This is a genomic window from Terriglobus sp. ADX1 (assembly GCF_036877645.1).
GTDB lineage: Bacteria > Acidobacteriota > Terriglobia > Terriglobales > Acidobacteriaceae > Terriglobus.
In genome coordinates this window covers 1-57,463 of record NZ_JAEDXV010000013.1, presented here as the reverse complement: position 1 = coordinate 57,463, position 57,463 = coordinate 1, and the positions used below count along the sequence as shown (strand labels likewise).

53 protein-coding genes (2 of these 53 running past the window's edge) are annotated in these 57,463 nt (G+C 57.4%); 26 read left to right on the top strand and 27 right to left on the bottom strand.

All coding sequences use genetic code 11. The annotated features are described in order from the left end of the window. Positions 1–2, top strand: partial view of a chemotaxis-specific protein-glutamate methyltransferase CheB gene (gene cheB / locus JAO32_RS10485; protein WP_334240052.1) — a 2-nt sliver only. The gene continues 1,078 nt to the left of window position 1, outside the view; only 2 of the gene's 1,080 nt are visible here; its start codon lies beyond the left edge, outside the window; the stop codon is cut by the window's left edge — 2 of its three bases fall inside, at positions 1–2. Then, positions 1–852, top strand: the 3' portion of a protein-coding gene (locus JAO32_RS10480; RefSeq protein ID WP_334240050.1) for a CheR family methyltransferase. 6 nt of this gene lie to the left of the window's left edge; only the last 852 of its 858 coding nucleotides appear in the window; its start codon lies off the left edge, out of view; the stop codon is at positions 850–852. Before cheB ends, JAO32_RS10480 begins: the two co-directional genes overlap by 8 nt. A gap of 24 nt (positions 853–876) precedes the next feature. After that, complete coding sequence (locus JAO32_RS10475) at positions 877–1,242, top strand: response regulator (RefSeq protein WP_334240048.1); 366 nt, start codon at positions 877–879, stop codon at positions 1,240–1,242. A gap of 3 nt (positions 1,243–1,245) precedes the next feature. Continuing rightward, the gene (locus tag JAO32_RS10470) at positions 1,246–1,716 is read left to right on the top strand and encodes a hypothetical protein (protein WP_334240046.1); all 471 of its coding nucleotides are present in this window, start codon (positions 1,246–1,248) and stop codon (positions 1,714–1,716) included. A 65-nt stretch (positions 1,717–1,781) separates the two neighbouring features. Here the strand turns inward: JAO32_RS10470 and topA are convergent, their stop codons facing one another. Both topA and dprA read right to left on the bottom strand, forming a co-directional pair. After that, positions 1,782–4,619 (bottom strand): type I DNA topoisomerase, encoded by a 2,838-nt coding sequence (gene topA / locus JAO32_RS10465; RefSeq protein ID WP_334240044.1) that lies wholly within the window; start codon positions 4,617–4,619, stop codon positions 1,782–1,784. Positions 4,620–4,840: 221 nt separating this feature from the next. Then, a complete protein-coding gene (gene dprA, locus JAO32_RS10460; RefSeq protein WP_334240042.1) occupies positions 4,841–6,043 on the bottom strand; it encodes a DNA-processing protein DprA in 1,203 nt (400 codons plus the stop codon). A 129-nt stretch (positions 6,044–6,172) separates the two neighbouring features. Here dprA and JAO32_RS10455 point away from each other — a divergent pair, with 129 nt between their 5' ends. Genes JAO32_RS10455 through JAO32_RS10445 form a run of 3 tightly spaced genes read left to right on the top strand, consistent with a single transcriptional unit; the run spans position 6,173 to position 9,569 of the window. Continuing rightward, positions 6,173–6,529, top strand: coding sequence for a PadR family transcriptional regulator (locus JAO32_RS10455; RefSeq protein ID WP_334240039.1), 357 nt, complete (start codon positions 6,173–6,175; stop codon positions 6,527–6,529). A 1-nt stretch (position 6,530) separates the two neighbouring features. Beyond that, the gene (locus tag JAO32_RS10450) at positions 6,531–9,146 is read left to right on the top strand and encodes an ABC transporter permease (RefSeq protein WP_334240037.1); all 2,616 of its coding nucleotides are present in this window, start codon (positions 6,531–6,533) and stop codon (positions 9,144–9,146) included. Positions 9,147–9,188: 42 nt separating this feature from the next. Further along, positions 9,189–9,569, top strand: coding sequence for a carboxymuconolactone decarboxylase family protein (locus JAO32_RS10445; protein ID WP_334240035.1), 381 nt, complete (start codon positions 9,189–9,191; stop codon positions 9,567–9,569). Between the two features lies 1 nt (position 9,570). Here the strand turns inward: JAO32_RS10445 and JAO32_RS10440 are convergent, their stop codons facing one another. Together JAO32_RS10440 and exaC are read right to left on the bottom strand one after the other, a co-directional pair. Next, complete coding sequence (locus tag JAO32_RS10440; RefSeq protein WP_334240033.1) at positions 9,571–9,954, bottom strand: DUF779 domain-containing protein; 384 nt, start codon at positions 9,952–9,954, stop codon at positions 9,571–9,573. After that, on the bottom strand, positions 9,954–11,489 hold the full coding sequence (gene exaC, locus JAO32_RS10435; protein WP_334240030.1) for an acetaldehyde dehydrogenase ExaC: 1,536 nt from the start codon (positions 11,487–11,489) through the stop codon (positions 9,954–9,956). Before exaC ends, JAO32_RS10440 begins: the two co-directional genes overlap by 1 nt. A 133-nt stretch (positions 11,490–11,622) precedes the next feature. Between exaC and JAO32_RS10430 the strand changes: the two genes are divergently transcribed. From JAO32_RS10430 to JAO32_RS10420, 3 genes are read left to right on the top strand one after another with little or no spacing between them, the layout of a single operon-like run. Continuing rightward, on the top strand, positions 11,623–11,976 hold the full coding sequence (locus tag JAO32_RS10430) for a PadR family transcriptional regulator (protein ID WP_334240027.1): 354 nt from the start codon (positions 11,623–11,625) through the stop codon (positions 11,974–11,976). Then, positions 11,973–12,398, top strand: a complete 426-nt coding sequence (locus JAO32_RS10425; protein WP_334240025.1) for a hypothetical protein — start codon at positions 11,973–11,975, stop codon at positions 12,396–12,398. The genes JAO32_RS10430 and JAO32_RS10425 overlap by 4 nt, the downstream gene beginning before the upstream one ends. Positions 12,399–12,428: 30 nt before the next feature. Next, positions 12,429–13,301, top strand: a complete 873-nt coding sequence (locus JAO32_RS10420; protein WP_334240023.1) for a TIGR03435 family protein — start codon at positions 12,429–12,431, stop codon at positions 13,299–13,301. A gap of 9 nt (positions 13,302–13,310) precedes the next feature. On the opposite strand, the gene JAO32_RS10415 is transcribed toward JAO32_RS10420, so the two are convergent. Beyond that, on the bottom strand, positions 13,311–14,096 hold the full coding sequence (locus JAO32_RS10415; protein ID WP_334240021.1) for an AraC family transcriptional regulator: 786 nt from the start codon (positions 14,094–14,096) through the stop codon (positions 13,311–13,313). An 85-nt stretch (positions 14,097–14,181) separates the two neighbouring features. Between JAO32_RS10415 and JAO32_RS10410 the strand changes: the two genes are divergently transcribed. Continuing rightward, the gene (locus tag JAO32_RS10410; RefSeq protein WP_334240019.1) at positions 14,182–15,420 is read left to right on the top strand and encodes an MFS transporter; all 1,239 of its coding nucleotides are present in this window, start codon (positions 14,182–14,184) and stop codon (positions 15,418–15,420) included. Positions 15,421–15,455: 35 nt separating this feature from the next. Here JAO32_RS10410 and JAO32_RS10405 read toward each other — a convergent pair whose 3' ends face one another. The 3 genes from JAO32_RS10405 to JAO32_RS10395 all read right to left on the bottom strand — a co-directional run bounded on the left by JAO32_RS10405 (position 15,456) and on the right by JAO32_RS10395 (position 18,406). After that, positions 15,456–16,286 carry an alpha/beta hydrolase gene (locus tag JAO32_RS10405; protein ID WP_334240017.1) on the bottom strand — a complete coding sequence of 277 codons (831 nt, stop codon included), beginning with the start codon at positions 16,284–16,286 and terminating at the stop codon, positions 15,456–15,458. A gap of 100 nt (positions 16,287–16,386) precedes the next feature. Beyond that, positions 16,387–17,277 (bottom strand): transglutaminase-like domain-containing protein, encoded by an 891-nt coding sequence (locus JAO32_RS10400; protein WP_334240015.1) that lies wholly within the window; start codon positions 17,275–17,277, stop codon positions 16,387–16,389. Positions 17,278–17,584: 307 nt separating this feature from the next. Continuing rightward, positions 17,585–18,406, bottom strand: coding sequence for a 3-keto-disaccharide hydrolase (locus tag JAO32_RS10395; protein WP_334240013.1), 822 nt, complete (start codon positions 18,404–18,406; stop codon positions 17,585–17,587). A gap of 286 nt (positions 18,407–18,692) precedes the next feature. Here JAO32_RS10395 and JAO32_RS10390 point away from each other — a divergent pair, with 286 nt between their 5' ends. After that, positions 18,693–21,041 (top strand): hypothetical protein, encoded by a 2,349-nt coding sequence (locus JAO32_RS10390; protein WP_334240011.1) that lies wholly within the window; start codon positions 18,693–18,695, stop codon positions 21,039–21,041. Positions 21,042–21,131: 90 nt separating this feature from the next. Here the strand turns inward: JAO32_RS10390 and nusB are convergent, their stop codons facing one another. Further along, positions 21,132–21,572, bottom strand: coding sequence for a transcription antitermination factor NusB (gene nusB / locus JAO32_RS10385; RefSeq protein WP_334240009.1), 441 nt, complete (start codon positions 21,570–21,572; stop codon positions 21,132–21,134). After that, positions 21,572–22,540 (bottom strand): 6,7-dimethyl-8-ribityllumazine synthase, encoded by a 969-nt coding sequence (gene ribH / locus JAO32_RS10380; RefSeq protein ID WP_334240006.1) that lies wholly within the window; start codon positions 22,538–22,540, stop codon positions 21,572–21,574. Before ribH ends, nusB begins: the two co-directional genes overlap by 1 nt. Positions 22,541–22,573: 33 nt before the next feature. Here ribH and JAO32_RS10375 point away from each other — a divergent pair, with 33 nt between their 5' ends. Continuing rightward, a complete protein-coding gene (locus JAO32_RS10375) occupies positions 22,574–23,209 on the top strand; it encodes a thioredoxin family protein (protein WP_334240004.1) in 636 nt (211 codons plus the stop codon). Positions 23,210–23,287: 78 nt separating this feature from the next. On the opposite strand, the gene JAO32_RS10370 is transcribed toward JAO32_RS10375, so the two are convergent. The 3 genes from JAO32_RS10370 to JAO32_RS10360 form a co-directional block, all read right to left on the bottom strand. After that, on the bottom strand, positions 23,288–23,785 hold the full coding sequence (locus JAO32_RS10370; RefSeq protein WP_334240001.1) for an REP-associated tyrosine transposase: 498 nt from the start codon (positions 23,783–23,785) through the stop codon (positions 23,288–23,290). Between the two features lie 73 nt (positions 23,786–23,858). Further along, on the bottom strand, positions 23,859–25,643 hold the full coding sequence (locus tag JAO32_RS10365; RefSeq protein ID WP_334239999.1) for a S53 family peptidase: 1,785 nt from the start codon (positions 25,641–25,643) through the stop codon (positions 23,859–23,861). Positions 25,644–25,845: 202 nt separating this feature from the next. Next, positions 25,846–27,183, bottom strand: a complete 1,338-nt coding sequence (locus JAO32_RS10360; RefSeq protein ID WP_334239997.1) for a Gfo/Idh/MocA family protein — start codon at positions 27,181–27,183, stop codon at positions 25,846–25,848. A 152-nt stretch (positions 27,184–27,335) separates the two neighbouring features. Here JAO32_RS10360 and JAO32_RS10355 point away from each other — a divergent pair, with 152 nt between their 5' ends. The 3 genes from JAO32_RS10355 to JAO32_RS10345 all read left to right on the top strand — a co-directional run bounded on the left by JAO32_RS10355 (position 27,336) and on the right by JAO32_RS10345 (position 32,306). Further along, positions 27,336–29,411 carry a M13 family metallopeptidase gene (locus tag JAO32_RS10355; protein WP_334239995.1) on the top strand — a complete coding sequence of 692 codons (2,076 nt, stop codon included), beginning with the start codon at positions 27,336–27,338 and terminating at the stop codon, positions 29,409–29,411. A 282-nt stretch (positions 29,412–29,693) separates the two neighbouring features. Next, positions 29,694–30,932: a beta-propeller fold lactonase family protein gene (locus JAO32_RS10350; RefSeq protein ID WP_334239992.1), complete on the top strand. Its 1,239-nt coding sequence runs from the start codon at positions 29,694–29,696 to the stop codon at positions 30,930–30,932. A gap of 69 nt (positions 30,933–31,001) precedes the next feature. Then, positions 31,002–32,306, top strand: coding sequence for a lactonase family protein (locus JAO32_RS10345; protein WP_334239990.1), 1,305 nt, complete (start codon positions 31,002–31,004; stop codon positions 32,304–32,306). Positions 32,307–32,405: 99 nt separating this feature from the next. Here JAO32_RS10345 and JAO32_RS10340 read toward each other — a convergent pair whose 3' ends face one another. The 4 genes from JAO32_RS10340 to JAO32_RS10325 form a co-directional block, all read right to left on the bottom strand. Next, complete coding sequence (locus tag JAO32_RS10340) at positions 32,406–33,356, bottom strand: carboxypeptidase-like regulatory domain-containing protein (protein WP_334239988.1); 951 nt, start codon at positions 33,354–33,356, stop codon at positions 32,406–32,408. Between the two features lie 175 nt (positions 33,357–33,531). After that, positions 33,532–34,623: an SH3 domain-containing protein gene (locus JAO32_RS10335; protein WP_334239986.1), complete on the bottom strand. Its 1,092-nt coding sequence runs from the start codon at positions 34,621–34,623 to the stop codon at positions 33,532–33,534. Positions 34,624–34,768: 145 nt separating this feature from the next. Then, positions 34,769–35,908 (bottom strand): lactonase family protein, encoded by a 1,140-nt coding sequence (locus JAO32_RS10330; RefSeq protein WP_334239984.1) that lies wholly within the window; start codon positions 35,906–35,908, stop codon positions 34,769–34,771. Between the two features lie 77 nt (positions 35,909–35,985). Next, a complete protein-coding gene (locus JAO32_RS10325) occupies positions 35,986–36,417 on the bottom strand; it encodes a Fur family transcriptional regulator (RefSeq protein ID WP_334239982.1) in 432 nt (143 codons plus the stop codon). Positions 36,418–36,595: 178 nt separating this feature from the next. On the opposite strand from JAO32_RS10325, the gene JAO32_RS10320 reads away from it, so the two are divergent. The 5 genes from JAO32_RS10320 (at position 36,596) to JAO32_RS10300 (ending at position 40,462) form a co-directional block, all read left to right on the top strand. After that, positions 36,596–37,024, top strand: a complete 429-nt coding sequence (locus tag JAO32_RS10320) for a DUF2203 domain-containing protein (RefSeq protein WP_334239980.1) — start codon at positions 36,596–36,598, stop codon at positions 37,022–37,024. Positions 37,025–37,197: 173 nt separating this feature from the next. Beyond that, positions 37,198–37,680 (top strand): twin-arginine translocase TatA/TatE family subunit, encoded by a 483-nt coding sequence (locus JAO32_RS10315; RefSeq protein ID WP_334239978.1) that lies wholly within the window; start codon positions 37,198–37,200, stop codon positions 37,678–37,680. Positions 37,681–37,697: 17 nt separating this feature from the next. Next, a complete protein-coding gene (tatC, locus tag JAO32_RS10310; RefSeq protein WP_334239976.1) occupies positions 37,698–38,483 on the top strand; it encodes a twin-arginine translocase subunit TatC in 786 nt (261 codons plus the stop codon). 113 nt (positions 38,484–38,596) lie between these two features. Beyond that, the gene (locus JAO32_RS10305; RefSeq protein ID WP_334239974.1) at positions 38,597–39,523 is read left to right on the top strand and encodes a TerC/Alx family metal homeostasis membrane protein; all 927 of its coding nucleotides are present in this window, start codon (positions 38,597–38,599) and stop codon (positions 39,521–39,523) included. Positions 39,524–39,724: 201 nt separating this feature from the next. Then, positions 39,725–40,462, top strand: coding sequence for a DUF899 family protein (locus JAO32_RS10300; RefSeq protein ID WP_334239973.1), 738 nt, complete (start codon positions 39,725–39,727; stop codon positions 40,460–40,462). A gap of 50 nt (positions 40,463–40,512) precedes the next feature. Here JAO32_RS10300 and JAO32_RS10295 read toward each other — a convergent pair whose 3' ends face one another. Then, a complete protein-coding gene (locus tag JAO32_RS10295; RefSeq protein WP_334239971.1) occupies positions 40,513–42,813 on the bottom strand; it encodes an alpha-galactosidase in 2,301 nt (766 codons plus the stop codon). Here JAO32_RS10295 and aroB point away from each other — a divergent pair. The 3 genes from aroB to JAO32_RS10280 all read left to right on the top strand — a co-directional run bounded on the left by aroB (position 42,812) and on the right by JAO32_RS10280 (position 46,007). Next, entirely contained in the window at positions 42,812–43,927 is a 1,116-nt protein-coding gene (aroB, locus tag JAO32_RS10290; protein ID WP_334239969.1) for a 3-dehydroquinate synthase, read from the top strand. The genes JAO32_RS10295 and aroB overlap by 2 nt on opposite strands. After that, positions 43,924–44,676: a bifunctional demethylmenaquinone methyltransferase/2-methoxy-6-polyprenyl-1,4-benzoquinol methylase UbiE gene (ubiE, locus tag JAO32_RS10285; protein ID WP_334239967.1), complete on the top strand. Its 753-nt coding sequence runs from the start codon at positions 43,924–43,926 to the stop codon at positions 44,674–44,676. Before aroB ends, ubiE begins: the two co-directional genes overlap by 4 nt. 284 nt (positions 44,677–44,960) lie before the next feature. Continuing rightward, positions 44,961–46,007 carry an NAD(P)-dependent alcohol dehydrogenase gene (locus JAO32_RS10280; protein ID WP_334239964.1) on the top strand — a complete coding sequence of 349 codons (1,047 nt, stop codon included), beginning with the start codon at positions 44,961–44,963 and terminating at the stop codon, positions 46,005–46,007. 294 nt (positions 46,008–46,301) lie between these two features. On the opposite strand, the gene JAO32_RS20025 is transcribed toward JAO32_RS10280, so the two are convergent. The 5 genes from JAO32_RS20025 to JAO32_RS10255 all read right to left on the bottom strand — a co-directional run bounded on the left by JAO32_RS20025 (position 46,302) and on the right by JAO32_RS10255 (position 51,152). Beyond that, a complete protein-coding gene (locus JAO32_RS20025) occupies positions 46,302–46,796 on the bottom strand; it encodes a sugar phosphate isomerase/epimerase family protein (protein ID WP_443082589.1) in 495 nt (164 codons plus the stop codon). Positions 46,797–47,275: 479 nt separating this feature from the next. After that, positions 47,276–47,650, bottom strand: a complete 375-nt coding sequence (locus JAO32_RS10270) for a hypothetical protein (protein WP_334239958.1) — start codon at positions 47,648–47,650, stop codon at positions 47,276–47,278. Positions 47,651–47,671: 21 nt separating this feature from the next. Further along, positions 47,672–49,321 (bottom strand): cellulose synthase family protein, encoded by a 1,650-nt coding sequence (locus tag JAO32_RS10265; protein ID WP_334239956.1) that lies wholly within the window; start codon positions 49,319–49,321, stop codon positions 47,672–47,674. Positions 49,322–49,467: 146 nt separating this feature from the next. Then, positions 49,468–50,355, bottom strand: a complete 888-nt coding sequence (locus JAO32_RS10260; RefSeq protein WP_334239953.1) for an SMP-30/gluconolactonase/LRE family protein — start codon at positions 50,353–50,355, stop codon at positions 49,468–49,470. A gap of 350 nt (positions 50,356–50,705) precedes the next feature. Next, on the bottom strand, positions 50,706–51,152 hold the full coding sequence (locus tag JAO32_RS10255) for a hypothetical protein (protein ID WP_334239951.1): 447 nt from the start codon (positions 51,150–51,152) through the stop codon (positions 50,706–50,708). A gap of 93 nt (positions 51,153–51,245) precedes the next feature. Between JAO32_RS10255 and JAO32_RS10250 the strand changes: the two genes are divergently transcribed. Further along, positions 51,246–52,199 (top strand): PLP-dependent cysteine synthase family protein, encoded by a 954-nt coding sequence (locus tag JAO32_RS10250; RefSeq protein ID WP_334239949.1) that lies wholly within the window; start codon positions 51,246–51,248, stop codon positions 52,197–52,199. 176 nt (positions 52,200–52,375) lie between these two features. Next, positions 52,376–52,531: a hypothetical protein gene (locus tag JAO32_RS10245; protein ID WP_334239947.1), complete on the top strand. Its 156-nt coding sequence runs from the start codon at positions 52,376–52,378 to the stop codon at positions 52,529–52,531. A 24-nt stretch (positions 52,532–52,555) separates the two neighbouring features. Here the strand turns inward: JAO32_RS10245 and JAO32_RS10240 are convergent, their stop codons facing one another. From JAO32_RS10240 to JAO32_RS10225, 4 genes are all read right to left on the bottom strand, one after another. Continuing rightward, positions 52,556–53,560, bottom strand: a complete 1,005-nt coding sequence (locus JAO32_RS10240) for a L,D-transpeptidase (protein ID WP_334239945.1) — start codon at positions 53,558–53,560, stop codon at positions 52,556–52,558. A 24-nt stretch (positions 53,561–53,584) separates the two neighbouring features. Beyond that, positions 53,585–54,298: a DUF4230 domain-containing protein gene (locus tag JAO32_RS10235; protein ID WP_334239943.1), complete on the bottom strand. Its 714-nt coding sequence runs from the start codon at positions 54,296–54,298 to the stop codon at positions 53,585–53,587. Positions 54,299–54,342: 44 nt separating this feature from the next. Then, positions 54,343–55,545 carry a TCR/Tet family MFS transporter gene (locus JAO32_RS10230; protein WP_334239941.1) on the bottom strand — a complete coding sequence of 401 codons (1,203 nt, stop codon included), beginning with the start codon at positions 55,543–55,545 and terminating at the stop codon, positions 54,343–54,345. 456 nt (positions 55,546–56,001) lie between these two features. Continuing rightward, a complete protein-coding gene (locus JAO32_RS10225) occupies positions 56,002–56,916 on the bottom strand; it encodes an OmpA family protein (RefSeq protein WP_334239939.1) in 915 nt (304 codons plus the stop codon). Positions 56,917–57,463 lie beyond the last annotated feature (547 nt).

The window sequence follows — 57,463 nt, the reverse complement described above, 5'->3', positions numbered from 1 at the left end:
GACACACTCCGTAGTTCCCATACTCAAGATGGCGCAATTTCAGTGCAGAGCTATACCTTCCTGCAACGATGGATTCATCGCGAGTCCGGCATCCTGCTCGATGAAAGCAAAGGCTATCTGCTGAAGTCGAGACTCACACCCATCGTGGAACGCGAGGCGCTCAGTGGCTTCGATGAACTCTGCACGAAGCTTGCGCAAGGAACTCCCGGCTATTCCCGCCAGGTGATTGAAGCCATGACAACGCATGAGACGTTGTTTTTTCGAGATCATGCGCCCTTCGAAGCACTGCGCAGCAAAGTCCTGCCACAACTTTTCGCCGGATTGCCACGCGGCCAGAAGTTGCAGATATGGTCTGCAGCAGCATCTTCAGGCCAAGAGGTATACAGCATTGCCATGCTGTTGCTGGAGATGGGTGTGACGAGTCATGAAGTATCGATTCTTGGCACTGATCTGTCAGACAAAGTGCTGACACGCGCACGCAGTGGCATCTACGGCAACTTTGAGGTTAACCGCGGTCTTCCACCCAACTATCTTCAGCGCTACTTTCAACCTGTAGGCAACGAGTGGCGGGTATGCGATGCCGTACGCCAGATGGTTCGCTTTGAACAAATGGATCTGCGCCAAAACCTCCGCAACCATGGCCCGTTTGATGTGATCTTCTGTCGCAATGTCCTCATCTACTTCGATCAACAAACAAAGGATCGCGTCATAGATGACCTCCATCGCTCACTCACGCGTCGCGGATATCTCTTCCTGGGAGCGGCTGAGAATGTTGGCCAGCATCGTGCTTTTCGACGCGTTCAATTTGGTGATGCCATCGCTTATGAAGCCGATAAAGAAAACGGAGCTTAACACTCACGCATCAGGAGCATCGCAATGGAAATTCTTCTCGTAGACGACAGCAAAACTATGCGCATGATTGTGCAGCGCACCATTCGACAAGCAGGCTTTGCGGGACTCAGCTTCATTGAAGCAGAGAACGGCGCACAGGCCTTGGAGAAGCTTCAAACGAACGCTCCCACCGTCATTCTCTCCGACTGGAACATGCCGGAGATGACAGGTATTGAGTTCCTGCAGAAAGCACGCAACGCAGGTGTCACTACCCCGTTTGGCTTCATTACATCAGAAGGTTCTGATGTGATTCGCGAGACTGCGCAGAAGGCCGGCGCACAATTTCTCATCACAAAGCCGTTCACACCAGAAGATGTCGAAGCCGCTCTACGACCTGTGATCGGAGCATAAACGATGGCCGATTCAACGCCGTACGCACTTTCGCAGCTCTTCTCAAACCTCATCGATCGACGAGTCTCTGTGGTCGAAGCTTCGAAGCAGGAAGCGACGACGTGCCGTAAGAGTTATGCCAGCTACGATGTCGTGGGACGGAACGAGAAAATCTTTCTTCAGATTGATTTCGATCTTCTTTGTTCACTGGGTGGCGCACTTGCCGGTATGCCCGATGCCGTCATCCGGCAAAATCTCAAAGCCATCCCCTTCGACGAAACGCTGCGCGATGCCATGCACGAAATTCTGAACATTGTCTCTGCCGTGATCACAACAGAAGGTCGCGCCATTCTGAAAATGATGGAGTTGGATGAAAACAAGGGCCGCGCGCTCGCGCAACATTTCGCACAAACGACGCCCCACTTCATCAGCCGCTTTCAAACCGCCATTCCGAACTACTCGGGCGGTCAGATCGAAGTCCTCTTCCCTATCTAGAGAAAAACCCCATCGCGGACAAACCGCGATGGGGCTCAGAAAACTGACTTCCTTCAAATTAAGAGTTAAGCAACACTCTCCACGATAGGCCGGGTGGCGTTCGGGTCTGGACGCTGGAGAGTTGGAATCTCTACCGGCGGCTTGGACTCGATCTTGCGATTGGTCTTGTGGTCGTAGTCGCAGGTGATGGGGTCTTCTACCGGCTCCTCTACCTTCGCGCCCTTCTTGGGGCGGCGCTTGGGCAGGGCGTCGTGGTTGTGCGGGCAGACCTCGTGGATGTAGCCGTCCTGTTTGTTCGGCACTTCGATGAGGTATGACGAATTGCCCTTGGGGCACGGCTTGGCGATCAGCTTCTGGTTGCTGCTGAAGTCGCACTTGGGATAGTTCGTGCAGCCGTAGAAGACGTTGCCCATTTTCGACTTGCGTTCAGCAATAGCGCCGCCGCACTTGGGGCATGGGACATCAAGTAGCACCTGCTTCACGTACTTGCACTTGGGGTAACCGGAACACGAGGTGAACTCGCCGTAGGCACCCTGGCGCTTGACCAGTTCCATGCCGCACTGCGGGCAGAGTTCGCCCGTGGGTTCTGGTGGTTTTTGCTGGACCTTCTGGTTCAGGCGGCGCACCGTCTTGCAGGGCGGATCGGCGCTGTAATCCGGGCACGACATGAACGGGCCCCACGGGCCGTTCTTCAGCACCATCTGCTTGCCGCAGTTTTCGCAGAACTCCTCCTCCTCGGTGTCGCCTGCTTCCATGGCGGCAAGGTCTGGCTTGTCTGCAAAGTTTTCCTTGGTGAAGTCGCAGCTTACGGGATCAATGAGGATGCTCTTGCCGCGGGTGGATGCCACCTTGAGGGCCGCCAGTAGTTCCTTGTCGTTGTGGACCTCCTCGCTGGAGGCCTCTGCGTCGTCCACCATGCCCTTGACGGTGATGGGATAAGTAAACGCATCGGTGACGCGCTTGGCGACAGCCTTGGCGTCTTTCTTGAAGGCAGAGACGGCAATCGTCTTCGGCTTGGTCTTCGTGAAATTGCTACACGAATAGAACGAACCGAATTTGCCCCACTTGAGGACGAGCGGAGAACCGCACTTCTCACAGACTTCGTCCGTGGGGTGCTCCATCCGCTTGATGTCTTCCATGGACTTTTCGGCGACTTTAATTTCATCGCTGAGATGGCCGTAGAAACCGCCGAGCAGGTCAGTCCACTTCTCGTTACCCGCTTCGATCTCGTCCAGCTCGTCTTCCAGCTTGCGGGTGTAGTCCATGTCGAAGATGTACGGGAAGTTCTTCACCAGCAACGTGGTGACCACCATACCGATCTCCGTGGGCACGAACTTGCGTGCGAGCTTTTTAACGTAGTCGCGATCCTGAATCGTGTTGATGATCGACGCATACGTGGACGGGCGGCCAATGCCGCGCTCTTCCAGTTCCTTGACCAGCGACGCTTCGTTGAAGCGCGGCGGCGGTTCTGTGAACTTCTGGTCAGTAACGACGCCGAGCAGGTCCAGCGCGTCTCCCTGCTTCATGCCGGGCAGGCTCACGCCTTCGTCAGAGTCATCCTGGGCAGTCTTGGCATCTGCAACGCTGCTCTGGTTGGGGTTGTTGATGCGCAGGAAGCCATCAAACTTCAACACCGAACCGGAGACGCGCACCTGGTACTTGCGGTCGCCCTTGCCTTCGATTTCAACCGTAGTCTGGTCGTAAACGGCAGGCGTCATCTGGCTGGCGACGAAGCGCGACCAGATGAGGTTATACAGACGGTACTGCTCATCGCTGAGGTACTTGCGGATGCTGTCCGGCGTGTACGCCACGTTCGTGGGGCGGATGGCTTCGTGGGCGTCCTGCGCGTCCTTCTTCCCCTTGAACTCATTGGGCTTTGCGGGCAGGTACTGCGGACCGAGCGTCTTGATATAGTCGCGGGCCATGTCGATGGCGACCGGAGCGACACGCGTGCTGTCAGTACGCATGTAGGTGATAAGGCCAACGGTGCCTTCGTTGCCGATCTCAATGCCTTCGTAGAGACGCTGGGCGACGCCCATGGTGCGCTTCACGTTGAAACCAAGGCGGTTGGAGGCCTGTTGCTGAAGCTGCGATGTGGAGAACGGCGCAGGGGCGTAGCGGCGGCGTTCCTTCGCCTCTACGGATGCGACAGACCATTTCGCCTTCTCCATCCCAGCCTTGACCGTGGCGGCAGTTGCGCCGTCAGGCAGAGCGGGCGGATTCACCGTGTCGACAGAGATCTTCTGGCCGTCGATGGCGTAGAGACGGGCGAGGAACTCCTGCTTTTTGCCGGCAGGGGTCAGCTTTGCGTCCACGGGCCAGTATTCGACCGGGTTGAAAGCCTTGATTTCGTTTTCGCGGTCAACGATGAGGCGGAGCGCCACCGTCTGCACACGACCAGCGGACAGGCCGCGGCGCACCTTATCCCACAGCAGCGGCGAGATTTCGTAGCCCACCAGGCGGTCCAGGACGCGGCGCGTCTGCTGCGCCAGCATCAGGTTCTGGTCAACGTCACGGGCACGCTTGAAGGCGTCAGTAACGGCCGCCTTGGTGATTTCATTGAACGTAACGCGCTGAATCTTGCCAGAGCTCTTGATGGCGGGCTTGAGCTGCCATTGGAGATGGGCGGCGATGGCCTCGCCTTCGCGGTCAGGATCGGGCGCAAGATAGACGGCGTCAGCCTTGGAGGCGAGCTTCTTCAGGCGATCGACGAGCTTTTCCTTGCCGGGCGAGATGATGAGCTTCGGCTCAAAGGTGCGCTTCTTTAATTCGACGCCAATGTCGTTCTTCGGCAGGTCCATGATGTGGCCCAGCGAGGCCTCCACCGTGAAATCGTTGCCGAGATATTTGTTGATCGTCTTCGCCTTTGCCGGCGACTCCACGATCACGAGATTCTTTGCCATAACACTTCCTGAACTTCCTGGAGCGTTCTTCGCGCTCCCTTGCAAGGCCGACACCGCCCGCCCGGCAGCCCTGCCCTTATTTCAACGTCACTACTCAGTGTGAGAACCTAACACGGTTTTGGACGAACGTCACGCACAGCCAACCTTCCCTTCGACTCTTACGAACGGAAAAAGTCGCATGTTCCGTTATTCGGGAGGGGTTTTCCACAGGGCGTCGACGGCTAGAACGTCCTCACATAATTCTTGCCGGGGAGCTGGCGGACTCGACCTGCGAGTTCGAGTTCGAAGAGCGCCGTAAAGATCTCCGGCGACTGCAGCTTCCCTTCCAGACGTTCGATCAGGTCGTCCAACTGTACACTCTCGTCGGCTCGAAGCTGCTCGAAAACAACGCGTTCGACCGGCGGCAGCTCTCGCTCGTCGAATAAAGATGCTGTGACCGCTGCGCCGGATTCAGGCTTGCCCTCGCGCTTCTCCAGCTTCTCTTCCAAATGCAGACGCACCTGCGTGGGCAGGTCTTCCCAGACATCTTCCCAGGTGGCGGTAAGGCGCGCACCCTGCTTGATGAGGGTGTTCGGTGTCCATGATCCTTTGTTTGTTACATTTCCGGGAACCGCATAGACGTCTCGGTTCTGCTCCATGGCGCAGCGGGCGGTGATGCGGGTGCCGCTGTGCTCCGCCGCTTCGATGACGAGGACGCCGACGCTCATGCCGGACAGGATGCGGTTGCGGACGGGGAAATTCTGCGGAGCTGGGAAGGTGCCCAGCGGGTACTCCGACAGGATGCAGCCGCCGTACATCAGAATCTGTTCGGCGAGGCGCTTGTTCTCTTTGGGATAGATGACGTCAATGCCAGTGCCCCAGACGGCGACGGTTTTGCCACGGGCGTCCAGCGCGCCTTTGTGCGCTTCCGTGTCCACACCGCGAGCCATGCCGCTCAGGATGACCATGCCGCGTGCGGCAAGCTCGCGAGAGAGCATCTGGGCCATGCCCGCTCCGTAAACCGAAGGATGACGTGTGCCGACGACGGCAATGCCGGGTTCCGCGAGGATGCTGGCGTCCCCGCGATACCAGAGGACAGCGGGCGGGTCGTAGATTTCTCGGAGGCGGTCCGGGTACTCCGGACTGTCGTAAGTAAAGTAGTTAGCGTTTTGCTCTTCCAGTCGCTGAACTTCGTCCAGAGCGGCGGCTTTGGCTTTGCCCTCGAAGATGAAGCGCGCAGACGCTGCAGGCATCTGGAGGGCTTCGAGCTCCGTGAGCGACATGGAAAAGATTGCCGCAGGCGACGAAGCCAGGGACATCGCGCGGATGGTGCGCGTGGCCCCCATACCGGGCGTGAGCACAAGCGCAAGCCACGCCAGTCGATTCAGATCTTGCCCTGCGCCTTCCAAACGAGGCGCAGCCTCTCCCACTACAGTTGTCGCCAAAACCCAATGTCTCCGGTGCGATGGTTATACAACAGAGCCCTGTGGAGTCGAAATCGGGTTAAAGAATCTGTTGACAGGCGATAGTCGACTGTCTACCCTCAGTACAAATCCGAGGGTAGACAGTCGACTATGGCGAAAGAGACCACGCAACGATCGAGCCTGTTGCAGGGCACGCTGGACATGCTGATTCTGCGCACGCTGCTATATGGCGCGGCGCATGGCCACCAGATTGGCAAACACATTCAAGCCACCACGAATGACTTTTTGCAGATGCAGCATGGGTCGCTGTATCCGGCGCTGCACCGCATGGAGAAGAAGGGCTGGATCACGGCGAAGTGGGAGACGGCCCCAGATCGCAATCGTGACTTCAAGTACTACCGGCTGACTCCTGAGGGTAAGAAGCAGCTTGTGGTGGAAGAGTCGCAATGGAAGCAGATGGCTGAGGCTGTGGCTCGTGTGATGTGGCCTGCGGCGGAGGAGAACTGACATGAAGTGGCCCACGAGCAAGCAGAATGCCGATTTGGAGCGCGAGCTTCGCGCCGATCTCGAACTGGAAGAGGAAGAGCAGCGCGAGAGTGGACTGGATGCAGAAGCCGCGAAACATGCGGCATTGCGCGCCTTTGGCAATCCCCTTCTGATTCGTGAGCAGACTCGTTCAACGTGGGGTTGGGATTGGCTGGATTCGTTGTGGCGCAATGTTCGCTACGGCGTGCGCACACTGATGCGCGCTCCAGCATTTGCGCTGGTTGCGATTGCCGTGATGACACTGGGCATCAGCACGAATGTGGCAATGTTTACTGTGGTTCGCAATGTCCTACTGAAGCCGCTTCCGTTTCAAGAACCTGAGAGACTCATCCAGTTGTATGAGCAGTTAGGTAACGGTGCGCGCCCGTTCAGCTATGTGGCAGGCGGTATGTATGCGGCGTGGAAGAGCGATATGCCCAGCGTGGAGCAGATGGGCGTTTATGGCACAGACAGCAACAACCTTTCCGATGGTGGCGGACAATTGCCAGAGCGCATCAGGTCTGCCTACGGATCGTGGGACCTGTTTACCACGCTTGGTGTGCAACCAGAGTTAGGACGCTCATTCACAAAGGACGAAGATAAACACGATGCGCCTGGAACGGTAATGCTGACGCATAGTTTGTGGATGCGACGGTATGCCGGAGACCGCAACATTGTTGGCAAGATCATTCAATTGAACTCGCAACCTTACACCGTGGTGGGCGTGCTGCCAGCGTGGTTCATGTATCCCGATACTGAGACGCAGTTGTGGACTCCGATCTATCACGAGCAGGATCCGAAGGCGATGGAGAGCCCTCAGATCCATAACTATTTCGTGATTGCGCGTCTGAAGCCCGGCGCAACGTTAGCGCAGGCGTTAAGCGAAGTGGATACGGTGACGAAGCGCGTTCATCAGAACAGTTCGTCGCGCTTTGTAAGCAACAACGCAAATGCACGAAGCATGTTGGAAGGCGTGGTGCATGATGCGCGAACGCAACTCTATGTGCTGTTTGGTGCGACGGGATGCGTGCTGCTCATCGCATGTTTGAATGTGGCCAACCTGCTGGTGGCGCGATCTGCAGCGCGACGTAAAGAGATTTCAATTCGCGCTTCGTTGGGTGGAAGCCGATGGACGTTGCTTGGAGAACAAGTGACGGAGAGCGTGTTGCTTGCGCTGGCGGCAGGTGCAATTGGTATTCCGCTGGCGTGGGCAGAGGTGCGATGGCTGATGGTGGCAAGACCGGACATGGCACGCATCGACTCTGTGCAGATGGATGGGACGGTGGCGCTGTTCGCCGTGGGGATTGTGGTGTTGTGCGCTGTGCTGGCGGGAATTATTCCCAGCCTGACGTTACTGCGCGGGCCGCTGCTGGAGAATCTGCAGGAAGCGTCCCGCGGCAGTAGCAAAGGATTATCCGCGGCTCGTTTGCGTAAAGCATTGCTCGTGACGGAAGTGGCCGTGACGATGGTGTTACTGGTAAGCGCGGGGTTGCTGCTGAAGAGCTATCGGCAGATGCGCTCCACCGATATCGGCTGCACAACGAAAAACGTATTAACTATGCGAGTGGGCTTACCGGATGCGATCTACAAAACGGATCAGCAGATCACTGCGTTTTATTCGCAGTTGATTGAGCGCATCCGCGTGTTGCCCGGTGTGACCGCGGCAGGACTATCCACGGCTTTGCCGGGACAGGGTTACGGTGGCGACACGCCTTTCAGCATTCCAGAAAATCCATCGCTGGGACAGATGCAACATGTGGCAATGCAGCGCGGCGTGGACCCGGGATATTTCAAGTCGGTACAAATTCCGTTGAAGCAGGGCCGCTTTTTTGAAGATCGCGAGCGTTTGAAGAATGCACGCAGTGTGATTGTGAGTGAGTCGTTCGCACGACAGTTCTTTCCCAATGGAGATGCGCTAGGCAAACACATTCAGGCCATCAATTTTGGCGATTTTCCCGAGGGTGGATTTGAAGTTGTGGGCGTGGTTGGGAACACGCTTTGGCATCTGGATGAGCAGGAAGGCCCTACGATGTACTTCCCTCTTTACTATGGCGGATGGAACAACGTGACCATTGCCGTAAGAGCAGATCACAATGTGGAAAGCCTTGCGCTGCCTGTGCAGAAATTGATTGCACAAATGGATCCAGGTTTGCCGGTAGCCAACGTACTGACGATGGAACAATCGCTGGGCAAAGCAACGATGGATGCGAATGTTACGTCGATGCTGGTGCTGGCGTTTGCAGTGATTTCGCTGATACTCGCAGCCGTGGGTTTGTATGGCGTGCTGTCGTATCTGGTGACACAACGCACGGGCGAGATTGGCATCCGCATGGCACTGGGCGCGCAGCGGCAAGACGTGTTGCGACAGATGCTGCTGGATGGAATTCGGCCTGCCCTGCTGGGCGTGATTGTGGGACTGGGTGCGAGCGCAGCGTGTGTGCAGTGGATTCGGTCCATGCTGTATGGCACAAAGCCGCTTGACCCTACCGTGTTTGCTTCCGTCACAGGATTGCTATTGGCTGTGGCTGCATTTGCATGTTTCCTGCCTGCATGGCACGCAGCGCGGTTGAATCCAATGGAGGCTTTGCGCAACGAATAAGGAATTTCCGATATGCTTCGCTGTGCTGGAGGAATGGACAACATGGCGGAGTATCAAAGCCCGGATGACATGCGTTATGCGAAGAAGCTGATTGCCGGAGCACCGGCAGAGGCTGATGCTTTCTTCAAACTGAAGGCAGTTACAGAACGCGGCGATGGAGTGATCCCGGCAAAGTATCGCGAATTGATCGCCCTCGCAGTGGCGCTCACAACGCAGTGTTCCTACTGCCTGGATTCACACACACGCAATGCCGCAAAGGCTGGCGCGACACGTGAAGAGATTGCAGAGACAGTCTTTATGGCGGCAGCGCTACGCGCAGGCGGAGCAGTGGGACACGGCCTGCTGACGATGAAGTTGTTCGAGGATGCAGTAGGAAAGCTGGAGCAGGATCCAGCAGCACTGGACCGTGCTCCGTGGGAATAGACTAGATTTTTCCTGCATCGCGCAACGCGTGAATCTCTTCATCCGTGAAGACGCGCGAGCGTGTGTGGAACTGAAGGCCACCGGGACCTTCAAGTGAGAACGCCGCGCCAAAGCCTGGCACCACGTCGATGATGATCTGCGTGTGTTTCCAGTATTCAAACTGCTGCGGCGAGATGAAGAACTCTGCGCCACCGATCTCGCCGACCTTCTTGTCGCGCGAGCCAATGCGGAACTCGCCGACAGGAAAGCACATGGGCGCGCTACCTTCACAGCAGCCGCCGGACTGATAAAACATGATGGGGCCATGCTGGCCCTGAAGCTCTTCGATGAGCTTCAGGGCTTCAGCCGTGGCCGTTACCTGTTCCGGCACCGTGGCAGTGGCCATTAGAACAATCCCAATGCCTTGGTGCTGTAGCTGATGAGTTGATTCTTCGTCTGCTGATAGTGGTTCAACATCATCAGATGGTTCTCGCGCCCGATGCCGCTTTGCTTGTAACCGCCGAAGGCTGCGTGCGCGGGATACATGTGATAGCAGTTGGTCCACACGCGACCTGCTTCAATGTTGCGACCGAAGCGATACGCACGATTGATGTCGCGCGTCCACACGCCTGCACCCAGGCCGTAGAGCGTGTCGTTCGCAATCTCAAGAGCTTCGTCGTCGTTCTTGAAGGTGGTCACCGAGAGCACCGGTCCGAAGATTTCTTCCTGGAAGATGCGCATCTTGTTGTTGCCTTTAAAGACCGTGGGCTGGATGTAATAACCACCCGCCAGGTCGCCTTCCAGCTTGGCTGCATTGCCACCGATGAGAAGCTCCGCACCTTCCTTGCGACCGAGATCGAGATAGGACAAGATCTTTTCAAACTGCTGCTTCGATGCCTGCGCACCCACCTGCGTGGAAGAATCAAACGGGTTGTCCTGCTTGATCGCCGCAATGCGCTTCAGCGCACGCTCCATGAACTTGTCATAGATCTTCTCGTGGATGAGTGCACGCGAGGGGCAGGTGCAAACTTCGCCCTGATTGAAGGCGAACAACACCATGCCTTCAATCGCCTTGTCGATGTAATCCTCATCGGCATCCATCACATCTTCAAAGAAGATGTTGGGCGATTTGCCGCCGAGTTCGAGCGTGAGCGGAATGATGTTTTCCGATGCGTACTGCATGATCATGCGGCCAGTAACCGTTGATCCGGTGAACGCAACTTTGTTGATGCGTGGGTTGGTGGCAAGTTCCTTGCCCACTTCGCGACCGAAGCCGTTCACCACGTTGAGCACGCCAGCGGGCAGGATGTCGCCAATGAGTTCCATCAAGATGAGGATGGAAACAGGCGTCTGTTCTGCGGGTTTCAGCACAACGCAGTTACCCGCAGCGAGCGCCGGAGCCAGCTTCCATGCGGCCATGAGCAGCGGGAAATTCCACGGGATGATCTGGCCAACGACACCGAGCGGTTCGTGGAAGTGGTACGCGACGGTATCGTGATCGATTTCAGAGATGCCGCCCTGCTGCGCGCGAATGGCTCCTGCGAAATAACGGAAGTGATCTGCGCTAAGCGGCACGTCCGCTGCAGTGGTTTCGCGGATGGGCTTACCGTTGTCCCACGTTTCTGCCGCGGCAAGAAGGTCAGCATTTTCTTCAATGACCTGCGCGATGCGGATGAGCAAATTCGAGCGTTCTGTTACAGATGTTCTGCCCCATGCAGCCTTCGCCTTGTGTGCAGCGTCGAGTGCCTTCTCTACGTCCTTCGCGCCGGAACGCGGCACTTCGCATAGAACTTTGCCGGTGACCGGCGTGATGTTTTCAAAGTATTGCCCCTCAACGGGTTCCACCCATGCGCCGCCGATGTAGTTGCCGTAGCGCTTGCGGAACGGGACGGGGGTTGCACCGGAATGCGTGGGGTCCAAGGTGACTTCTGCTGTTGCCATGTGCTGCTCCTTCAGAAGAGACGCTTCAGGCGTCTTTTTGATGGTCTACATCCTGCTCCTTTCTATCGACATTTGCCAAGCCCGATAGTGCTTGCGCTTAATAGTCGGATTCCGATATAGTCGGGAACCGATCATGGCACACGCTGAAAACGAAACCGTAACTCCTTTACCTGCCGCCACACTCTACGTGCTGCTTGCGCTGGCGTCTGAGGATCGGCACGGCTACGGAATCATCCAGGAGGTCAGCCGACTTTCCTCCGCCACCTATCGCGTGGGTTCCGGAACGCTTTATGACAATTTGAAAAAACTGCTGCACCTGGAGTGGGTGGAGGATTACGAAGAACAGGAATCCGGCAGCGGTGAAACGCGCCGGATGTATCGCATCACAGACGAAGGCCGTCGGATTCTGGCGGCAGATGTCAGCCGCATGAAGCGCATTGTGCGCGTAGCGAATCGCATGTTGGCTGACGAAGGCGGTAAGGCATGACATGGCTTCACTGCGCACGCCGGATATATCAGTTGCTGCTTGCACTGCATCCTGCCGCGTTTCGCGAACGTTTTGCGCAGGAGATGCTGTGGGTGTTTGACCAAACCGTTGCAGACACCGGAGTGTGCCGTGCACTGGCTGACGGCATACTGTCCGCGACGAAGCAGTGGGCTGCAAACGATATGACTCCGAGTGTGGCCGACGGTATGTTCGGAAGACTGCCCACGCAGTCTGTGAGTCCACAGTTTCTTGCGCAGGCCGTGGTGTTGGCTGCGCTCGTTGCGTTGGGGTTCTTTAAGTTACTGACGCAGTCTGTACCGTTGCCGCAGACGCCAAAACACTTTGAAGTACGACGCGCGTCATGGGGTTTGTGCGATGCGAGAAAGCGGCATCCACAGCGTGTTGCCATTCCCTGCGAATGATTTTAATAAGTGATTGAGACGAGGTATTGCATGATGCTTCCGAAACTGTTTCTGCTCAGCTTTGTCTTTATGGCGCAAGAAACACCTGTGCCACTGCTGCATCCTGTTTCGCCGATGCCAAGTTTTTCCGTGGTGAGTGTCCGCCCCAGTAAGCCAGACGATGAAAGCACGCACAGCGCCACAAACTCAGATAGCTATCATGCGGAACGCACCACGATGAAAGATGTGCTGGCATATGCGTTTGGCATGGGTTACGACCAGGAACTGGACGGTGGGCCTCCGTGGATGCGCAATGAACGATTCGACATTAACGGCAAGCTGGACGCAGAAGAAGCCGTCGCCATCAAGACGATGAGTCGCGATGACCGCGAAGAAAAGATGCGGCTGATGGTGCAGTCATTACTCAAGGATCGCTTTCACCTGACCTATCACTTTGAAGCACGGGAGATACCTGTCTATCGATTGCAGATTGCGAAGAGCGGATTTAAATGCCCACGCGATACGACTTCGCTACCAGCAATTCCTGATCCTTCAAAGCCACGTTTTCGCTGGTCTGCGGCGCCCGCTCCTCCACCGCCTCCGCCGGGATGGCATGAGCCTTCCCCCACTGAGCGCAAGAGGATGATGGCATCGCTGCACATGCATACGAAGGGCTGGCCATGGTGGTTGATTGCAACTTCGTTGAGTCATCAACCAGAGTTGTCAGGCAAGCCGGTCATCGACGATACCGGCCTGGAAGGGCCGTATGAGTGCGACCTGCAATGGTCACAGGAGGGTTCAGAAGGTACGAACCAATACTTCTTTCAAGCGATACAGGATCAGCTTGGGTTGAAGTTACAACCATCGCGCGGGTCGGTTGAAGTGCTGGTGGTGGATAGCATCGTTCATCCTTCGGAAAACTAAACGCATAACCTAATGCGCTGTGTATTCCTTCGGTGATGCGTTCAGAATTCGTTTGAACACAGTCGTAAAAGCAGCAGGATTTTCATAGCCCAAATCCAATGCGGTGTTGGTGACGGATGTGCCTGCAGTCAGCATTGGCAGTGATGCAAGGACGCATGCCTGCTGTCGCCACGCAACGAAGCTGAGGCCTGTTTCGCGCCGGAAAAGACGAGTAAAAGTACGACGACTCAGATGCAGCAACGCGGTCCAATCGTCGATGTTCTCTTTTGCTGTGGGATGTTGCAGAAATCGACGACATAACCGCGCAAGGTTCTTTTCCGTTGGCAACGGAAGAGAGAGCGGCAGTTCTGGTAGTGTTCCAATTTCGTATTGAATCAACTGCATCAATGCACCGGAACGGCCTTCGAGGTTGTAACGAACAGGGAGCGTTACAGCCTCGTCCATAAGACTGCGCATTAATGGTGAAACATCCACCACCTGGCAGTGGTTGGGCATGGGCATCAGCGTGTCCGGTTCAAAATAAAGACTCTGCATCTTCACCTCGCCTAAAGCGCGAAGTTCGTGGCGCACACCTGCGGGAATCCATAAGGCACGGCGTGCAGGAACAGCCCATGTCCCCTGCGATGTGGATGCAATCACCATGCCGGAGAGTGGACAGAACAACTGACTGCGGCGGTGACGATGTGGGCGAACACGATGCGATGCAGGATAAGTTCCGCCCAAAGCGAACACAGGCCGCGTGCGATCGGTGAAATATTTATCGATATCTGAGCTGAAACGGTGGCCCATTCGCATAGAAATTTGTCCCGGCTCTGGTGGTGGGCCGCTTAGTCAACATTGTATTGTCCAGACATAAGCTTCCGAGAAAGCAGGTGATGCTATGAGCCAAAACTCAGAGGAATCCACCACTGCGTATCGCGTGTTAGGCGCAGCAAGCCTGTGCCACATGCTGAACGACATGCTGCAATCGCTTTTTGTTGCGGCGTATCCGCTGTTCAAAGGAAATTTCAATCTTTCTTTCGGACAGATTGGCACGTTGACGCTGGTGTTTCAGATCACCGCTTCGCTATTGCAGCCTTTTGTCGGTTTCTACACGGACCGCAAGCCGAAGCCCTATTCCCTTCCCTTCGGCATGACCATCTCCATGAGTGGTCTTCTGGTACTGGCGTTTGCGCAGAACTATGCCATGTTGCTGGTGGGCGGTGCGCTGCTGGGTATTGGTTCTTCTATCTTTCATCCGGAATCGTCGCGATTGGCGCGCCTGGCATCCGGTGGTGCGCATGGCATGGCGCAATCAGTGTTTCAAGTGGGCGGTAACTTCGGATCGTCGCTTGGGCCGTTGCTGATTGCTTTCGTCGTGTTGCCGCGCGGACAGAAGAGCATGGCATGGTTCACGCTGGCGGCGCTGTTCGGCATCATTCTGCTCACAGGATTAGGGCACTGGTACAAGCTGCATGGACGTGCGATTCAGAAGAAGCACGCTGTGGCCACCACACTAACGCTGAGCCGCAAAAAAGTAGGCGGCGCGCTTGCCGTGCTTGTCGTGCTGACACTGTCGAAGTACTTCTATTTGGCCAGCATTACTAGCTACTACGTGTTCTACCTGATGCAGCATTTCCACCTTCCGCAGAAGGATGCACAGTTCTATCTGTTCTTATTCCTTGCTGCGGTTGCTGCAGGCACAGTGGTTGGTGGACCGGTGGGTGATCGCATTGGGCGCAAGAAGGTCATCTGGATTTCCATTCTGGGTGTACTGCCGATGACTCTGCTATTGCCCTACGTCACACTACCGGTCACCGTCGTTCTCAGTATTTTCATTGGATTGATCTTGGCTTCTGCGTTCTCCGCCATCCTGGTTTACGCGCAGGAGTTGATGCCTGGCCGTGTAGGCATGGTCTCAGGATTGTTCTTTGGTCTGGCGTTCGGATTGGGTGGATTGGGCGCAGCGCTATTGGGTAAGTTGGCCGATCACACGAGTATCGACTACGTATATAAAGTGTGTTCGTTCCTGCCAGCCCTTGGGTTGCTGACCACCTTCTTGCCGGATACCAGCAAGAAGCATGATGCAGGATCGGCAGAAGCAATTGCGCTGATGACCACCGAAGAACAGTCCGCATGAAGATTCGTTGCGTATCCTGGAACGCCCTTTTTATGTCAGGGAGTAACAAATCCCAACGAATGCAGGAACACTACGATCTGCGCATTGGTTTCAGAGAGATAAGGTTCCTTGCGGTAGAACGTGTGCACCTGACCGGGATAGATGTGCAACTCACAACGCGCACCTGCGGCGTTTAACTTCTGCGCGTACTCGCGCAATAGATCCGCATGAATGACTTCATCGTTGTTACCACTTAGGATCAGCGTTGGCGGAACATCCTTATTGATATAACTCATGGGCGAGAGCTTCTGATCGTTGTGAAACATGGCGTTGGAATAGTGAATATCCAGCGCGGGGTTTAGCAACACCAGTGCGTCCGGTCGTGCAGAGATGCGAAGGTCATCATGCGGGTCGTCCCAGCCCGGGCCAACTGCCGCGTAGGCTGCGTTGTATCCGCCTGCAGAGCTTCCACCTGCCGCGATCTTATGCGAATCAAGATGAAGCTCAGCAGCATGTGCACGAAGCCAACGCATCGCGCTCTTTGTATCTTCCACGCAGATGCGAGGCTCTTCATGCGGGTTCTGTGGCAGCAAACGGTATTGCAACAGAACGGCCACAGCACCGTGCTTCGCGATGACCTTTGCCTGTTCGTTATGCACACCGGCGGCACCGTTCACCCAGCCTCCGCCGTGCACCAGTAAAACAGCGGGACGCTTCGCAGCGTAGTCCTGCGCGCCCATATCCTTTGGCTCAACAATCCACATGCCAAGGTCACGACCATCGACAGTTTTATACGTAACGCGATGGCCAATGGGCGGATCCCATGTCTGCGCGGAGGCAAACGAAAATATCGCAGAAAATAAAACGAGAGTGCACCAGCGGATCAATGGTCTTCTCCAAACGAGCGTGAAACTCAACCTGTCGAAATCATTCGACTGACGTTTATGAAAATGCTCAGTCAAGTCACGCTATCGGTGTTTTACACGACTAATGGTCTGGAGTTGGAAACGCTCTCGTTGGCAGTGGCACAGGACGTCCATCAGAATCGACCTCGTTCGATTCGACATAGAAGTGCGTCAATTCAGCCGTTCCAAAGCTTGTGGTGATAGCTGCATCCACAGCGTCCTTGCCGAAAGCAATCGGGATGCGTCCCAGCCGAGGTGTGTGGTGCCGGGCATCCATGTCCCACCAACGGCCATTGAGCCAGACCTGATACCACGCCGAAAAATCTCCAGCTCCCGCGTACGGCACGCGAATGTCTCCCAGATAACCAGAAACATAGCGAGCCGGAATGTTTAGCGCGCGAGTAAGCGTGATCGCCAGATGTTGGAAATCGCGACAGACTCCAACGCGCTCCGTGAACACGTCCATCGCTGTTTTGGTCGATCGCGCGGCTTTGTAGTTGAAAGTGACTTTGTCATGTACCCAGTCGCGAATTGCGGCTGCACGCTCCCAACCGGGCGTGGTGCTACCAAAAAGTTCCGCGGCAATGGCGCCGAATTCGTCGACCTGACAATAGCGGCTTGCAAGGAGAAACTGTAGCGCTTCGTCTGGAAGGTCTTCGACGGGAGTCTGTACAAGTCCCTCACCCTGCGGATCAGGCGTGTCAGAGACTTCCATTACATTGGATCCAGAAAGACGGACCACTCCTGCTGGGGCCACAAAACGTGAACAGCGATTTCCGAAGCTGTCGATGTACTGCGATACATGCAATAGGGTTGGCTCTATCCGTTCATCCGCTGCGACAATATGTTCGATCTTTAGGGTGTCAGCAGAGAAAAGGTTGCTCTCCACGCAAGGGTGGACATGTAATACGGCAATAATTGGGGTTTGGTTCGGAATATGAAACTGAATCTCAAACTCGGACTTGATCTTCATGAATTTCCTGGGGAGAGGCCATCACCATCGACTCTCAAGAGATTTCAATCGCGCACCTGCCGCAGTGGTTTGATGCCAGGGGAAACGATCCCGGTTTCCCTTTGAGCAGGATCGCGCTCCGTGAGCGAAAAGACCACTAGCTCACTGCTATTCGTGAATGAGCGGGCACGCGCACTCGAAGAGCAGGAGGTGATTGAAGCAACTTCACTTCGTTTCGCTCAGGATGATGGGCTTGCTTGGGCGATCTCCGAGAAATACAAAAAGGGACGCTTGCGCGTCCCTTTTTCCTGTTTTGTGAGCGTAGAAATTACTTTGTCAGCGGTTCCGTCCAGGGTTTTACTTCGCGCGCCCAGATGTTGCGGAAGCTGATGGGTTCGCTCTTGTCGCCGTGCGCCTGCAGCTTGATGGGTGCCGTGTCGTACGCCTTGTAAACAGGCTGACCGACGTAGAAGGTTTCGCCCTTCAGTTCAAAATGGTTCTCCACCAGTACGCCATTCAGGAAGACCGTGACGTAGGCCGGAGTCTTCAGGCTCCCGTCGCTGTTGAAGCGCGGAGCAGTCCAGACAACGTCATAGCTGGACCATTCGCCGGGCTTGCGAGCGGCGTTAGCCAGCGGAACAGCCTGCTTGTACACGCTGCCGAGCATGCCGTTGGTGTAGGTGGGGTTGTTGTAGCTGTCCATGATCTGGACTTCGTAGCCGGAGTCGCCCTTGCCAGTGGAAGCCAGGAAGAGTCCGCTGTTGCCGCGGCCCTGGCCTTCGCCGGTAATGCTGGCCGGAATCTTCCATTCCAGGTGGAGCTGGTAGTCCTTGAACTTGTGCTTCGTTTCGATGTTGCCCACGCCGCCCTTCTTCACGGTCATGACGCCGTCATGTACTTCCCAGTCAGCGGGAGTGGTGCTGTCCTTGGCGGCAACCCACTGCGAGGTGTCCTTGCCGTCGAAAAGCACGATGGCGTCCGAAGGCGGCTGGCCAACGGTAGCTGCCGGGGTCACAACGGGCGGAACCGGGTGGTAAAACTCGGTATCTTCGTGGGACGGCTTGGGAGCAGCCGTCTGGGCCGTGGCGCTGACAGCCAGAAGAGACGAGGCAGCAAGGAGACTCAGAGCGAAAAAGCGTGCGGGCATCATGGTGCAGCGAAGAATACCGCATATCGAGGGCCAGAGACAGCCGCCCGGACAAAAATGGCGTCCTTACAGCTTTCCAAGGCTGTAACCATAAATATGTTGGCGGCAGTTCTGCTGCCAGGGCGGGAGATCGTTCGTCTTAATAGGAAGAAAATATTCGGATCGGCGGGTGCTTCCGAATGTTTCTCCGACTCTGATTTACACTGAACCGTAGACATTTCCGGGCCTTTTCCGTCCCAGGTACAGACCGCAGCGCCACTACGCATCAGGCACTGCGGGGAGGTTTTCTTTGCGTCGTCGTTTCCTCTCGTTGTTCATCCTGTTGTTCTTCGCTTTGCCCGTCGGTATTTCCCTGTCCGGCTGCGCCAAGGGAACCAGCTCCGCCTTTTGCAGCGGTACTATTGGACCTCGGGTGGGCGACCCGCAGACCATTACCCTGAATCCGACCGTCGGCGGCCTCAGCATGAGCTACGGTCAGACGCAGAACGTGACCACGCCCACCGCCGTGGACTGCAAGAACAATACGGTGACGGTTTCGAAGTACACCTACTCCACGGTGGACCCGAACAACGCCTCCAACGTCCCGGTGGCGGACGTAAACCCAACCACTGGCCAGCTTTGCGCTGGAACGTGGAACCGCAATAACCCCGGTGGTGTGGCGGACTATACCTACTGCACCTCCAGCGGCAAGTCCGGCGTGGCGGAACTGACCGCGGCCGGCGGCGGCGCCAACAGCAATAAGGTGCTGGTCTATGTTCATCCACTGATCACGGCCATTACGTTGGGTACGGCGTCGACCGACTGCGTAAACGATCCAGCGACGAACTGCCCCCAATACACAGCTTCTTCTGTGACGACGGCTGCCCCGTACGTGCCGAACACCTGCATCTCCTTCGGCCAGAGCGCTCAGTTGGTTACCCGCTTTTATGCGGGATCGCAGAACATCACCTACACCGCAGGCCACGCAACGTTCACCGCGCAGACCAGCGGCCTGCTGACGTTTGAAGACACCAGCGGTGTGGCAACGGCGATCGCCCCCGGAACGACGATTGTGACCGCGAACATCGCGCAATCCACGTCGACTGCCGGTCTGATGTCTGTCTGCCCGCCCAAGACCATCACCATCAGCACAGCGAATGCCACCAACGGCAACGTCGTCATCAACCCGAACACCACGGAGCCCCTGACGGCCGTTGTGAAGGACGTAAACGGCGTTACGCTGACGGGCCTGACTTTGACCGTCACTTCGACCAACCCCGTTGCTGTTCCAGCATCGTCTTCGTCGATTGCACCGGTCTTCCCGGGCGTTGCGGCTGTTAACGCATTCTGCCTGCCGCCAAGCTGCAACCCTGCTCCCTATGGCAACGTAGGCCTGCTGGGAACCGGCAAGCCTGTGGCCTCCAACACCATCACGTCCACCACGCCGGGCAGCAACAGCACTCGCCTGTGGGTGGGCAGCACTGACTCGCAGTACCTGGTGCCGATCGATCTGACCACCAGCGTCATTCCCTCGCCCATCAAGCTGCCGTACACGCCGACCTCAATGATCATGGCCCAGAACGGCCAAACGATCTTCATGGGATCGAGCGAAGCGCTAATGACATTCGGAACTTCGAACAACACGCTCCTGGCATCCTACCCTTCCATTCAGGGTTCGCTGTTGACGGTTTCGCCTGACAGCGCGACCGCCGTGATCTCCGATAGCAGCCGCAAGGTGATCACCGTATTCAACACGACAACGCCTGCGATTGTTACCACGTACAACGGTGTGGCAACACGTGCGGCTTACACACCCGATGGCTCCACGCTGTACGTGCTGACCACGGACAACCACCTGCTGGTGTACTCCACGTTCACCAGCTGGCAGGACTATGATCTGTCCGCAAGCGGTGCTACGGATGTGGCAGTTGCCATCCCCTCCGTGGGTGCGTTCGTCACTGGCAATACGGCAGTCAATGCGCGCTCGTACTGCGCCAACAGCACCGGAACCTCAACCATCTTCTATCCGCAGGCAGGAAACCTGACCCTGTCCGCGGCAGTGAATGATCGCGCGGTGACCACCAATGATGGCAAGCACCTGCTGGATGTTCGTCTAGCCACCTCTGGCGGCACGCCTGTCGTAAACGACATCACCTTCCCGACTTCTACGGCGAATGATGGTGCCAATGGAACGCGTACCTTCACCGGTGTGCTTCCCACGGGCGACTGCCCCGAAGCCGGAGTTCCGCCAGTCTTTGGCCTGGCCGCGAACACCTCGGCATCGACCAATGTGAATACAACATCTGTCACTGGAATCTATCCCACGACAGATTCGACGCAGGCATTCGCCACCTACCTTCCGGTAAGCGGAGCTGCCTCCACCGGCACCACACTGCCGGTGTACACCCCCGGCACAGGCGCCGTTACCTCCGTCACGCTGGCGAGCGGAGCGACTGCACCGGTAACGGGCGTGTTCTCCTCTGACAACAAGTACTTCTTCGCAGGCACGTCCGGCGACAACCAGGTGCATCAGATCACGCGTTCCACGCTGACCGATACCACCCAGTTGAATCCGAAGCTGCCCAGCCTGACGACGACCGGTGGTACGGCGGTTCCGAACCTGCTGGTACAGTACCCGCGTTCGGTGACCAACAACTAACCGGAACGATAGACAAATAGAAAGGCCGCCATCGCTGGCGGCCTTTCTATTTATGTTTGCATCAGGAGCGCTTGCCCCGAGTTCGGTACGTTAGGAGTAGCGCTTCTCCATCACCGAACGAGAGACCGCATCCAGCACACCATTCAGGAACGTGATGCTCTCCGGAGCAGCGTATTTGCGGCCAATTTCCAACGCTTCGTTGATGATGATGGGGTGCGGCGTTCCGTTAAACGCGATCATCTCCGCGATTGCCGTCCGCAACAGGTTACGATCCACAACGGCCATGCGATGCACGCGCCAGTTCTGCGAATGTTTATCAATCAGGTCGTCGATCTCATCGCTGCGTTCCATCGCGACGCGAAACAAATCTTCTGCAAAGCTCTGCGTCTCCAGATCGACGGTAGGGTTCCCTTCGTCGTCCTGACGGCTCTTCCAGAACACGCGACGCACTTCCGCAGCGGTCTGCTTGCCCAGGTCCGATTGATACAGCATCTGCATGGCAAGTTCGCGAGCTTTTCTACGTTGTCCCATTACTTTTGAAATCCTTCCGAGGCATGGTCAACGTCGACCTGTGCCAGCTTTCCAGCGGTGACGCCGCTGCCTTCGTGTTCTCCGGCAGCCGCATGACCAATCTTGCGAGCGATGCTGATCATCTCGATGGCCGCGACCGCCGCTTCAAATCCCTTGTTGCCTGCTTTAATGCCAGCGCGGTTCAGCGCCTGTTCCAACGTCTCGCAGGTGAGCACGCCAAACGCATGCGGCACTCCAGTGTCCTGTTGCGATTGGCCAATGCCACGCGCGGCTTCGTTGTAAATCGCTTCGTAGTGCGCCGTTTCCCCACGCAGCAGGCAGCCAAGCGTGATGATGGCGTCGAACTTGCGCTTGCCGCTATCGTCACGAAGATCCGCCAACATGCGTGCGGCAGAGGGAATCTCCCATGCGCCGGGAACGCGGACAATCTGCACATCCTCAAGCTTGCCACCGCTGCGTGTAATCGCATCCAGCGAGCCTTGCAAAAGACGGTCGGTGATGACGGCATTCCAACGCGCAACGACGATGCCAAACTTCATGCCTGCGGCGGACAAATCGCCTTCGATGGCAATGGGACGTCCGGCGAGAACGTCTTCGCGCTCCCAGAAACCAAAGACCAGGTCATCGCCAAGATGAACCGTGAACAGGCGCGATTTCCAATGTGTTTCTGAAATGCCGGAGAGACGTCCGCTGATTTCTTCTGTGCGCAACTCCGCGCTGAGCCAGCGCTTTACGATGCCGTGCACAATGTCCAGCTGCGTGCACTCAATCAGCAGCTCTGGCACTGCGGGCAGGCGGCCAGTGACGAATTCCGCATTGCCGAGAGGCGCAAGGAAGCTGACGCCGCGGCCTGTGCCGTCGTCCCACCCCTTGCCCGGTTCGAAGCCAAGCTCCGAAAACAGCGCGCTCAGCCGTTCCCACGCCGCCGGTGACCCCACCGGCTTCACTACGGTCAAACCCTTGATCATTCTTTGATTGTAGAAGAGCGGTAGCATCTATTCATGGCACGTACGGAATCGAATAGCGAACTTCCCCTCGGCGCGGCTTGTCCGGCGTTTGAACTGGAATGCGTTCTCTGCAACAAAGCGCTGGGACGCGACGACATCTACGCCGGACCGGACGATCCGTACGGTCGAAAAGGCCTTCTGGTGGCGTTTATTTCGGTCCATTGCCCGTTCGTAAAGCACATGGAAGAGGCCTTCACCGCCCTGGCAAAGAAATACGCCGGCGAGATTGCCACAGTCTGCATCTGCTCAAACGACGAGATTGCCTTCCCTGAGGACGGCCCTACAGGCATGCGCGAACAAGGAAAGCGGCTGGGTTGGGACAAGGGCGAAGGCTGCACCATCCCCTACCTGCACGACGGCTCACAGGAAACAGCCCGAGAATTCCACGCGGCCTGCACGCCGGACCTCTATCTCTTCGATCAGGATCGGAAACTGGTTTACCACGCACAGTTTGACCGCACACGACCCTACCGCGAGAGCGATGCAAAGGCCGGTGTGGAGCGGCATCCACAGATTCATCAGCCAGCTCACGGGTCGGATCTGGAACTAGCGATCAAAAATCTGATCTCTGGAAACCCTCCGCTGGAACACCAGGTGCCGAGCCTGGGTTGCAACATTAAGTGGAAGTAGGATCGTCAGCCGAAATCAAGAACGCTGGGTGCCCCACGTCTCGATTCTGAGACGTGGGATTCACTCGCCGCATAACGTTTAAGAGAGAAGGCCACCGCGCTTACGTGCCGTCCAGGGAGATTCAATCTGAACAGGTCCCTCCTCTCCGGTCTGCCAATGACGATAACTGGACCACTTCCAATCCTGCGGTTCCAACACAAGACCTCTTGCTATCGGATTGCGGTGGAGATAATCAATTTTCTCCAGTAGCTTGTTTTCCTGGAAGATATTGAAGTCGTAATAACGGCTTAGCCAGAACGGCTTTTCCGATCGACGCCGAACTACCGAAAGCTTCAATGCCTGAATTGCAGTGGAAAGCTTCTTATGGTCTGTCTCACTGATGACCAGATGAACATGTTCCGGCATCACCACATAAGCCTTCACGAAAAATCCATAGCGAAGACGCATCCGCTCCAACGCATCTTCAAATAAGTCTTTCGCTGCCGGAGTTCCAAGGTACGGGCGACGCTGGTCACATGAAAAGTTGACTGCATGAAGATGACCGGACTGCTGATAGCGCACCAGGCCTGTGGGCATAGTCGCGATTCTACAAGGAATCCCACGTCTCAAAAGCGAGACGTGGGGCACCCTGTGGGCATGATGCGCAGGTTTACGGGTTGCTGGGCGTCTGCGGCGTTCCAGCCGAAGGGACAAGCGGAGCAAGCAGGAACTGCTTGCCGATCACCGTGCCGTTACCAAGCACACGGTTATAGCCCTTTGCCGTGGTGGAATACAGGCCGTTGAAGCCGGGGATACCCTGACGATAGACCTTCGCCAGGCCAAGGCTCTGCAATGCGGACAACGCGTAAATGTAGTAATTCTCATTGCCAATACGCTTGCCGAAACGCTGCACTGCAAGCGCTGTGAGTCCCGCGAAGTCCGGTGCCGAAGCGCTGGTGCCAATGACGGAATAGTTATAGCCGCCAATGGTCACAATGTCCGAACTATCATCCGCATTGCATGTGATCGCGCCCAAGGGGCACCCGCCCATGTGAAGCGAAACATCCGGCACGGTGCGGAACTTCGCATTGCCCGTGTTGACCAGTGCCTGGAAGAGCGGCTTGCGGAAGTAAACACTGTCGCCACCACCGGAACCCCAATACTGGCCCGTAGACGAAGTGCCGTAGAAGATGTCGCCTTCTAACGGGTCAGCATAGGCCTGCTCACGCACGTAGACGGAGTTCAGGTCTGTGGACGAAGTCTGCGTCGTCACCAGGTTTGTTCCGCCTACACCTACCACGTGCGGGCTGGAGGCTGGGAAGCTGACCGCGGCGAGCGCTGGTCCGCAATCCGGGACACCGTCAAAGCAGGCAGGTGGGAAGGCCGTCAGAGCACCCGCATCACCAGAGCTGGCAATGAACGTGATGCCCTGCGCAGTTCCCTGCGCGATCAGATCATTCTCTTCCTTTAGCAGATAGCTGAAGTCCGTGCCGTCGTTGTATTCCGCCTTGTAGAAGACCTCAGGCGAGCCAAAGGACATGCTGACCACGTCCGCCTTGTTGTCATTCACAATCTGCGACAGGCCAGCGAGGATGCTGTCATCCGACAAGTCCGGCATGTTGTAAAGAATCAGCTTTGCCTGCGGTGCCATGCCGCCAGCCTGCTGTAGATCAAGGTGGGTTTCCGTCGACCCCTGCGAGTCGTAGGGCGCACCGCCGTTGATCTGCACCGTGGAGATGTTTGGTGTGGCCAGCTTCTCATGCGTGAAGTAGGCATTCACGTCCGTCGGGTTGTAGTCACCGGTCATCAGAATGCCAATGGTTACGCCCTTGCCCGTGTATGCCGTATACGACGGCCAGTTATACGCCTGCTTCAGATCGGTGAACCAGTAAGGTCCAGCCGTGCTGTAACGATTCTGCGGATTCGCTGCGGGGGCAATGTGTACAAAAGAACGCGCACGCACAAAGCCGGAGAGGCCGGAAACGATAGCGCCGCTCTGCGAGAGCGCGCCGTTAAGTGTCGGAGCCTGCGTCGCCATCACGGTCTTCTTGCCATTGTGGAACGCTCCATCGTGCAGCGTGGTCTGCAACGCCGCTTCTACAGAGGACGCCTTACCACTCACATGCAGGCGCTGCGGCCCGGCAATGGTCACATCCAGCCCCTGCGCCGCTAGTTGGGCCAGAACCGCCTGCAGCAGTGAGGTGGAAGGCATGTACTTCGCCTTGAACTGTTCCGGTGTCAACCACTTCTGATAGCGCGAGGAAGTGGAGTCCTGCAACGCGGCGATGTCGTTATCGAGCGCATCGCGATTCTGCAGCGGCAGATAGATATTGAATCCCACCTGCTCTGAGGAAGGTGCGCGGCCTTTGTCCACAGCCTTTTCCGCAGCAAATGCGCTGGTAACAGTGAGTGCAATAGAAGCAGCGGCAAGATATCGGCAAGTTTTTACGTTCACGTACAGTTCCTCCGGGGAGACAACACAAGAGAGCGGCACGCAGCCAGAGCAGTCTCCGCTCCGTGATACGTACCGTGGATATAGGTGCCTGAGAGCGTCGCATGCGGCATATGGCGGCGCAATGCACAAGAGGCTTAAGCCCCATTCCTGCAAGAAAAAAGAGGCGCAGCATTGTGGCTGCGCCTCTTCGCGGATAAATCGATTAGCTCTTCAGCTTCATGGCATCGGGATCCCAATGAACGACGGTGCCCTTCTCCATGCTGAGCAGGCTGAGCAGAGCAGCACCGGCTGCACGATAACCAAAGACCGCGTTTTCCGTGGGCTGCTGGCGGCTGCGCATGCAACCAAAGAAGGTACGGAAGTGATCGGCCGTATCGTCGTAGCCCGAGGGAGCCATGTAACGCTCCACACCGGTGGCGTTCAACGCAGCGCGGGCCGCAGCATCTTCTGCATGCTTCTGCGCATAGTCAGCCTTCAGGCGAGCCTGCATCTCGTTGGTAAACGAACCGATGCTGTAGCCCGGTCCCTTTTCACGCGGCACCTTGTTGACGATGACGCCGCGGCTGGTGATCTCCATGCTGCCTTCGGTACCAACGAAGGTGAAGCCTTCGCTCTCTTCGCCGCCATCAACGAAGTTCACGCGCAGCTCCAGGTTCCAGTCGCCGTAGTCATACAGGCCAAGCAGAACATCGGGAACGTCACGACCATCCTTCCAGTAGCGCAGACCGCCGGTGGCATAGGCGCGCGTGGGGCCATTGGTGCCGGTGATGAAGTGCGTACCGCTGAACAGGTGGACGAACAGATCACCTGCAACGCCGGTGCCGTAGTCCTTGTACTTGCGCCACTGGAAGAAGCGTTCCGGGTCCCACGCATGCTTCGGCGCGGCGCCCTGGAAGCGCGGCCAATCGCAGGTCTGTTCATTGGCATCCAGAGGCACGGTGTACTCCCACGCGCCCTGCGCAGAGTTGCGATCCCAGTGACCCTGCACCAGGTTCAGCTTGCCGATCGCGCCAGCCGCCAGCAGTTCCTTCGCCTTGATGTAGATCATCGACGAAACGCGCTGCGACCCGATCTGGATCACGCGGTTGTACTTCTTCGCCGCGTCAATCATCAGCGGGCCATCGGCATACTCGTGGATCATCGGCTTTTCGCAGTACACATCCTTGCCCGCGGCCATTGCGTCGATGGCAACCTTGCGGTGCCAGTGATCCGGCGTGCCGATGATGACAGCGTCAATGTCGCTGCGCTTCAGGATTTCGTTGTAATCCCTGGTAGTTTGCAGGTCATTGCCCCACAGTTCCTTGGCATGGGCCAGGCGACCGTCGTAGCAATCGGCCACGGCCAGCAGTTTCACGTTGGGCAGAGTCAGTGCGGATTTCGTGATGCTCTGACCACGTCCGCCCGCACCAATCAGGGCAACGTGGATCTGGTCGTTTGGTCCCAGGCGGCGTTCCTGGGCAAAGGTCTTCAACAGGGGAATCTGTGTTCCCGCAGCGGCAAGGCCAGCGTTCCGCAAAAATGAACGGCGATTCAGTGACATGCTTTGTTTCCCTCCAGCAGCACCCGTCATCGTAAGCGATGCGCATATCATCTGCCCAACCGGGCCCACGAAAATGCTGCACTGACAGGTGAAATCCAATACAGTATGGGGTACGTTTCCACTTCACCCCAAACTAACCCGAAGGACCGCGCATGAAGTTCCCCACCTGTTCTGCGATCGCCGCCGTTGCCGTATTTGGCCTTGGCATGACCGCCGCTGCCCAGCAGATGTCTCTTGCTCTGGATGGGCAGGAGGCTTCCATCACCGTTCCGAAGCCCGCGGTTTCCATGGACCTGTCCGCCATCGACAAGACGGCCGATCCCTGCACGGACTTTTACGCCTACGCCTGCGGCAACTGGCGCAAGGAACATCCCATCCCGGCAGACAAGGTGCGTTTCGGGCGCTTTGATGAACTGCAGGAGCGCAACGTTTATACCGTCTATTCACTGCTGAAGGACGCCTCTGCCAATCCCAAGACGCCGCTGCAGGCCAAGTACGGCAACTTCTTCGCCGCCTGCATGAACGACGACCTGGCAGAAAAACTCGGCGCAAAGCCGATCCAGCCCATCCTTGCGCAGATCAACAACTGGAACGACAAGAAGCAGTTGGCAAAGCTGGTAGGCACACTGGAAGACACCTACGGCACATCGCTGTTTTACGGCTTCGGTTCGCAGCAGGACCAGAAAGACAGCAGCCAGCAGATCCCGGGATTGTTCCAGGGCGGCCTCTCGCTTCCCGATCGCGACTACTATCTGCAGGACGATGAGCGCATGGTCACGCTGCGCAAACAATATGTTGAGCACGTAACGAAGATGTTCGTGCTGGCAGGCGACTCGCCGGAAAAGGCCGCAACGGAAGCACAAGCAGTCCTCCGCATTGAAACAGCACTGGCGAAGGCGTCCATGCCTCGCGTGGAACTGCGCGATCCGGCAAAGCGCTACCACCCGCAGCCCATAGCGGAACTGCAAAGCTCCACGCCGAACTACCAGTGGAGCGACTACTTCTCCGCCATCAAGACGCCGGTGACAAACCTGAATGTGGGTACACCGGACTTCTTCAAGGGATTCAACGAACAGGTCGCTTCCTCCAGCACGGACGACCTGAAGAGCTACATGCGCTGGCATGTGATCCATAGCAATGCGGGCGCGTTGAGCAAGGCATTTGATCAGGAGAACTTCCGCTTCTTCGCGCAGACGTTGCAGGGACAGAAGGAGCAGGCACCGCGCTGGAAGCGGTGCACACAGCAGACGGACGCCGCGCTGGGCGAAGCTGTCGGAGCGGACTGGGTAGCAAAGTACTTCACCCCGGAAGCCAAGAAAAACATGCAGGAACTGGTGCATCAGCTTGAGGCCGCGCTGGGCGAGGACATCAAGAACCTGGACTGGATGAGCGCCGCCACCAAGGAACAGGCGCTGAAGAAGCTGGCCGCATTCCGCGACAAGATCGGTTATCCCGAAGTCTGGCGCGACTACAGCAAGCTGGAAGTAAAGCGCGATGATCGCGTGGGCAACCTGAATCGCGTCTCCGTCTTTGAAGATCGCCGCGATCTGAACAAGATCGGCAAGCCGGTGAACGAGAAGGAATGGGGCATGACACCGCCCACCGTGAATGCCTACTACAACCCCGCGCAGAACGACATCAACTTCCCTGCCGGCATCCTGCAACCGCCGTTCTATGACTTCAAGATTGATCCTGCGGTGAACTATGGCGCCATCGGCGTGGTGATTGGCCACGAGATGACGCACGGCTTCGACGACCAGGGCAGCAAGTTCGATCCGCAGGGCAATGTGCGTTCGTGGTGGACAGAAGCCGACAAGGCTGAGTTCGACAAGCGCACACAATGTGAAGTGGACGAATATGGATCGTTTGAACCGGTTTCGGGAACCAAACTGAACGGCAAGCTGACGCTGGGTGAAAACACCGCAGACAACGGCGGCCTGCAGGTGGCTTACATGGCCATGCAGAAGGAACTGGACAAGCTGGGACCGGACGCACGCAAGCCCATTGACGGTTACACACCGGAGCAGCGCTTCTACCTTGGCTATGCGCAGGTGTGGTGCGAAAACACCCGCGATGAAGCGGCACGTGTGCGCGCCAAGACTGATCCGCACTCGCCCGGCCGCTTCCGCACCAACGGTGGCGTACAGAACCAGGCAAACTTTGCCAAGGCATTCTCCTGCAAACAGGGACAGCCGATGGCTCCCACCAACGCTTGCCGTGTCTGGTAAACCAACACATACTCCATAAGAAGGAAGGGCGCGGCACGTGTGGCCGCGCCCTCCTTTCTGAGGAAAACATTTACCTTTACGAAGTCATCGTGAGGGCTAACCTTTGCCATAAATCGCCGTCTACTCGGCACAGTAATAAGAAGAGGTAAAGGTTCTGGTAGCAGCGGTGGCGGAAATCCCCCGCGGCGCATACAATCAACAGAGCATTTTCACTTCCCAGGCGAAGGTGTGTCTTGCCGGCGGCATGTGTCCGGGGCCGTCCATGGGAATCGAAGGAAACACATGAAGTTGAGTGGAATCGGCCGGAAAGTTCTGGCCTGTGCGGCAACAGTAGGTCTCTCCCTGGGAATCACCTCGTGCGGCAGCTATACGGTTGGCTACCTGTGGGTCATGGAAGGCCAAACGAGCAGCAATAGCGCCGCGGGCACCATTACCGGCTACAAGATTGATAACTACTCCGGCAACCTGACGGAGATGGTGCATTCGCCCTTCCCGGCAGGCGGCAGCAATCCCGTAATGGGTGTTGTAAAGCCCGGCGGACGTTACCTGTATGTTCTGAATCAGGGTGACGCAAACAACTCCGTTTCTCAGTTCAGCGTCGGTGGCGACGGTGTGCTGACATTCCAGCAGGCATTCGCCAGCCAGGGTGGAACCCCGGTCTGGATGGATATCAGCACCGGTGGCGACTATCTGTATGTTCTGGACCAAGTGTCCCCGGACAACAAGACCACCTGCGCTTCTGCTACCGGTATGCTGTCCGCTCCTTGCGGTTCCATCACGGTCTTCGCGATTGACGCCGACACCGGCCGTCTGTCGCTGGTGCAGAACCAGTCCGTGAAGAACAATGGCACGTACCTGACCTACACCTCGACCGGCCCAGCGCCGACCCGCATCAAGACCACCTCGTCCGCCTCTGTCATTGTCGTCAACGGCGACCAGACGGTGACCTCGCTCGCAGTAGGCACCGGCGGTCAGCTGACGGTGAATGCGAACTCGACGCAGGTCATCGACCAGACGCAGACCATCAACATTACGTCCATCACCCTTGGTGGCAGCTACCTGTACCTGACGGACGCCGCAAACAACCGTATCCTGCAGTACACGGTCTCCAGCGCGGGCGTTCTGCAGCCGGTAACCGGTGGCCAGGTAGCCAACTTCGTCAGCGGCGCGACCCCGGTCTGGACCATGACGGACTCCGCCAACAAGTGGCTGTATGTCCTGAACCAGAACAACACCTCTACCTCCACCTCCAAGAGCTCCATCGGTGCGTATCAGATTCTGAGCACCGGCCAGCTGCAGCAGCAGGGTGGCCAGCTCAATCCGTATTCCGTGGGCTCCGGTCCGGTCTGCATGGTGGAAGATCCCTCCAAGCAGTGGGTGTACACCTCCAACCAGGATGGAACGGTGACGGGTTATCACGTCGACCACAATCAGGGCACACTGCAGGTTCTGCAGCACGGCTCCACCTTCCAGGCAACGGGACGTCCGGCCTGCCTGGTCGTCAGCGGCATCACGAGCTAGCTCGGGAATATGCGGGATGGTCGCAAGGCCATCCCGCAACCGGCAACACGATTTGAGGAAATGCAACGCATGAAGTTCAACCAGATCAGCCGTTTCGGCGCCGCTTCCGTTCTCTCGCTGGCAGCCTGCCTCGGCCTTACCGCCTGCTCACGCGACTATACGGTCGGCTTTCTCTATGTGACCTCGTCCAAAGCCAGCACGACGACCAACCAGAACGGCGTGCTGAATGAGTTCGGCATCGACTACCAGACCGGATCGCTGATCCGCCTGGCGTCGTCCGGCCAAGACACCGGCGGCCGCAATCCTGTGGCGCTGGCCATCACTTCTAACCAGAAGACCGTTTTCGTGGTGAATAAGGACGATAGCAACATCGTCAACTTCGCCATTGGCACGGACGGTAAGCTGTACGCACAGAAGACGGTCACCGTAGCGGGTTCGTTCCCCACGGCGCTTGCCATCTCTGGCGATAGCAAGTACCTGTACGTGACCTTCACGTATCAGCCCGGCTACACCACGGCCAACCCCGGCCCGGGCGGCGTGGAAGTCTTCCCGCTCTCCACGGATAGCAGCACCGGCGTGGTTTCGCTGGGAACGCCGCTCTCCAATGGCGGCCTGAACTACTTCCCCGTCGGCTTCACCCCGGTAGGCATCGCCGTGACGAGCAACGTGAACAACAACGCGCCCAGCTCCATCAACGGTTCGGACTGCACCGATACAAGCTGCTCGTCGTATGCCTACGTCATCGATCAGGACGGCAACACGACGAACAACCTGCTGGCATTCAAGCGTACGCTTAGCAGCGGTGTCATCACGGCCATCGGCCAGACGACCATCGCTTCGGGATCGGGTACCTCCACCGGTTACAACTCCGGTGTTCTGGCATCCGGCATCGCAGCCGTTCCGCTTGGCAACCGCTTGTACATCACTGACAAGAGCGCAAACCAGATCATCGGTTACACGATCCCGTCGAGCGGCATCCCGCAGGCAATCCTGTCCGGCCCGTTTGCGACCCAGTCGCAGCCGGTTGGCCTGACGATTGATCCGCGTGGCCAGTTCCTGTACACCGCGAACTACAACGCGAACACCGTGGGCGCATACGCGATCGCCAGCAACACCGGCGCTCTGTCCGCCACCAGCACCGGCGCGCAGTCCACCGGTGGTGTAGGACCGACCTGCGTAACGATTGAAAACGCGCTGGGCATCTACCTGTACACGTCGAACTTCCTGGACAACACCGTGGGCGGCCTGCAGCTGAAGCCCGCAACTGGTGAACTGGTGAAGATCCGCAACACGCCGTTCCCGGCATCGTCCGGCCCGTCGTGCGCAGCGGCTGTCGCCAACGGAACCCACTCGACACAGTTGATTACTCAGTAAGCAACAACTCAGAACAGACGAAAGGGATGCGATGAACTCGCATCCCTTTCGCTTTTGCTTCTCAACGTTTTGATTGGCGGGAGGACAGCAGGCACGATTTCAGCGCTTATCGCGGCCCTGCAGGTGCGGCGTCAGCTTGGGCACAACGAACTCCTGCATGATTGCGCCGAAGATTCCGAACGCTGTTCCAATGGCTGCATTCTGTAGCGTCAATCCTGCTCCGTTGCGATCGCTGGCGGGGTAGTAGAGATTGCTGATGCCTGCCGAAGCAAAGTTCCCAATGACATTGGAGTAGTTGAATACGGTCTTGTTCTGGTCGTTGCGGCAGAAGATCACGCTTGCGGCGGCGTGGCGCGTACGCGACATCACAGAGCCGCTCCCCTGGTACCGATAACGCGGATCCTGATGAAAGATCACCGGCAAGATCGCTCCACCGAGGAACGTGCTGACCGCACCATCGGCAAACGAGGCTCCATAGCGTTTTGCATAGCCGGACGCTCCAGTGCCATAACCGCTGAAGCTGTTATTGCCCTGCTCTACTCCGGCGACGATAGCGGCAGTAGCAAAAGAAAATGGATCCAGCGTGGAGCGCCAGGCAAGGTGAAATTTCTGCCCCTTCGATAACGGCGCAGGGCTCGCTTCGTAGACCACGTAAAAATTGGGAACGACTCCGAGCACGCGCTGTTTCATCTCGAAGTTCACCTGCTCGGTGGCGATTTCTTTTTCGGTGGCCGTTACGGTAACGCTTGCGAATTTCCCTTCGGGACGCAGCTCGATCGCATCCAGTTCCTTCTCTTCACCGGGAAGGATTTCGCCACTGCGTGTGTCCGCAAAGAAGCCAATAGCCGTGATGTGCAGCGTATAGGAACCCGGGGTGACACCATAGGCATGGAAGACACCGTCTTCGTCCGCAAAGGCGACTGCAGTCACTCCACCAGACAGAACCTCGACGCGCGCGCCCGGTAACAGCGCGCCATCCCCATCCTGCACTGTCCCCACGAGCGAGGCCTTGTTCAGCATAGAAGCCGTCTGTCCAGCCTCCTGCGCCATAACACCAACCGGTGCGGCACAAAAAAAGGTCAGACCGCACAGCCATCGCGAAAGGCGCATGAAGTACAAGACGGTCCGGATCGACAGAAGTTCTTTTTCTGGAACGCCATACCGCGTCATCCCATTCCCCATTCGGGAGAAAGACGCGAAATACAGTGGAAATGTTGGATTGCGACTAGCGCCGCTTCTTACCGGCCTTTTCCTTCTTCTCGACAGGTTGCAACTGCGCCTCAGCAGGCGGCTGCGTTCCCGGCGGCAGGACACGCCGTGTGATGTTGCCTTCCAGGCGGTACGTCTTGGTCACAAGCTGGCCCTTGGCGACGCGGAACTGGCCATTCGCATCGGCCTGCGGCACCGGCGCGCCAGCCGCCAACACCGTGTAGATGTAAGTGGGTGCAGGCCCGGTCCCCGGCAAGCGGTCATGCGCAGGCGTTCCCGGATCAGAACCAATCTTCACTGGAAAATAGCCCAGGATGTTTCTGTCGCGGTTCGCTGTTTCGTAGCGATGCCGCTTCAGGTTCCACGAGTAGACACGGACCTGATTGAAGTCATACGGCAATCCCGCTTCATACGGACTGGTCACGGTCACGTACTGCGGAACCTCTTTGCTGACGCCTTCAATCTCCGGATCGATCACCTTGTTGATGATGTATGCGCCCACGATGCGCTGGCCTTCCGCATAACGCGAGATAGCTTCCGGCACCTCGGTATTGAGCAGGCCACTGGTCATCCAGCCGGTGTGATTCTTCGCGTCACGCACCAGCCACCAGTCCTGCATGGGAGGCTTCAACACTTCGCCTTCTTTCACCTGGATGCCCTTGGCGCGAGCCATGCTTTCCACGGTCTGACCAGGCGGCAAAGGTTTCTGAATTGAAGCACGTTGAAGAAGCTTTAGCTTATCGCCGTCAGCAAGACGGTAAAAACGATCCGTCTGAATGCCGGGCGCAATATGCAGATACACATCATCGCTCACCGTACCTGTCGCTACGACAGGATCGTTCTCATGGTCTTTCTGAAGCTGCTCGAACGCATCGGCGATCTTCTCGGTGGCCACGGCACGTTCATCAATCCAGCCAATCTCGCCATTGTCCGTCTTCACACGATAGAAGCGACGATTCTGCTCCAGAATCTCCAACCTCTGACCGTTCACCACGTTGCCGGTACGATTCGATACAGCCGCGATGCGATCACGCAGGAATGTGCCCTTCGCCGTCACATAGACGTAATGCGTAAGCACCTTCGGCTTGAAATGATTGCAGCCGGACATCAGCGAAATCGCCGATCCCAGGGCTAGAACACACGCAAATCGGGCCGAAAATGGAGACAATCGCAACATCCGCACTGAGTCTGAGGATAGCATCGCTACCCCGGTGGATACCCTGCGTGAACCACGTCTGAGGCGCAAGGCAACCTTAGTGCGACAGCGCAACAATGCTGGCGTTTGTACCCGTGGACGACGTCGCAACGGAGTTCAACTTGCCTGCCGTTGTGCTGTCAAAGCCATACAACGTGACATCCGGCGACCCGGAATAAGCCGCCGCGGCAATGTATTTTCCCGTGGAATCCGCTCCCAGCGACGTCACGGCAACGCCAGACGCAAATGGCGATCCGCTGATGGCCGTCAGCTTCGCATTCGCATCAATCGACCAGCCAGAGATGGTGTTGTCACCACGATTCGCCACGTAAACATACTTGCCGGTGTTATCCAGCACCACCGAATACGGCTGCGTTCCAGCGCTATAGGTCTGCGAAGTCGTCGGTGTCAGAATGCCCCCGGAGGTGATGGTGTTCACCACCAACCCCGGATTGGTGCCGCTGCGCGCTTCGTAGAGATAGCTGCTGGTGCTGTCGATGGCAATCGAGTTGTCGCTGGTGAAGCTGGGCGGCGCAGTCTGCGTCTGGTATTGCAGAGCTCCGGTCGACGTGTTGAAGCTGAAGAACAACTCGCCCGCAGTTCCCATAGCCGCAATGACGAAGCTGCCTGAGGGCGCAATGCGAAGCTGCTTGGGCACCACCGTTCCGCTTGCCGTGAACCCAAGGCCACCGTTCGGCCCAATGACCAGCGTGCCATCGCTGTTAATGCTGAACAGATCCAGCGCATTGCCGCTGCCATCCAGCACAATAAGCCACTTCCCGTCCGGCGTGGTCTGCATGTCTGCGCAGTTTGCATTGACGAGGGCGTTGCCGCTGTTCATGGAGCTCAGTGCGCCATTGCTGCCAATCGTAAAGCCGAAAATCTGCGAGACAGTTCCCACCCACAGATATTTGTTGTCGCGGCTAACGGTAATCGCCGTAGGCGTAAAGCTGAAGTTCAAAGGCGAACCAGTCAATGCCGACAGCGTTCCGGTGGAAGAAATGCCCAACCCCGATACCGAATTGGCACCGGCATTCGCGACGAAAAGGTAATTCCCGGATGTTGTACCACCGCCACCGTTATTACCGCCGCTGCCTGAATTGCCATTTTCCGGCGTGAAAAACTTGCCGGTGCCGCAACCATTCAAGAGCAACAGGCCTGAGAACAAAAATGGAACAGCGCGGCGAAACAGAAACATGGAAAACACACCACTCCTGACGGCAGGGAAAGTCAATCCATTGGACGCAACAGGGGAAGAAATGCGCAATAAAATCTTTAGTTTGGCCGAGCCTGGCAGTCCGGGCAGACGCCGATCACATCGATCGAAACGCGCTCCACCAGGAAGCCACCCGGCATCGCCGCCTGCAGGAGGGGCGTACCAAACTCGCCGTCCGGAAGATCCGTTACCTTGCGGCATACCGAACACACCATATGGTGATGCGGCACATCATTCATCTCCACGCGCAACGTTCCGTGGTGCATGGAAAGCTCGCGAAACACGCCGCTTTCCACAAAAAGATGGATGTTCTTGTACACGGTAGCCAGCGAGATGGACGGTATACGCTGCTTCACCGCCTCAAAGACTTCTTCCGGCGACGGGTGGCCATACATGCTCTGCATGGTCTCGTACAGCACCTGCCGCTGATGCGTCACCGCAATCCCGTGGCGGGCGCAGAGTTCGCGGAAGGATCGGAGAGTCTCAGGCATATCACTAATTAGTAGAAATCCCCCAACTGGCAGTGTCAAGACAGATACCCAGCCCCCACCGGTATGAATTTTTCCCATCCGGCACACCAATGCGCTTAGGATGAAAATCCCTTGGTTGAACTTGTGGCCCATGCGCCGTATGCTTGCGCGAAGCCCTTCTGCGGAAAGGAGAAACCCAATGCGCACCTTTACTCTTCCAGAAGCACAAACGCTGCTTCCCGTGCTGGATTCTCTACTGCAACGCGCGCAGGAGGCCGCTTCCGTAGCCACCGTGCGCGAAAACTCATTGGCAGGGCTATCCCAGGCCATCTTCCTGTCTGGTGGGCTGCGCGTGGACCTGCAGGAAGTCTCCCGCATCAAGGCAGAACACTCCGCCGCTGTCACCCAGGCGAAGGACACATTGGCAGAGATTGAAGCCATTGGCGTTGAGGTCCGCGACCTGGCCAGCGGCCTGCTTGAATTTCCATTTCAGCTCGGCGATGAGGTTGTGATGCTCTGTTGGCTACAGGGCGAAAAGAACATTACCCAGTGGCACGCAGCCGAAGCTGGATGGGACGAGCGCAAACCGCTGGATGAACGCTTCACTCGCGGCGACAAACTCCAGTAACCGTCAGCAAATCCTCGCGCCCGCTTACGAAGCTTCTATACAAAAGGTCGTCATCCTGAGCGAAGCGTAGCGAAGTCGAAGGACCTGCATTCTTTTCGCACCACAACAACGTCGCTGGGAACCCAAAACCGCCTCCCCAGCAGCGCTCTCAACTTGCTATCCTTACAGTCACGATGCCCAGCTTTCAGGACTCCGTTGTCATCTTCATTCTGGCCCTCATTCTGGTGGGTCCGAAGAACCTGCCTAAACTGGCGCGCCAGCTTGGCAAACTGATGGCTGAGTTCCGCCGCGCCTCCAACGAATTCCGCATGCAGATGGAAGACGAGCTCCGCGTGGAAGAGCAGAAGGAGCACGAGGCAAAGGTCGCCGCACTTGCTGGCCCTGTCTCCGAGACACCTTCCGGCGAAACCACCGCAGAAGGCACAGAAGTTGTCGCCACGGAAGCTACGCCCATTGCTGAAGCTGGGTCGCTCAAGATGATGCCGCCCTCCACTGGCCTTCCCGTGGAAGCAGGCAGCTATCCTACGCCGGACTTCGCCACCGCCGAGCATCAGGAGATCACCTCTGAAGCTGGCATCAGCAGCGAAGAACCCCGCGAAGAGATCCATGAACTTGTTCCGGCCGACACCGATGTCGACCACCGACACAACGACTGATACGTAAGAAAGACGGAATGCCCGACGTTATCGAAAAAGCACGCGAAGCCGTACATGAACGCGCCGAACTCCCCGGCATGAGCCTGATGGAGCATCTCACTGAGCTGCGCTCCCGCCTCATCCATTCTGCCGTTGCTTTGCTCATCGGTTTCTGCGTCGCCTACTACTGGCATGAACAACTCTTCAACATCGTGCAGCGGCCCATGGACCAGCTGCATTACCAGCTGAACATCACTCACCCCACCGACGGCCTCAACATCTATCTGAAAACGGCCCTCTACGGCGGTGCCATCCTGGCTGCGCCTTACATCCTGTACCAGCTCTGGCTGTTTATCTCGCCGGGCATGTACAAAAACGAGAAGAAGTTTGTGGTGCCATTCATGGCAGCCACCGTTGCGCTATTTTTCTGTGGCGCGTACTTCGGTTATCGCTGGGTTCTGCCCTCGGCTCTGCACGTTCTCATTGGTGAATTTGGCCATCGCTTCAACGCCATCATCACCATTGACGAATACACCAGCTTCTTTACAGCCATCATCTTCGGCCTGGGCATTACGTTTGAACTGCCCATCCTGATCTTCTTCCTATCCCTGTTTGGCATCGTGGATGCCAAATTTCTCGTCCGACACGCGCGTTATGCGATCCTCATCATCTTCGTGATCGCTGGCATCATCTGCCCGTTGCCTGACCCGCTCAGCATGTGCCTCTTCGCAGCACCCATGCTTGTGCTTTACGGTCTCAGCATCGGCGTTGCTTACCTGGCACATCCAGCACGTCGCAAGAAGGAACTGCCGGCAGGTAGTTAATCTCCCTCAATAAAAGTCCAACCCGTTCGTGACATCACGAACGGGGTTCTCTCTTGCATAATCTTTGGCTTTCTTACGAACTCGCTCTAAAAGCATTAGCATCAAATCTACTGATGCCGAACGCCCAGCCCATTGACTGGATTGTCTTCCACGCGCTGCTCCTCGTTTTACTCGCGTTAGAAATCCTACTTCTACACAAGACCACACCAGAGAGCGCACCCAAGCGTTCTTACGCAGCAACAGCCCTGTGGATACTGGGCGCGGCGAGCTTCGGAGCCTACGTTTATCTCCGTCTGCATCCGCAACTCGGACAGGAATTTCTCGCAGGTTACGCGCTGGAAGAATCACTCTCCATCGACAACCTATTCGTCTTCCTGCTGCTCTTCAAAAGCTTCCGCATCGTACCGGATAAGCAGCGCCGCGTCCTCTTCTTTGGCATCCTCGGTGCGGTAGTTATGCGCGCAGGATTCATTGTTGCCGGAGTCGCGATTCTGGAGAAGTTCAACTGGGTCACCTACATCTTCGCTGTTGTTCTGCTCGTTGCCGCTGTACGCCTCGTGCTGCCGGAAGATCACGAACACCCGAAGAAACCAAAGTGGCAAGAATGGCTGGAGAAGCGCCAGCCCATCTCACTCTCGCAGGATGGCTTCACGGCGATAGAAAACGGCAGGCGCATTCCCACGGTGCTGACGCTTGCGCTGATCGGCATCGCCTTCGCAGACTTTGTCTTCGCGCTCGATTCCATTCCCGCCGTACTTTCCATCACCCGCCATACCTTCATCGCATACACCTCAAACATCCTCGCGGTGATGGGCCTGCGCAGCCTCTTCTTTGTCCTCACGCATGCGCTGGGCAAGCTCCGCTATCTGCACTACGGTCTTGCTGCCGTGCTGGCCTTTGCTGCCGCAAAGATGCTCATTGCGCCCTGGTATGAAGTCACGCCGCTGGCATCGCTGGTAGTCATCTTCGCGATCCTCGCCGTCACGATTGTGGTTTCGCTACTTCTCCAGCGCAAGCATCCCGAAGCCCCCGCCGTTTAAAACGTCCCCTACGGCCGTCATCGTGAGCGAAGCGCAGCAGTGCCGTCATCCTGAGCGGAGCACGCAGTGCGAAGTCGAAGGCCCCGCTTTCTCCTCTGCTCTCTACAACGCTGGCGTCAGCAAGCAGCTATAGCCTGGAGAGCCGCTTGCCAAGCCTCATACCTGGATGTGTACAATGTCCACATTCAGGAGACGCACCCAATGCCGTTGACTCCAGCTACCGAACTCGCAGCAAAGAACAAGGCCCATCACCCCAATGAATCCCCCACCTACCGTGAAGCTCGCAATAAACTTCTTGCGGAAGAGATCGAACTGCGCCGCCACATTGCAGCCGTTGCCGAACAGCGGCGCGCCCTGCCATTGGGCGGTGAAATCCCCGAGGATTACACACTCATCGGCCCCAACGGCCCGGTGAAATTCTCCAGCCTCTTCGGCGACAAGAACACACTGCTCGTCTACAGCTACATGTACGGTCCGCAGCGCAAGCGTCCGTGCCCCATGTGTACGTCCATGCTTAGTTCGTGGGAGGCCGCAGCGCGCAACTTCACACAGAAGGCCGCGCTCGCTGTTTTCGCACGTTCCCCCATCGAGCGCCTGGAAGATTGGACGAAGGAACGCGGCTGGAAGAATCTGAAACTGTATTCCGATTCCGACGGAGCCTACACCCGAACCTACGTCTCGCCGGAAGACGCAGACGTACCCGGCATGAACGTCTTCATGAAACGCAATGGCCATATCTACCACTTCTGGGCACCGGAGATGAGCATGGAGATGAACGACCCGGAACAGGACCCACGCGGTGCGCCCGATCCAGACACGCTATGGACCATGTTCGACATGACACCCGAAGGCCGCGATCCCAAGTGGTACCCAAGCCTCGACGGTGCCGGAGGCATACTCCATCAGATCGATCTGGACGCAAACCCACCTTCAAAATAAAAGCAGAAAGGGTGCAGCATCGCTGCACCCTTCGCTTTCATGCGCAACAACTAATTCACGCGCTCAAACACCACAGCCGTCGAATCGTAATCATCACGCAGATTCAACTGCACACCTGCGCCCATCAGCACAGCACCGCTCACCGTCTCTTCCCCGCGATATTTCTGCGGATCGAGCGCACGCACGCGATACATGGCATTCGCATCAAGTCCCTTCAAACGCACTGGCGGATACGCCACACGCAGCCGCTGCGAATGCAGATACGCCAGCAACACCGCCTGCGAACCGTCGCGCGAAACATATTCCATCTGCGTCTCATCGCGATCCAGCGGCGACTGCAAACGATACTGCGCGCCCTGCTGCACCGTTGTACGAATCGTCTTGTAGAACGACACCAGCTTCGCACTCAGCGCCATATCGGCATCGCTGAACTTGTTCAGATTGTTACCAATGCCGAGCGCGCCTTGCATCGCAACCACAAAGCGATACTGCAGCGGGATGCCGCGCCGCTCTGGATGCGAAACATCCGTCGTCCACGCCACCATAACCTGCGGCGTATACGCGTATGAGAAGCCATACTGCAGATCAAGACGATCCAGCGCGTCAGTGTTGTCGCTTGTCCACACCTCATCGGTGCGTTGCAAAATGCCCAGGTCAACGCGACCACCACCGCCGCTGCACGATTCAATCTCCAGCTTCGGATGCTTCTTGCGCAGACGATCCAGAACCTCATACAGGTTCTGGACATACTTCACATTGATCGCCTTTTCCGCATCCACATCACGATGCGCCGCACTCGTACCCGGCGCCGTATCCCATCCCGGCTCACTCCAGTTGCGGTTGTAATCCCACTTCAGATACGCAATGTCGTTCTCGCTGACCAGCTTATCCAGCCACTCAAACATCCATTCCTTCACGTCTTCGCGCGCAAGGTTCAGCAGCAATTGATTGCGCTGCTCCGTGTGCTGACGATCCGGCATCTGCATCGCCCACTCAGGATGTTTGCGATACAGATCGCTGTTCGGGTTCACCATCTCCGGCTCCACCCAAATGCCAAAATCCATACCCAGCGAATGCACCTTATCAATCAGCGGCTTCAAACCATTCGGAAACTTTTGCTTGTTCAGATACCAATCGCCAAGTCCGCGATGATCGTCATTGCGTTCGCCAAACCAGCCATCATCAATCACGAAGCGCTCCACGCCCAGCTTCGCGGCCTTCTCCGCCAGTTGCATCTGCATCTGGTCAGTGAATTTCATCTCCGTAGCTTCCCAACTGTTGTAGACAATCGCGCGGGGCTTCGGCGGCTGCCCAACTCCCTGCCGCAGCGGCAGAATCTCATCCGTCTGAAAACGATGCAGCACACGCGACGCCGCACCCTGCCCGCCATCGGTATAGCCCGCATAAAACTTTGGTGTTTCCATCGACTGCCCTGCTTGCAGCGTCGCATGGAAATCAAACGGATTGAATCCACCGGTCACCTTCACCATGTGCAGGCTGGTGTCTTCCACCGTCAAGCGCCAGCTTCCGCTCCAGCCAAGTTCACCAAACCAAACCGGCCCCGCATCTTCTGTCGTCTGATCCGTGCGACCAATCGCAAACCAGGGATTTGCGCGGTGCGACGTACTCCCCTTACGGCTTTCCAGCACGCGCTCGCCCGCCTGAATCGTTTCTTTATGTAACTGCCACTCACCCGCCCACATACCCGTTAACCAGCTCAGGTTGTAGGCTGACTTCTCCGTCTCGGGATATTGCGGCAGCGTCCACGTGGCACTCGCGGCCTGCTCCAACTGCACCGGCGTCTTACCCGTGTTTTCAATGCGCGACCACCGTGCAATCACGCCTTCCGGATACGCCTTGTAATACAGGTGAACGCGCAACGGCTGCGCCGTATCCTTCAGCACCACTTCCAATTCATCAGCACTCGTCTTCGCCGATTCAAACTTCAAAATCGACGTACGATCCCCATTGCTGAAGTCCGCCTTCAACGCATCTTCCGTGAACAAGCCTTCGCCCCACGCCGGATACTCCAGCGGCGTCGTCGAAATCTGCGGATCAAACGAAGCGCGTTCCGGTGGCGCCTTCGCCGCAGGCAGCGCCGCATTCGCAGGCAGCTTCGGCCCCCAGTACAGCGACTGCAACATGCCCAGGTCATTCACACCCACGGCATACGTCATCGTGCCCGCGCTCACAAACCAAGTCTTCTTCGCGGCATCTTCACGTACCGCAACCTGCGCCACCAACGAAGAACTCGCCACAGCGCACAGAACCAGCGAAACCATCTGCTTCAGCATGTCAGCCACTCTACCGCGCTCAACGCCCCGCTGGCGACCCTGCGATAATGAATCCATGAGCGATATCCGTGTTGAAGCTGCGTCCGCAAGCTACACCGTCCATGTGGACCGCAACCTCCTCGCATCCATCGCAGAGCGCACCGCGCCCCTCGCCAAGAAGATTTCGCAGGTCTTTATCGTCACCTCGCCTGAAATTGACAGCCTTTGGGGAGCGCCCGTCCGCGCCGGATATGTAGCCCTCGGCAAACAGGTAACAACCTTACTCATCCCCGCAGGCGAATCGCACAAGCGCATGACCACGATCGAGCGCCTGCTCGAAGAACTCGCCCAGCACGGAGCGGATCGCGACACGCTCCTCGTCGCGCTTGGCGGCGGCGTCCTCGGCGACATGACCGGCTTCCTCGCCGCCATCTGGATGCGCGGCGTGCCCTTCATTCAGGTGCCCACGACGCTGCTCTCGCAGGTGGATTCATCCGTGGGCGGCAAGACCGGCGCAAACCTCGCCGCAGGCAAGAACCTTGTCGGAGCCTTCTACCACCCGCTCGCCGTCTTTGCAGACCTCAACACGCTCTCGACGCTCCCGCCGCGCGAACTCCGCGCAGGCCTGCAGGAAAGCGTGAAAGCCGGCGTCATTCGCTATCCCAACCTCTTCCTCTTCATGGAAGCGAATAAGGAAGCCATTCGCAACGGCGAACTCGCAGTGCTGCAGCCCGTCATTGAAGACAGCATCCGCATGAAGGCCGAAGTCGTCGAAGCCGACGAACGCGAAAGCGGCCTGCGCATGATCCTGAACTTCGGCCACACCGTCGGCCACGCCATTGAAGCCGCCACCGGCTACAAGCAATTGCTGCACGGTGAAGCCATCGGCTGGGGCATGATCGCCGCCGTCCGCCTGTCACAATCGCGCAACCTGCTCGACGAAGCCACAGCAGAACGCATCACAAACCTCGTGCATGCCTTTGGCCCACTGCCTCCGTTCGAAGCAGAGGCGCAGCGCCTCGTCACCCTCACCGGCTCTGACAAGAAGAAGCGCAGCGGCACACTCTCCTTCATCCTGCCCACCAGCATCGGCACAGTCGATATCGTGCGCGACGTCACAGAAGCGGAACTCCTCGCCGCTGTCGAATCCATGCTTGCAGAAATGCGCGCAGCCAACGCGGTGACCGCATGACCGCTTTGGAAGCCGCAAAAGGCGCGCGTCCCGAAGGCGCAACAACCGACGAAGAAGCAGCCATCGCCGTACAGAAAATGTTCGATGAGATTGCGCCGCAGTACGATCGCGCCAATCACATCCTCAGCATGGGCATGGATCGCGTCTGGTGGAACAGCACCGCACGTTTCTTTGACGCAACACTGAAGCAGCCACAATCGCGCGTGCTGGACCTGTGCTGCGGCACTGCGGACATGACGGCAGCCCTGCTCGCACGTCGCCCTGCAAACGCCGATCCCATCCTCGCCGTCGACTTCTCGCACGAGATGATCGAACGCGGCCGCATCAAGATGCAGGGCAAGCCCGTCGAGTTCGTCGAAGCCGACGCCCTCAACCTGCCCATCGCAGACGCATCGCTCGATCTCGTCGTTAGCGCCTTCGGCTTCCGCAACCTCGCGGACTACAACGCAGGCCTGCGCGAAATCCGTCGCGTACTCAAGCCCGGCGGCCGTATCGGCATCCTCGACTTCTCCATGCCACCCGCACCGCTGAAGCAGATGTACCGCCTCTACTTCCGCCATGTTCTGCCACGCATCGGCGGCATGATCTCCGGTTCGCAGGATTCCTACGCGTATCTTCCCGCCAGCGTGGAGCGCTTTCCTGCGCCAAAAGACTTTCTGCGCATGATGGAAGCCGCATCATTCACCGCAACCCGCTGGCAGCCGTATCTGTTCGGCATCGCGGGCCTCTGGTCCGCAACCGCCCTGTAACATTTGGGTGCCCCACGTCTCGATTTTGAGACCTGGGCATTCGCTCGTACGGAGTACTGTGAACCAGCGAAGCTCCTACGAACGAAGTTCGTCATCCTGAGCGAAACGAAGTGAAGCCGAAGGACCTGCATTCCTTTCAGCCCACTACAACGCATCAGAAGACCCCAAAACGCGTCGTCATCCAAACCGAAGCGCGAACCGCGCATCTTCGCAGTCCCTCACTGCATCCAATTCAACGAGCCGGGGACCCACGGCGATTCACAACACAGTACAGGAGCATCACGATGTCACAGGCATCCGGTTACGCCGCGCAGTCGGCAAAGACACCCCTTGGCCCCTTTTCGTTCGACCGCCGCGAGCCCGGCCCGAACGACGTCGTCATCGACATCAAATTCTGCGGCATCTGCCACTCTGACCTTCATCAGGCACGCGACGAATGGGGCGGCGGCATCTTCCCCATGGTTCCCGGCCATGAAATCGCAGGCGTAGTCCGCGCTGTTGGATCAGCCGTTACGCATTTCAAGGTTGGCGACCACGTCGGCGTAGGCTGTTTCGTCGATAGCTGCCGCACCTGCATCGAATGCACCGCAGGCGACGACAACTACTGCCAGAAAGGCATCACCCTCACCTACAACGGTCTCGACAAACAGGGCCAGCCCACCTACGGCGGTTACTCCGATCACATCGTAGTCGACGAGAACTACGTTCTTAGCATCCCTGAAAACCTGCCGCTCGACGCAGCATCGCCGCTGCTCTGCGCAGGCATCACGCTGTACAGCCCGCTGAAGCATTGGGGTGCGGGCCCCGGCAAGCGCGTCGCTATCGTTGGTCTCGGCGGCCTTGGCCACATGGGCGTCAAGCTGGCACACGCGATGGGCGCACACGTCACCGTGCTGAGCCAGACGATGAAGAAGGCTGACGACGCGAAGAAGCTCGGCGCAGACGAGTTCTACGCCATGAACGATCCGGAAACGGTGAAGAAGCTCGCCAACAGCTTCGACCTCATCATCAGCACCGTCGGCGTATCCATGGACTTCACACCGTACCTCGCCATGCTGAAGAAAGACAGCACCATGGTTCTGGTCGGCGCACCCGAAGGCAACTCGCAGCTCAACTCCTTCGGCCTCATCGTCAACCGCAAATCCCTCGCCGGTTCCATGATCGGCTCCATTGAAGAGACGCAGGAAATGCTCGACTTCTGCGGCCGCCACAACATCGTCAGCGACATCGAAGTCATCAAGGCCGATTACATCAACGAAGCCTACGAACGCATGCTGAAGAGCGACGTGCGCTACCGCTTCGTGATCGACCTCGCTTCACTGAAGAACTAAGCCAAAATCACAAACAACAAAGGGCATGGCGTAAGCCATGCCCTTTATGCTTTCAATAGGAATTTCACACCAGCGAGGCTGTCATTCTGAGCGAAGCGAAGAATCCCCGCGACGCTGATCTGCCACAAACTTAATCCGACTCCGTTGCACGAAACCAACCAGCTTCGCAAAGCGAAGCTCATACGAACGAAGTTCGTCATCCTGAGCGAAACGAAGTGAAGTCGAAGCATGCCCTAAGCAAAGCGAGCGGGGATCAGCATTCCCCACCGTCGCTCGAACGCATCAGGAAGACACTTACTTCTCGTTCAACACGCGAATCTCATAATCCAACTCGCGCCGAGTCTCTTCAACAACACCGCGCCCATCCGCGCCCACATACTCAAGCTCGTAAAAGCACGGGATCTTCCATCCGCGATCGCGATTCATCTTCAAGATCTGCGCAGCAGGTGTCACCCCTTCACCAAACGGAACGCTCGCACCATCGTTGGCCTTGCGGTCATGTACATGCATGTTCGTAATCTTGTCGTGGAGTGTCTCCACCGCAGCCACAGCATCAAAACCGCTCGCTGCATAATGTGCAACATCCAGGTTGATACGGAACATGGACGACATAGCCAGCACCTGGCGAAAGTGATCCATGCTCGCCAGATCATCCGGATCCTTCGTCACCGCATGGTTATGAAACGCCACCGTAATGCCATGCTTCTCCGCAAACGGAGCCACACGCTTGGCCACAGAAACCTTACTGGAAGCCGTAATCAACTTCACATGCAGCGCCTTAGCCGCCATAAAGCCATGCTCAATCTCTGCATCGGTCATCGTCGGCTCAAAGCTGTAGTTATAGGCAAACAACCCCACACGCGCCATGTTGAAGCGACGCAGAATCTCTGTGAAATGATCCGCAGGAGTATTCGTTCGCCACGCACGCAGCGCGCTCCTGCGACTATCCCGTTCCGCTTGCGAAAGCTGATCAGCAGGCTGCGTCTGCGCACCACTCCACGGCGACCAGTAGCGCACCGGCAACGCAAACGGCTCTGCCTGCGGCGCCCACAACTCCAGCAGATTCACCTTCAACTGGCGCGTGCCATCCAGAATCGTATCGATGGCCTGCAGTCCGCCCTGCCGCACATTGTGAAAGGTGTACGTCTGCAATCCAAGCTGCACGCCACCTACATCCAACGCCCACGATGGCATGGACAGCAGCGATGCCGCAGCACTCATTCCCTTCACCAGTTGCCGACGATTCAACATGCCATTCCCCTGTGCGCTTAGCTCAATTGCAAATAAGCGGGAATCGCACATCCCACCAGCACACAAAGCATCAGCAACACAGTGTCACCTATGGTCTGCTGGTGCGGCGCCTTGCTCCAGGCGCGGAGCATCGCAAGGCAAAGCAACGCCGCAATCACTGCTAACGTCACGGCGGCCAACGGCATCGTCGAGAAAAAGTACAGCCCGGTGCAGGCTGCAGCCGCACCCGCCACAATCCACGAGAGGCCAAGCTGCGTATAGTACGCACGGCTCATCCGCGAACCTTCCGTCAACACGCCGCGTCCTTCGCGTGTAATCAGAAAACCCAGCACGATATGGACCGCAATCGCGGCCAGATATCCAAGCACAATACCTGCAAAAGCCGTCAACATGGACTGCCTCCAAACGTTCTTCTAGATGCCGACAGGATACGGCTTCTCGTGCAATTCCGCACCCGGATTTCCGCCGCGTTCAAAACGTCCTTGCAGCAGGCTCAACAAACCGGTGTACCAATAGCCCAGCACAAACAGCAGCAGGAAAGGAACCGTGAAGTAATTCTCGCTGCTGAACGCATACCAGACTGTAAACGCGAAGTAACAACCGATCGCAAGTTCAATCCACGGAATAATGCCGAGCCGCTTGCGATACTTCTTCGCCGCAACCGTCGCCTCGCCCTTCTTCTGCACGCGATACTTCGGCGTACGGGCGAACGCACTCTGCACACCGAACAGTGCTTCCATCACGGCCTTGGTATTCGTGATGGTCAAACCAACACCCAGCGCCATCAAAAACGGCAGATACAAAAACGTCTTGTACCAGGTCTTCGGGAAAAGCTCTTTCTGCGAAACCAGGTAGAAGCTTGAGATCGACATCGTGCTCGCCATGAACAGCGGGAAGTCAATCAACAACATCTGCACCCAGCCCTGCCACGAACGAATAATCATCGCGGGCATCAGCAACACGCTGAGGACAATCATCAGCGGATAGCTGATGTTCGCCGTCAGGTGATACCACGCCTCCAGCTTCGTATGCTTCGGCGCATCGCTCGCCAACACACGCGGCAAAATCTTCTTGCCAGTCTGGATCAATCCCTTCGCCCAACGCGCCTGCTGCGTCTTGAAAGCAGTCATCTCAATGGGCAATTCTGCCGGGCATTCCACATCCTGCAGATACTTGAACTTCCATCCCTTTAACTGCGCACGATAGCTCAAGTCGGTATCTTCGGTCAGCGTGTCATGCTGCCATCCACCGGCCTCGTCAATCGCCGTACGACGCCATGCACCCGCCGTGCCGTTGAAGTTAAAGAACACACCCGCGCGCGAACGTCCGCCATGCTCCAGCACAAAGTGGCCATCCAGCAGAATCGCTTCCACCTGCGTCAGGAAGCTGTAGTTGCGATTCAAATGCGTCCAGCGCGTCTGCACCATACCCACGCCCGGCTCTGCGAAATGGTTCACAACTTTGTAAAGCCAATCATGCGGCGGCACAAAGTCCGCATCGAAGATCGCGATCAACTCGCCTTTCGCCGTCTTCAAACCTGCATCCAGCGCGCCAGCCTTATAGCCATGACGATCCGTGCGATGCAGATAATAGATCGGCTGCGGCGGCAACCCTGCGGTGCCCTCCGCATACTTGCGCACAATCTCTGCAGCCACTTCGTGCGTCTCGTCAGTCGAGTCATCCAGCACCTGGATCTCAAACCGGTCGCGCGGATACTCAATCCGGCAGCACGCATCCACCAGCCGATCCACCACGTACTGCTCATTGAAGATCGGCAACTGGATCGTCACAAACGGCAGTTCGCTCTCCGCAAACTTCATCGGAGCGTTCGTGCTCGTCGCTTCCTTCTTCTTGTTGCGGAAATACAGCCACACCAGTTGGTAGCGGTGGATGCCGTAAAACGCCAGGATCACCATCACAATGAAGTACGGAATCAGCAGCGCAATATCAAAACTGTTCCAGTGATACATGCCCTTGAAGGTGTTCTGCATGTAGTGGGTCTTCCAGTAGTGCTGGAGACCGTGCTGCTGCTGAAACAGCAGAGTCAGGACAAGGGTATGCATTGAGGTGAACAGAAGCGTTGCTCCGCAGATGAAAATGGCTCCCCTGATTCTACCGGAGCAGGTCAAACCATCTGATAAATCGCAATTTGTGGGTGATAAATAGGGTGCCCCACGTCTCGATCTTGAGACGTGGGTAACCAATCCACCTACTTCAACGCAACCGGCACAGCTTTACCTGCGCCACGTTCGGCAATCCACAGCGTGTCACCCGCCGGTTCCACACCGGTCGGCGTCTTCAAGCCGTCCTTGATCACCGTCACATGCGCACGATCGCCGTCGATTGTTAATGAAGCCACCATGCCGCTGCCATTCGCCGCCACGTAGATTTTTCCGTTCGCAGCCCGCATACCATCCGGCCCCTTCACCGGTTGGTCCATCCAGATATCCACCGGAGCGCCCGGCTTGCCATTCGCATCCACCGGAATCCGGTACAGCTTGTTGAAGAACACGTTGTTGATATAAAGCACGCCATCCAGGAACGTGATGCCATCAATGCCGTTCAACACGCGGTTATCAGAAAACATCTCTGCACTCGTCGCACCCGGAGCCAGGCGATAAATTCTCCCCACGGCGGTATCGGAGATATACAGCGCTTTGTCCGGGCCAATGGCAAAGTCGTTGCAGGTGGTGTTGTCGCCCGGCAGTTCCCAGCGCAGCTTCTGCGCGCCCGTCTTCAAATCAAACCCACGCAACGCCGTATGCCGCTGCGCTGGCTTCGTATTCGGCACAGGCGTCAGTTGGCACGTCCAAAGCGTGTTCGTCGCCCCATCCGCCAGCATGCCAAAGAAGAACGTCCCCGGCCCCTCGGCGCTCGCGTCCACAAACTTTTCTGCCGTCTTCGCGCCCGGAGCCACCTTGTACACAAACGGCGAACTCGCGCTGCCCACGTACAGCGTTCCACCGGGCGCCACAGTCAGGCTCTCCGGCTGCGACTTCTCATCGCCAATCAGCACCTGCGCCGACGCAATGCTCCCTGCCAGTCCCACACCAAAAGCCAGGCCAAGCGCAAGGCCGCGAACACAATTCATCGTCATAGCAGAACTCCGCAGAAAGGAAATGGAAATGCCCTTGAAGAGGCAGACGAAGGATACCGCAAGCCCCACATCTCGCGTAAGCGCCAACATTCTCCACCAAACCCAGCGAAGCTCCAACGGCCAAAGGCCGTCATTCTGAGCGCAGCGTTCCCAGCGCAGCTCATACGGTCGAAGACCGTCATCCTGAACGAAGCGAAGCGGAGCTGAAGGACCTGCATTCCTCTCAACCCTCCACAACGCAACAGGAAAAACCGAAAACGCATCGGCAGCCCAAAACCGGGTGCCCCAGGGTCGCGGAGCAAACGAAAAGGCCGGAGCAAAAGCCCGGCCTTCATCCAACCCACAAAACCTTAGTGCGAATGCACCTCGCGGCCAGCCACGCGATCGTACATGTACTTATCGCTGGTAGTGCCCAGGCTCTCGTTGTACAGCATCGTCGCGCCTGCGGCCTCATCCAGCTCCTGCTGGAAGTCGTGAATCGCACGCAGATGATCCGCCGTAGCCACAATCTCCAGCTTCCCGGCCTTCAAAAATTTCTGATAGCCCTTGTCCACCAGGCTGGCAATCTGGCCATTCAGTACCCATCCAGCCCGCGACACAATCTCCGCCGGTGCCGGTGCGGGCGTAATCTTTTCGTTCGCGGCAGGATTGGGTCGGATCTCCGCAGCCACGCCATACTTGGAAACGCGATACGTTCCCGAACCGCCGCCGCCCTGTGCAACATCAAACTTCTGCGAACCCAGCGCGGATAGAACATCGTTGAAGCTGCGCTTCTCGGTCTTCTTCTTGAAAAACATGGAACGTCCTCGGGCGGTTTTTCCGTTCACGAACGCAAACGGGTTACGATTTACTTTCGCATATTGCAGGCAGGGAGAGCCAATCAGATCATCATGGCAGCCACCGCTACCGACGTCTCGAAGCTAGGAAAAAGTGTCGTGGAGCGCATTGGGAACACCCCAATGCTCAACCTGACCCGTATCGTCAGCCACCTCCCCGGCATCACCCTGCTGGGTAAGGCGGAGTTCGCCAACCCCGGCGGCAGCGTCAAAGACCGCCCCGCCCTGAGCATTGTGCAGGCCGCCATGGCCGCCGGTGAATTGGGCGACGCCAAGCCCGAGCGCGCCCTCCTGGACGCCACCAGCGGCAACACAGGCATCGCCTACGCCATGCTGGGCGCGGCCCTGCAGTTCCCCGTCACCCTCTGCGTCCCCGCCTCGGCCAGCCCCGAGCGCAAAAAAATCCTGCAGGCCTACGGCGCGGAAGTCATCTTCACCCCCGCGGGCGACGGCAGTGACGGCGCCATCCGCAAAGTCCGCGAACTCTACCAGTCCGAACCGGACAAATACTTCTACGCCGACCAGTACGGCAACGACAACAACTGGAAGGCGCATTACCGCACCACGGCCAACGAAATCTGGCAGCAGACCGAAGGCACCCTGACGCACTTCATCGCCGCCATGGGCACCAGCGGCACGTTCATGGGCAACACCCGCCGCCTGCGCGAGCTGAACCCCAAAATCCAGTGCATCAGCATGCAGCCGGACTCGCCCTTCACGGGCCTGGAAGGTCTGAAGCACATGCCCACGGCCATCGTCCCGCCCATCTACGACCCCGAACTGGCCGACCGCAACATCTGGGCGGAAACCGAACCCGCCTACGCCATGTGCAAACGCCTCGCGAGTGAACTCGGCGTCATGGTCGGCGTCTCCGCAGGCGCAAACGTCGACACCGCCCTCCGCATCGCGCAGGAAGAATCCGACGCCGGCCGCGAAGCCGTCATCGTCACCATCCTCTGCGACGGCGCAGAAAAATACCTCAGCGAACGCTTCTGGACAGAAGAGTAAACATCGCCGTAAGTACAGGATGAAGGGAAAGCGTGAATAAAGTCAGTCTGACGAAATGGCCTTTCGGAAAAGCCGTTGTATTCTCTGTCGTCTTGAGTGCCTTGCACGCGGTTCTTCATTTGAGATGGAAAGCACTAAGATATCGCTCCTTTGGGCCACGCCCTCTCGGAGCTCAAGTGTTTATCGCGCTTCAAACCCTCGTTCTTATGGTGATATTCACGATTCTCATGACCCGCGTAAGTGACGAAGAGAGCTCTGCCCCCAAGGGCCGTTATTACCTCGGGTTTGCGGTGGCGTTGGTGGCATGGCTTGTTGCGGATTTTGTTGTGTGAGGAGTGGGAAACGGTACGAAGCCATCACGCCCCAGCACCACTCGCAAACACCACAACCTTCTCCCCCGCGCTCGAAGCCCGCATCGAATCCTCGGTCACCAGCAGCGTCGTACCCGGCACAATCTCTTTATCCAATGCCGCACGAAAATCCTGCGGCAGCCGCACGCGTGCACGCTCCTCTGCGGTCATCTCGTGCGCGCTTTCCCCTTGATCTCCAGACAGCGGCAACTGCAGCCACCGGAAATTCCCGCCATCCATCGACGTCAGCGTGAATCCCATGGTCTCCGTAATAGGGCCGTTCAACGTCACCGTCGCCGACCCAATCAGCACACCATTGCGCAGTACCATCAACCTGCGATCCTCGCCGCTCAGCACCAACGACATCGGCCCCGTTGGACTCTTCTCCGGCTGCCACATCACCGGTTCCTGCTGCGCCTGTTCCACACTTTGCGCAGCCTCCAGCAGATCCGGTGCAGGAGCCACACGCGGCACCGCATCGCTATCCGTCACCACTACCGTCATACCCAGCTTCGTCACGGTGTACAGCTTCTTTGAAAACTCGTACGGCAGGCGAACGCACCCATGCGATGCCGCATATCCTGGCAGATTGCCCGCATGCATCGCCACACCGCCCCACGTCAGCCGCTGCATGTAGGGCATCGGCGCATTGTCATAAAGATTCGAATGATGCATCACCTGCTTCTGTAACACGGTGAATACACCGGTCGGGGTACGATGCCCCTTCTTACCGGACGACAGCGTAGACACTGCGATCAAAACACCATTGCGATACACATACACCCGCTGCAACGACAGGCTCACGATCGCCAGCACAGGTCCCTCGGGCGCCAGCGACGGAGCCCATAAATACTGCCCTGGCTTCAGCGCACGAATCGTATCTGCGGCATCCGGCCCCGTGAGAGGAGGTTCAGCAGGAGGCGGCGGAACAGGCTTTTTCTTTTGTGCAACTGCGGCACACACCATTGAAGCCGCAAGACCCGCCACTACATCCCGCCGCGTCCAACCCATAGACCAAAGCCTCCGAAAATAAACCTACCGCACCGTCACCTGCTGAAATCCCAACCCACGCAACAGGCTTTCCATGCCCGTTCTCGCGTTAGCCCGTGCCGTGTCCAGTATGCCGTCATTCGATGCCGCCTGAAGAATCTGATTCTCCGCCAGCTTTTGCGTATCCATCTCCAGGCTCGGGTCCGCCTGCACCAGCAAACCCGTCGTCCGCGCAAATACCTTCGTCTTCGACGTATCAATCTTCGAAGTAAAAATCTGCGAAGGCGGCAGATCCACCGTCACGGAACGACCATCTACCTTCACTTGGTCCGGCTTCAACTGCGACAGATCCACCCCGGCAATCACCTGCCCATGAACAACAAGGATCAGCCGATCCCCAAACAACAAATCCGGCAACACCGCATTCTGGTGCTTGCCCTCAACCACCGTATCCACGGAATAGCTCACCGTCTCCAGCCGGTTCAGCCGCTGAATCTGGCTCACCACATCCGGCGCGCTGGCATTAAAGGTGTCACGGCCACCCAACAAATAACTCGCCACCTTCCCGGCAGCATCATTGTTGCCGGCATGCCGTAGCAGCCACACCGCGCCCACACATCCCAGCACAAAGAAGATCAACAAGCCCAGCAGCACCGCACCCACGCGGCTCTTCGGCTTTTCCTTGTACGCAATCCGCTGTTCGCGCGCCACCTCTTGCTGACGCCGCCGTTCTTCATCCACCACAGATTCGTTCGCCATACACAGTACGATGCGCGGCGCAAAATCGCGCTGCCTGAGCGCTGTTATACCTCAGCCAATTTTCTCTCACTGGCCTTCCACAACAGCATCGCGACGCACGGCACATACAGCAAAACAGGCGCCAGCCAAATCGCTCCCGGATACTGCGGAATCCGTGTACGCGCCACGGAATACAAGCTGGAAGCCACCACCGGCCCACCCACTGCAATCAAGCTGTTCAAGCTCGTCAACACACCCTGCAATTCACCCTGGCGCGACTCGTCCACGCTGCGTGACAGCATCGACTGCACCGACGGCAACGCAATTCCGCCCAGGCACAGCAACGGCAAAATCGACAACGCCGCCACCGTAGTCGACGCAATGGAATACAGCGCATACCCTGTCGTATCCGCTGCAATGCCTGCCAGAATGCTGCCTCGTTCACCCACCCAGCGTTGAAACCGCTCCGGCAGAATCGATTGAAAAACCGCATGCAGCAGCCCAAACAGCGCAAACGACACACCCACCATGAACGGTGTCCATCCAAAGCGACTGTTGCCGTAAATCACCCACAACACAGACGGCACCTGCCCCACCATGTCCATGGTGCAGAACACGTACAACATGGCCCCAATGCCGCGCAGACGAAACACATTGCGCAGCGACGCAAACGGATTCAACTGCCCCAGCGTAATCCGCTTGGCCTCCGTCACCTTTCGCGACTCCGGCAACACAAACACCGCCAGCACAGCACCGACAATGTTCAACGCAGCCGCCAGATAAAAAGGCGCGCGCAAAGAGTACATGCCGGCAATGCCGCCCAGCACCGGTCCTGCAATGAAACCCACACCAAAGCAGGCATTCATTTTTCCGAACGCGCCAGAACGTTCTTCTTCCGGCGTAATGTCCGCCAGGTAGGCATTCGTCACCGTCAGGTTCGCGCCAGAAAAGCCTGCCAGCGTGCGCGCTGCATACAGAATCCACAGCGTGGGCGCCAGGCCCATCATCAGGTCATCAAAGGCCGTGCCCAACAGCGAAAACAGCAGCACCGGCCTGCGTCCAAAGCGGTCGCTCAACGCACCCAGAACCGGCGAAGCAAAGAACATGCTCAACGCATAAGCAGAGAGCAAATAGCCATAGGCACGCGCAGGATCACCCGAGCCGTGCATCAACGTGCGCAGCAGTTCCGGCAACGTAGGAAAGACAATCCCGATGCCCATGGCATCAAGAACAACAACAAACAGGATAAGAAGGCGGGCTCGCGCCATAAAAAAGAAAACTCCACACACTACAAACATCGTGGTGCCGCAATCTGCGACAGCATGCACAAAGCGCGCTCAGAACGCGCTGCGCAATTACTTCACGGTTTGGGTGGAGATCCTCATCGGTGCGTCACATCAATCCGGAAAGCCGGACCAGTTGTGACGATACCACATCAACTTCTGAGTAAACCGGGCGTGTGCGGGCAAAAAAAACGGCCCTCCGGGAGGAGGGCCAATCTGCCTTGGTTCTCTCTGCTTTGGAGAGGTTGCTTGGCGAGCGGTTCTCTCAAACCGCTCAGCCAATCTTTTTGAGCGACCGGTGCTTCAAGTGCCCCGGCTGCTGAACTTGTCGGCGAAAGAGATTCCTTTCGCGAATCCTTGGTTGCCTTCCCGGAGTTTCACTCTGGGCGCCGTATGCGTGGCTGCGAATACGACGCCCGGTTTTCCCCGGAGGAGGGAAAGTTACTGGAGCGATCCGCCAGCGCTGGTTCCAGTTACGTTGTTGCTCGGACCTGCATTGGACGAAACCGCCGGGCTATCCATGCTCGCCAGGCTGTTATGCAGCAGCGTCACACGCACGCCGTTGGAAACCGTCTGCTCACCGTCAGCCGTGGAACCCGCCTTGGCGCGACCCATACCTGAGCGGTAGATGCGATAGATCGGCACCTGCTTCTCGGTCACGAGGTAGCGAACCACCGAGTCAGCCATTGCAGTCGAGGTCTGTACGCCACCGCGGCTGTAACCTTGCACTTCGATGATGTAGCCCTTCTCGCTGGCCAGCTTGTCGGCCATCTCATCCAGATCAGCCTTGCCCTTCGGTCCCAGCGTGGTGCGGCCCTTGGCGAAAGCTACAGGGGTCGATTCCACAGTCTGGTACTGATCCAGGTTCTGCACCGTTCCGTGCAGGGCTTCGGTCTTCGTTGAAGCTGTGGTTGCGGTTGTGTTTGCCTGGTCGGCACGGTTGCCTGCATCGGTCGCGTGCTGGTCGGCCAGGGTAGCCGCATCGTTAGCCTTCTTGATGCCTGCGGTAGCGCGTGCGTCTACGTCGCGAATGTCATTAGCGTTCTTTGCCTGCAGCTGATCCAGCTCGTTCACACGGTCACGGACCGGGTCCATTTGGCGCTTTACCCACTTCTTACGAGCCAGGGGGTTCATATGACCCCAGAAGCCTTCCTTGGACTGCATCTGCAAAGGCTGACCGGTCGAGTAGCTCGAAGTGTCCGCCGCATCCTGCTTGGCAGGCGCACTCTGCGTCTGCGGCGTGGTCTGGGTCTGGTCTGCACTCTGGGCGTAGGAGGGGATTGCAAGTGCGCCCGTCAGTAGCAGGGCTGAAACCGACAGTGTGGCAGTCTTCAACAAATCATTCTGCTTCTTCATAAGAGTGGTGCTCCTTCCGGGGGAACGTTTGCAGATCTTTCAGTGAAAGACCATTGCAACGCTTTACGCCGGATACAAGAGCAGGCAGCGTGCCAAACCTCAGGCCAATTCTGAAATCCACTTAAGTAACTATTTTTGTGCCACATCCAAGATATGCAAGGGATTGCACACCCAAAATTTCAAGGAATTTTCTTCCCTACGAAAAGAAGAATGTCACCACATTCTGCCCACCGCCTACCCACAGGCATGCAACTGCCTGCCAAAGGCAAATCCCTTGCACACAATGCATTAACCAGAAACGTCCTGCCTAAAACCAGACCGTCATTCTGAGCGCAGCGAAGAATCCCGTCACACTTCACCGCACCAGCGCCGCTCATCCCTTCCGACCACAAAGGCGCATGCCCCAGGTCGCGAAGCGAACCTGGGTTATCGCGCAAAGCGCGATCCGTCGCACGGAGTGCGAACCAGCGAAGCTCCTACGAATGAAATTCGTCATCCTGAGCGAAACGAAGTGAAGCCGAAGGACCTGCATTCCTCTCAACTCACT

Bases quoted from the DNA above. Each gene is read 5' to 3' on its own strand.
- JAO32_RS10475 (WP_334240048.1), top strand. From the start codon at position 877: ATGGAAATTCTTCTCGTAGACGACAGCAAAACTATGCGCATGATTGTG.
- JAO32_RS10470 (WP_334240046.1), top strand. From the start codon at position 1,246: ATGGCCGATTCAACGCCGTACGCACTTTCGCAGCTCTTCTCAAACCTC.
- topA (WP_334240044.1), bottom strand. From the start codon at position 4,619: ATGGCAAAGAATCTCGTGATCGTGGAGTCGCCGGCAAAGGCGAAGACG.
- JAO32_RS10455 (WP_334240039.1), top strand. From the start codon at position 6,173: ATGGCGAAAGAGACCACGCAACGATCGAGCCTGTTGCAGGGCACGCTG.
- JAO32_RS10450 (WP_334240037.1), top strand. From the start codon at position 6,531: ATGAAGTGGCCCACGAGCAAGCAGAATGCCGATTTGGAGCGCGAGCTT.
- JAO32_RS10445 (WP_334240035.1), top strand. From the start codon at position 9,189: ATGGCGGAGTATCAAAGCCCGGATGACATGCGTTATGCGAAGAAGCTG.
- JAO32_RS10440 (WP_334240033.1), bottom strand. From the start codon at position 9,954: ATGGCCACTGCCACGGTGCCGGAACAGGTAACGGCCACGGCTGAAGCC.
- exaC (WP_334240030.1), bottom strand. From the start codon at position 11,489: ATGGCAACAGCAGAAGTCACCTTGGACCCCACGCATTCCGGTGCAACC.
- JAO32_RS10430 (WP_334240027.1), top strand. From the start codon at position 11,623: ATGGCACACGCTGAAAACGAAACCGTAACTCCTTTACCTGCCGCCACA.
- JAO32_RS10425 (WP_334240025.1), top strand. From the start codon at position 11,973: ATGACATGGCTTCACTGCGCACGCCGGATATATCAGTTGCTGCTTGCA.
- JAO32_RS10420 (WP_334240023.1), top strand. From the start codon at position 12,429: ATGATGCTTCCGAAACTGTTTCTGCTCAGCTTTGTCTTTATGGCGCAA.
- JAO32_RS10415 (WP_334240021.1), bottom strand. From the start codon at position 14,096: ATGCGAATGGGCCACCGTTTCAGCTCAGATATCGATAAATATTTCACC.
- JAO32_RS10410 (WP_334240019.1), top strand. From the start codon at position 14,182: ATGAGCCAAAACTCAGAGGAATCCACCACTGCGTATCGCGTGTTAGGC.
- JAO32_RS10400 (WP_334240015.1), bottom strand. From the start codon at position 17,277: ATGAAGATCAAGTCCGAGTTTGAGATTCAGTTTCATATTCCGAACCAA.
- JAO32_RS10395 (WP_334240013.1), bottom strand. From the start codon at position 18,406: ATGATGCCCGCACGCTTTTTCGCTCTGAGTCTCCTTGCTGCCTCGTCT.
- nusB (WP_334240009.1), bottom strand. From the start codon at position 21,572: ATGGGACAACGTAGAAAAGCTCGCGAACTTGCCATGCAGATGCTGTAT.
- ribH (WP_334240006.1), bottom strand. From the start codon at position 22,540: ATGATCAAGGGTTTGACCGTAGTGAAGCCGGTGGGGTCACCGGCGGCG.
- JAO32_RS10375 (WP_334240004.1), top strand. From the start codon at position 22,574: ATGGCACGTACGGAATCGAATAGCGAACTTCCCCTCGGCGCGGCTTGT.
- JAO32_RS10370 (WP_334240001.1), bottom strand. From the start codon at position 23,785: ATGCCCACAGGCCTGGTGCGCTATCAGCAGTCCGGTCATCTTCATGCA.
- JAO32_RS10360 (WP_334239997.1), bottom strand. From the start codon at position 27,183: ATGTCACTGAATCGCCGTTCATTTTTGCGGAACGCTGGCCTTGCCGCT.
- JAO32_RS10355 (WP_334239995.1), top strand. From the start codon at position 27,336: ATGAAGTTCCCCACCTGTTCTGCGATCGCCGCCGTTGCCGTATTTGGC.
- JAO32_RS10350 (WP_334239992.1), top strand. From the start codon at position 29,694: ATGAAGTTGAGTGGAATCGGCCGGAAAGTTCTGGCCTGTGCGGCAACA.
- JAO32_RS10345 (WP_334239990.1), top strand. From the start codon at position 31,002: ATGAAGTTCAACCAGATCAGCCGTTTCGGCGCCGCTTCCGTTCTCTCG.
- JAO32_RS10340 (WP_334239988.1), bottom strand. From the start codon at position 33,356: ATGGCGCAGGAGGCTGGACAGACGGCTTCTATGCTGAACAAGGCCTCG.
- JAO32_RS10335 (WP_334239986.1), bottom strand. From the start codon at position 34,623: ATGTCCGGCTGCAATCATTTCAAGCCGAAGGTGCTTACGCATTACGTC.
- JAO32_RS10330 (WP_334239984.1), bottom strand. From the start codon at position 35,908: ATGTTTCTGTTTCGCCGCGCTGTTCCATTTTTGTTCTCAGGCCTGTTG.
- JAO32_RS10325 (WP_334239982.1), bottom strand. From the start codon at position 36,417: ATGCCTGAGACTCTCCGATCCTTCCGCGAACTCTGCGCCCGCCACGGG.
- JAO32_RS10320 (WP_334239980.1), top strand. From the start codon at position 36,596: ATGCGCACCTTTACTCTTCCAGAAGCACAAACGCTGCTTCCCGTGCTG.
- JAO32_RS10315 (WP_334239978.1), top strand. From the start codon at position 37,198: ATGCCCAGCTTTCAGGACTCCGTTGTCATCTTCATTCTGGCCCTCATT.
- tatC (WP_334239976.1), top strand. From the start codon at position 37,698: ATGCCCGACGTTATCGAAAAAGCACGCGAAGCCGTACATGAACGCGCC.
- JAO32_RS10305 (WP_334239974.1), top strand. From the start codon at position 38,597: ATGCCGAACGCCCAGCCCATTGACTGGATTGTCTTCCACGCGCTGCTC.
- JAO32_RS10300 (WP_334239973.1), top strand. From the start codon at position 39,725: ATGCCGTTGACTCCAGCTACCGAACTCGCAGCAAAGAACAAGGCCCAT.
- aroB (WP_334239969.1), top strand. From the start codon at position 42,812: ATGAGCGATATCCGTGTTGAAGCTGCGTCCGCAAGCTACACCGTCCAT.
- JAO32_RS10295 (WP_334239971.1), bottom strand. From the start codon at position 42,813: ATGGATTCATTATCGCAGGGTCGCCAGCGGGGCGTTGAGCGCGGTAGA.
- ubiE (WP_334239967.1), top strand. From the start codon at position 43,924: ATGACCGCTTTGGAAGCCGCAAAAGGCGCGCGTCCCGAAGGCGCAACA.
- JAO32_RS10280 (WP_334239964.1), top strand. From the start codon at position 44,961: ATGTCACAGGCATCCGGTTACGCCGCGCAGTCGGCAAAGACACCCCTT.
- JAO32_RS20025 (WP_443082589.1), bottom strand. From the start codon at position 46,796: ATGGCGGCTAAGGCGCTGCATGTGAAGTTGATTACGGCTTCCAGTAAG.
- JAO32_RS10270 (WP_334239958.1), bottom strand. From the start codon at position 47,650: ATGTTGACGGCTTTTGCAGGTATTGTGCTTGGATATCTGGCCGCGATT.
- JAO32_RS10265 (WP_334239956.1), bottom strand. From the start codon at position 49,321: ATGCATACCCTTGTCCTGACTCTGCTGTTTCAGCAGCAGCACGGTCTC.
- JAO32_RS10260 (WP_334239953.1), bottom strand. From the start codon at position 50,355: ATGACGATGAATTGTGTTCGCGGCCTTGCGCTTGGCCTGGCTTTTGGT.
- JAO32_RS10255 (WP_334239951.1), bottom strand. From the start codon at position 51,152: ATGTTTTTCAAGAAGAAGACCGAGAAGCGCAGCTTCAACGATGTTCTA.
- JAO32_RS10250 (WP_334239949.1), top strand. From the start codon at position 51,246: ATGGCAGCCACCGCTACCGACGTCTCGAAGCTAGGAAAAAGTGTCGTG.
- JAO32_RS10240 (WP_334239945.1), bottom strand. From the start codon at position 53,560: ATGGGTTGGACGCGGCGGGATGTAGTGGCGGGTCTTGCGGCTTCAATG.
- JAO32_RS10235 (WP_334239943.1), bottom strand. From the start codon at position 54,298: ATGGCGAACGAATCTGTGGTGGATGAAGAACGGCGGCGTCAGCAAGAG.
- JAO32_RS10230 (WP_334239941.1), bottom strand. From the start codon at position 55,545: ATGGCGCGAGCCCGCCTTCTTATCCTGTTTGTTGTTGTTCTTGATGCC.
- JAO32_RS10225 (WP_334239939.1), bottom strand. From the start codon at position 56,916: ATGAAGAAGCAGAATGATTTGTTGAAGACTGCCACACTGTCGGTTTCA.